This is a genomic window from Gluconacetobacter azotocaptans, from assembly GCF_014174355.1.
GTDB lineage: Bacteria > Pseudomonadota > Alphaproteobacteria > Acetobacterales > Acetobacteraceae > Gluconacetobacter > Gluconacetobacter azotocaptans.
The window spans coordinates 1-42,458 of sequence record NZ_JABEQF010000021.1; the positions used below are offsets into that span (position 1 = coordinate 1).

At 65.3% G+C, this 42,458-nt stretch carries 41 protein-coding genes, 1 tRNA gene and 1 pseudogene; 23 read left to right on the forward strand and 20 right to left on the reverse strand.

The genetic code is table 11. From position 1 onward, the window contains the following. Positions 1 to 64 precede the first annotated feature (64 nt). Positions 65 to 141 (forward strand) — tRNA-Met (locus HLH34_RS17435). Positions 142 to 355: 214 nt separating this feature from the next. On the opposite strand, the gene HLH34_RS17440 is transcribed toward HLH34_RS17435, so the two are convergent. Beyond that, positions 356 to 1,093 carry a DUF72 domain-containing protein gene (locus HLH34_RS17440; protein ID WP_183120841.1) on the reverse strand — a complete coding sequence of 246 codons (738 nt, stop codon included), beginning with the start codon at positions 1,091 to 1,093 and terminating at the stop codon, positions 356 to 358. Positions 1,094 to 1,181: 88 nt separating this feature from the next. Next, positions 1,182 to 6,014 (reverse strand): ATP-dependent helicase, encoded by a 4,833-nt coding sequence (locus tag HLH34_RS17445; protein WP_183120842.1) that lies wholly within the window; start codon positions 6,012 to 6,014, stop codon positions 1,182 to 1,184. 493 nt (positions 6,015 to 6,507) lie between these two features. Between HLH34_RS17445 and HLH34_RS19775 the strand changes: the two genes are divergently transcribed. Further along, positions 6,508 to 8,370 (forward strand): DUF4422 domain-containing protein, encoded by a 1,863-nt coding sequence (locus HLH34_RS19775; protein WP_183120843.1) that lies wholly within the window; start codon positions 6,508 to 6,510, stop codon positions 8,368 to 8,370. 22 nt (positions 8,371 to 8,392) lie between these two features. Here the strand turns inward: HLH34_RS19775 and HLH34_RS17455 are convergent, their stop codons facing one another. Both HLH34_RS17455 and HLH34_RS17460 read right to left on the reverse strand, forming a co-directional pair. Continuing rightward, complete coding sequence (locus tag HLH34_RS17455; RefSeq protein WP_240161436.1) at positions 8,393 to 9,403, reverse strand: NAD(P)-dependent oxidoreductase; 1,011 nt, start codon at positions 9,401 to 9,403, stop codon at positions 8,393 to 8,395. A gap of 217 nt (positions 9,404 to 9,620) precedes the next feature. Then, on the reverse strand, positions 9,621 to 10,856 hold the full coding sequence (locus HLH34_RS17460) for a glycosyltransferase family 87 protein (RefSeq protein WP_183120844.1): 1,236 nt from the start codon (positions 10,854 to 10,856) through the stop codon (positions 9,621 to 9,623). A 315-nt stretch (positions 10,857 to 11,171) separates the two neighbouring features. Between HLH34_RS17460 and HLH34_RS17465 the strand changes: the two genes are divergently transcribed. The 16 genes from HLH34_RS17465 (at position 11,172) to HLH34_RS17540 (ending at position 23,756) form a co-directional block, all read left to right on the forward strand. Then, entirely contained in the window at positions 11,172 to 11,342 is a 171-nt protein-coding gene (locus tag HLH34_RS17465) for a Flp family type IVb pilin (RefSeq protein WP_204737061.1), read from the forward strand. Between the two features lie 78 nt (positions 11,343 to 11,420). Then, positions 11,421 to 11,612, forward strand: coding sequence for a Flp family type IVb pilin (locus HLH34_RS17470; RefSeq protein WP_183120846.1), 192 nt, complete (start codon positions 11,421 to 11,423; stop codon positions 11,610 to 11,612). Positions 11,613 to 11,689: 77 nt separating this feature from the next. After that, positions 11,690 to 12,160: an A24 family peptidase gene (locus tag HLH34_RS17475; RefSeq protein ID WP_183120847.1), complete on the forward strand. Its 471-nt coding sequence runs from the start codon at positions 11,690 to 11,692 to the stop codon at positions 12,158 to 12,160. An 11-nt stretch (positions 12,161 to 12,171) separates the two neighbouring features. Further along, positions 12,172 to 12,996: a Flp pilus assembly protein CpaB gene (gene cpaB / locus HLH34_RS17480; RefSeq protein ID WP_183120848.1), complete on the forward strand. Its 825-nt coding sequence runs from the start codon at positions 12,172 to 12,174 to the stop codon at positions 12,994 to 12,996. After that, complete coding sequence (locus tag HLH34_RS17485) at positions 12,996 to 14,390, forward strand: type II and III secretion system protein family protein (protein WP_183120849.1); 1,395 nt, start codon at positions 12,996 to 12,998, stop codon at positions 14,388 to 14,390. The genes cpaB and HLH34_RS17485 overlap by 1 nt, the downstream gene beginning before the upstream one ends. Positions 14,391 to 14,422: 32 nt before the next feature. Then, positions 14,423 to 14,722 carry a hypothetical protein gene (locus HLH34_RS17490; protein WP_183120850.1) on the forward strand — a complete coding sequence of 100 codons (300 nt, stop codon included), beginning with the start codon at positions 14,423 to 14,425 and terminating at the stop codon, positions 14,720 to 14,722. Positions 14,723 to 14,770: 48 nt separating this feature from the next. Continuing rightward, the gene (locus HLH34_RS17495) at positions 14,771 to 15,955 is read left to right on the forward strand and encodes an AAA family ATPase (RefSeq protein WP_183120851.1); all 1,185 of its coding nucleotides are present in this window, start codon (positions 14,771 to 14,773) and stop codon (positions 15,953 to 15,955) included. Continuing rightward, on the forward strand, positions 15,952 to 17,388 hold the full coding sequence (locus HLH34_RS17500; RefSeq protein ID WP_183120852.1) for a CpaF family protein: 1,437 nt from the start codon (positions 15,952 to 15,954) through the stop codon (positions 17,386 to 17,388). The genes HLH34_RS17495 and HLH34_RS17500 overlap by 4 nt, the downstream gene beginning before the upstream one ends. A 24-nt stretch (positions 17,389 to 17,412) precedes the next feature. After that, positions 17,413 to 18,381 (forward strand): type II secretion system F family protein, encoded by a 969-nt coding sequence (locus HLH34_RS17505; RefSeq protein ID WP_183120853.1) that lies wholly within the window; start codon positions 17,413 to 17,415, stop codon positions 18,379 to 18,381. Further along, positions 18,378 to 19,325, forward strand: a complete 948-nt coding sequence (locus HLH34_RS17510; protein WP_183120854.1) for a type II secretion system F family protein — start codon at positions 18,378 to 18,380, stop codon at positions 19,323 to 19,325. The genes HLH34_RS17505 and HLH34_RS17510 overlap by 4 nt, the downstream gene beginning before the upstream one ends. Positions 19,326 to 19,365: 40 nt before the next feature. Beyond that, entirely contained in the window at positions 19,366 to 20,115 is a 750-nt protein-coding gene (locus HLH34_RS17515) for a tetratricopeptide repeat protein (RefSeq protein WP_183120855.1), read from the forward strand. After that, positions 20,084 to 21,379, forward strand: a complete 1,296-nt coding sequence (locus HLH34_RS17520) for a pilus assembly protein TadG-related protein (protein ID WP_183120856.1) — start codon at positions 20,084 to 20,086, stop codon at positions 21,377 to 21,379. The genes HLH34_RS17515 and HLH34_RS17520 overlap by 32 nt, the downstream gene beginning before the upstream one ends. A gap of 26 nt (positions 21,380 to 21,405) precedes the next feature. Next, positions 21,406 to 21,885 carry a TadE/TadG family type IV pilus assembly protein gene (locus tag HLH34_RS17525; protein ID WP_264784479.1) on the forward strand — a complete coding sequence of 160 codons (480 nt, stop codon included), beginning with the start codon at positions 21,406 to 21,408 and terminating at the stop codon, positions 21,883 to 21,885. Continuing rightward, positions 21,882 to 22,295 (forward strand): TadE family protein, encoded by a 414-nt coding sequence (locus tag HLH34_RS17530; RefSeq protein ID WP_204737050.1) that lies wholly within the window; start codon positions 21,882 to 21,884, stop codon positions 22,293 to 22,295. Before HLH34_RS17525 ends, HLH34_RS17530 begins: the two co-directional genes overlap by 4 nt. After that, the gene (locus tag HLH34_RS17535) at positions 22,292 to 23,431 is read left to right on the forward strand and encodes a mannosyltransferase family protein (protein ID WP_183120858.1); all 1,140 of its coding nucleotides are present in this window, start codon (positions 22,292 to 22,294) and stop codon (positions 23,429 to 23,431) included. Before HLH34_RS17530 ends, HLH34_RS17535 begins: the two co-directional genes overlap by 4 nt. 10 nt (positions 23,432 to 23,441) lie before the next feature. Further along, positions 23,442 to 23,756 carry a hypothetical protein gene (locus HLH34_RS17540; protein ID WP_183120859.1) on the forward strand — a complete coding sequence of 105 codons (315 nt, stop codon included), beginning with the start codon at positions 23,442 to 23,444 and terminating at the stop codon, positions 23,754 to 23,756. A 12-nt stretch (positions 23,757 to 23,768) separates the two neighbouring features. Here the strand turns inward: HLH34_RS17540 and HLH34_RS17545 are convergent, their stop codons facing one another. The 4 genes from HLH34_RS17545 to HLH34_RS17560 form a co-directional block, all read right to left on the reverse strand. After that, positions 23,769 to 24,530 carry a VOC family protein gene (locus HLH34_RS17545; protein ID WP_183120860.1) on the reverse strand — a complete coding sequence of 254 codons (762 nt, stop codon included), beginning with the start codon at positions 24,528 to 24,530 and terminating at the stop codon, positions 23,769 to 23,771. Between the two features lie 148 nt (positions 24,531 to 24,678). Next, the gene (locus tag HLH34_RS17550; protein ID WP_183120861.1) at positions 24,679 to 25,800 is read right to left on the reverse strand and encodes an acetoin dehydrogenase dihydrolipoyllysine-residue acetyltransferase subunit; all 1,122 of its coding nucleotides are present in this window, start codon (positions 25,798 to 25,800) and stop codon (positions 24,679 to 24,681) included. A gap of 3 nt (positions 25,801 to 25,803) precedes the next feature. Continuing rightward, positions 25,804 to 26,832: an alpha-ketoacid dehydrogenase subunit beta gene (locus HLH34_RS17555; protein ID WP_183120862.1), complete on the reverse strand. Its 1,029-nt coding sequence runs from the start codon at positions 26,830 to 26,832 to the stop codon at positions 25,804 to 25,806. A gap of 34 nt (positions 26,833 to 26,866) precedes the next feature. Next, positions 26,867 to 27,832 (reverse strand): thiamine pyrophosphate-dependent dehydrogenase E1 component subunit alpha, encoded by a 966-nt coding sequence (locus HLH34_RS17560; RefSeq protein ID WP_183120863.1) that lies wholly within the window; start codon positions 27,830 to 27,832, stop codon positions 26,867 to 26,869. Positions 27,833 to 28,047: 215 nt separating this feature from the next. Here HLH34_RS17560 and HLH34_RS17565 point away from each other — a divergent pair, with 215 nt between their 5' ends. Then, positions 28,048 to 28,995, forward strand: coding sequence for a helix-turn-helix domain-containing protein (locus HLH34_RS17565; RefSeq protein ID WP_240161435.1), 948 nt, complete (start codon positions 28,048 to 28,050; stop codon positions 28,993 to 28,995). Positions 28,996 to 29,207: 212 nt separating this feature from the next. Beyond that, positions 29,208 to 31,298 carry a putative bifunctional diguanylate cyclase/phosphodiesterase gene (locus HLH34_RS17570; protein WP_240161434.1) on the forward strand — a complete coding sequence of 697 codons (2,091 nt, stop codon included), beginning with the start codon at positions 29,208 to 29,210 and terminating at the stop codon, positions 31,296 to 31,298. 27 nt (positions 31,299 to 31,325) lie between these two features. On the opposite strand, the gene HLH34_RS17575 is transcribed toward HLH34_RS17570, so the two are convergent. From HLH34_RS17575 to HLH34_RS17600, 6 genes are all read right to left on the reverse strand, one after another. Further along, positions 31,326 to 32,246, reverse strand: coding sequence for a glycosyltransferase (locus HLH34_RS17575; protein ID WP_220792243.1), 921 nt, complete (start codon positions 32,244 to 32,246; stop codon positions 31,326 to 31,328). A gap of 8 nt (positions 32,247 to 32,254) precedes the next feature. Continuing rightward, entirely contained in the window at positions 32,255 to 33,190 is a 936-nt protein-coding gene (locus HLH34_RS17580; protein ID WP_373318639.1) for a bifunctional 5,10-methylenetetrahydrofolate dehydrogenase/5,10-methenyltetrahydrofolate cyclohydrolase, read from the reverse strand. Further along, positions 33,187 to 34,044, reverse strand: a complete 858-nt coding sequence (gene purU / locus HLH34_RS17585) for a formyltetrahydrofolate deformylase (RefSeq protein WP_240161445.1) — start codon at positions 34,042 to 34,044, stop codon at positions 33,187 to 33,189. Before purU ends, HLH34_RS17580 begins: the two co-directional genes overlap by 4 nt. A 104-nt stretch (positions 34,045 to 34,148) precedes the next feature. After that, on the reverse strand, positions 34,149 to 35,291 hold the full coding sequence (locus tag HLH34_RS17590; protein WP_183120867.1) for a 5-(carboxyamino)imidazole ribonucleotide synthase: 1,143 nt from the start codon (positions 35,289 to 35,291) through the stop codon (positions 34,149 to 34,151). Further along, complete coding sequence (gene purE / locus HLH34_RS17595) at positions 35,288 to 35,824, reverse strand: 5-(carboxyamino)imidazole ribonucleotide mutase (protein ID WP_373318638.1); 537 nt, start codon at positions 35,822 to 35,824, stop codon at positions 35,288 to 35,290. Before purE ends, HLH34_RS17590 begins: the two co-directional genes overlap by 4 nt. A 31-nt stretch (positions 35,825 to 35,855) precedes the next feature. Then, complete coding sequence (locus HLH34_RS17600) at positions 35,856 to 36,056, reverse strand: YdcH family protein (protein ID WP_183120868.1); 201 nt, start codon at positions 36,054 to 36,056, stop codon at positions 35,856 to 35,858. Between the two features lie 161 nt (positions 36,057 to 36,217). Here HLH34_RS17600 and HLH34_RS17605 point away from each other — a divergent pair, with 161 nt between their 5' ends. Next, a complete protein-coding gene (locus tag HLH34_RS17605; RefSeq protein WP_182942926.1) occupies positions 36,218 to 36,388 on the forward strand; it encodes a YdcH family protein in 171 nt (56 codons plus the stop codon). 71 nt (positions 36,389 to 36,459) lie between these two features. Here the strand turns inward: HLH34_RS17605 and HLH34_RS17610 are convergent, their stop codons facing one another. The 3 genes from HLH34_RS17610 to rpmE all read right to left on the reverse strand — a co-directional run bounded on the left by HLH34_RS17610 (position 36,460) and on the right by rpmE (position 38,259). Then, on the reverse strand, positions 36,460 to 37,038 hold the full coding sequence (locus HLH34_RS17610) for a DUF1013 domain-containing protein (RefSeq protein ID WP_183120869.1): 579 nt from the start codon (positions 37,036 to 37,038) through the stop codon (positions 36,460 to 36,462). 232 nt (positions 37,039 to 37,270) lie between these two features. Next, a complete protein-coding gene (locus HLH34_RS17615; RefSeq protein ID WP_183120870.1) occupies positions 37,271 to 37,792 on the reverse strand; it encodes an Hsp20 family protein in 522 nt (173 codons plus the stop codon). Positions 37,793 to 38,028: 236 nt separating this feature from the next. Further along, positions 38,029 to 38,259 carry a 50S ribosomal protein L31 gene (gene rpmE, locus HLH34_RS17620; RefSeq protein ID WP_182942920.1) on the reverse strand — a complete coding sequence of 77 codons (231 nt, stop codon included), beginning with the start codon at positions 38,257 to 38,259 and terminating at the stop codon, positions 38,029 to 38,031. A gap of 219 nt (positions 38,260 to 38,478) precedes the next feature. Between rpmE and mscL the strand changes: the two genes are divergently transcribed. Together mscL and HLH34_RS17630 are read left to right on the forward strand one after the other, a co-directional pair. Next, positions 38,479 to 38,952, forward strand: coding sequence for a large conductance mechanosensitive channel protein MscL (mscL, locus tag HLH34_RS17625; protein ID WP_183120871.1), 474 nt, complete (start codon positions 38,479 to 38,481; stop codon positions 38,950 to 38,952). Positions 38,953 to 39,059: 107 nt separating this feature from the next. Further along, a complete protein-coding gene (locus HLH34_RS17630) occupies positions 39,060 to 39,512 on the forward strand; it encodes a hypothetical protein (protein WP_183120872.1) in 453 nt (150 codons plus the stop codon). On the opposite strand, the gene secF is transcribed toward HLH34_RS17630, so the two are convergent. The 3 genes and pseudogenes from secF to HLH34_RS17645 all read right to left on the reverse strand — a co-directional run. Further along, positions 39,439 to 40,386, reverse strand: a complete 948-nt coding sequence (secF, locus tag HLH34_RS17635) for a protein translocase subunit SecF (protein WP_183120873.1) — start codon at positions 40,384 to 40,386, stop codon at positions 39,439 to 39,441. The two genes, HLH34_RS17630 and secF, sit on opposite strands and share 74 nt — an antisense overlap. 11 nt (positions 40,387 to 40,397) lie before the next feature. Next, positions 40,398 to 41,954, reverse strand: a complete 1,557-nt coding sequence (gene secD, locus HLH34_RS17640; protein WP_183120874.1) for a protein translocase subunit SecD — start codon at positions 41,952 to 41,954, stop codon at positions 40,398 to 40,400. Between the two features lie 204 nt (positions 41,955 to 42,158). Further along, positions 42,159 to 42,458, reverse strand: a pseudogene (locus HLH34_RS17645) (PA0069 family radical SAM protein); the annotation flags it as partial.

The window sequence follows — 42,458 nt, forward strand, 5'->3', positions numbered from 1 at the left end:
ATACTGCGTCTCAAGACGCGGGAAAGTCGGTCGCCGCCAGGTCTTCCAGTCCACCTTACACCACCGCGGGGTGGAGCAGCCCGGTAGCTCGTCAGGCTCATAACCTGAAGGTCATAGGTTCAAATCCTATCCCCGCAACCATGAATTCCAAAAAAGCCCATTCTGTCCTGCAGAACTGGGCTTTTTTGTTTCGTGCTGCCCAGTTCGTCATACAGCGCGCGATGATCCCGCCGCGCTTGTCGCCCGGCTGGTTCAGGCTCTCGGTCAGACGCTCCACCTTCTCCGGAAGATCGCCGAGATATTTGGATGGATGTCCAGAGTGTCCTCCAATTCCGATGAGAACAGGGCTTCCAGCTCAGCTTTGCGCTCTTTCAGCGAAAGCCTCTACAAGCTGAAACGCGTTCTGCGTGGCGGCGCCATAGGTGGTGTTGTCGTAGATCGTCCAAACATCGGCGCCGCGCGTGGTAAGCGAAGCAACGACTTTCGCATGAGCTTCAATGGTCTCTTTTCCATAAATTGACTCGTAGATGCGAGGGGAGCCGTGCAGCCGAAAATAGGCGAGGCCGCTCCAGCCCCCGGGTTGCGCCGCAAGCAATGATTTGGCCGGATCCGCCGCGACCCGTGACACTTGCTGCCTCCCTAACATGTGCTCGACCTCCGGCTGGAACCAACTGGCATGTCTCGGCTCCAGAACGACAGCTCCAGTGATCATGGCCCTCAGCTCATTGATGAATCGTTCGGCGACGTCACCGGGGTAGGCGAAACTCGGGGGAAGCTGAACCAGGACGGGACCACGCTTGTCGCCCAAGCCGCTCGTTTCGTCGGCAAAGCGTTCGATGAGCGCCCGACAATCGATCAAGCGGCGCTCATGCGTGATCGTCTTGGGCAGCTTGACGGAGAAGCGGAATTCGGACGGCACGCTTGCTGCCCAGCGCTCATAGGTCGTGCGCCGATGCGGTCGATAGAAACTGCTGTTAATCTCGACAGCTGAGAAGCGTGCGCCATAACGTTCAAGGTGCGTGCCGACCGAGGGAAACTGCTCGGCAAGCGCGGACGGGATCGACCAACCAGCGACGCCGACGCGAATGGACATGAGCGGCTTCTCCTATGACCGGACGACGACGGATCGCAGCTCCCAGCTTGTGCAGCGATTCCTGCCAGCCGATCTCGAGGCTGCCGCGTTATTGATGCCAGCTCAGGCCCTTCGGCACCATTGAGAAACCGCAGGCGCGCAGGGCGGCGTCTAGCTTCGTCATCCTCACAGGACGGTCGTCAACCATTTCAAGCGTGAACATGAGATGCTTCTCGCGCCTAAGCGCGGCGGCGAGCGCTGCAAGGCCGGTGCTGAGCATGGGGGCGAGGGCGGGATCATCCGCATCGATATAAGTCAGCAGGTTACGGCCGCCCTGTGTAAGATAGAGTACGAGGCGTTCATCGGCGATCACGACGAACGCGCCGCCACGACGGGTCGGGCGGATCGCGGATCGGTGCGGCGGCCATGGCAGAATCATGCCGAAGGGGTTGGCCGGATCGCCAGCCGAAAGCGCGACCGGAACGGGATCGGCGGAGCGCGTGTCCGCGAGTTCGCGTAGCCGGTCGACGGTCGCGCGTTCCGCGAACTGGGAGGCCCCCAGCCCTTCGACGAAGCGGCCGCGCACGATCTGCCCCGCATCCTCCATGCTCCGGAAAAGCGGCTGGAGCGCGGGGAAGCCGCCCGGCACGTCTTCCGCGATAGCCGCGCCGCGCGTTACGATGCCGTGCCGGTCGAGAAGCCCCTCGACCAGCGCCAGCGTGCGGGCGGTGTCGCTGGCCGGTTCGCGGGGCAGCAGCGACCAGCGGCCCGCCAGAGGCGGATCGCCCCGTGCGCCGGATGGCGAAGCGCCGGTTGTCCTTGGTTGCGCGAACGAGGGGAATCCGCGAAGCCCCCTGCGGCGCCGCGACAGGTGAATCGGGCGGTGCGGCGCGCGTGCGCCTGCGCGAGCCCGTAGCGGCGACCAGCTGTCGCTGGTGATATATCCGGCCCAGGCGAGGTCCCAGAGCGCCGCATCGAGGTCGGACGTCGGGAGCAGCGGACCACCGTCCCCGGACCCGGCCGGTCCCTCCGGCAGTCGGGCGGGCGCTAATATCGCAAGCTGGCGCGCGAAATAGGCTCCGCCATCGGCGAGAACATCGAGGATCGCTCGCTGAAGCGGCGAAAGGGCCGCTGCGTCATCAGCGTCTGCTGTGGGCGGCAGGGTTTCGGCGGCGAATTCCCGCGGATGCAGGGAGATCAGGCCGTCTTCCCCGCCGAGTTTGCCATGGCCGCACCACAGGACCGCCCCGATGGAGATCAGTTCGTCCAGCATGGCCGGGGTGTAGTTGTGCACACGGGCACGCAGGATCTGGTTCTCCCACACCGAGGCCGGCAAAGGCACGCCGGCGAGTTGTTCGATAACGCGGGCGACGCCGTCGATGCCTGTGAGGGCTCCCCCCTCCGTATGCTTGGGATGCAGCGCGGCCTGCCCGACGGATGGGGCAACAAGGCCGTGGCGTTCCAGCAGCAGGCGTACATAGGCTTCCCTGCCGGCCGGCCGGGTCGCCTCGCGCGCGGCCTTTAGCGAGCGCAGCCGCAGGCGCCGGAACACGTCATCGGCTACCCATTCGTGGCCCGCCAGAGGGTTGCGCATGGGGGGATTGCGCATCAAGGGATCGGCGCCCGCGGACTCCTCCTGCGCTTCCAGCCGGCGCTCGACGCCGAAATTCCCCTTGAGCAGCTTGCCCTGCGCGCGCAGCCGTTCCAGTGCCGCGTCGGCGACCGTGACGCCGAGCCCGAAACGGACTGCGACCTCGTTCGTCGTGAAAGGTCCATGGGTGTGCGCATATCGCGCGACCAGATCGCCGAGCGGGTCGGCGGCCGGCTGCAGGAAGACGTCGGGCAGACCGGCCGGCAGCGTCACGCCGAGCGCGTCGCGCAGCCGGGCGGCGTCCTCGACGGCGGTCCAGCACGCTCGGCCTGCGATCGCCACCCGGATGAGGCGGCGCTCGGTCGCGAGTGTGGCGAGACAAGCTTCGGCGTTGCCATCCGCGAGGCGCCCCACGACCTCCTCTGCCGACAAGGGGCCGAGTTCGCGCACGAGATCGGCCACGCCCTCCTTCCCCTTCGCCCGATAAGCCGGTGCCAGACGCTGCAACTCACTCTCGACCTGGTCAACGACCACGGGATCGAGAAGTGTCCCAAGATCGACTTCGCCGAGAAGTTCGGCGAGCAGCCCACTGTCCAGAGACAGCACCGAGGCGCGTCGCTCGGCGATCGGCGCGTCCGTCGCATACATGAATTCGGCAACGTATCCGAACAGGAGGTCCGCCGCGAAGGGCGACGGAATTTCGGTTGTCACCTCCACGATCCGAATCGCGCCGTCCGCGAGCCGGTGCGCCAGACTGTCGAGTGCTGCGAGGTCATACACGTCCCGCAGGCATTCGCGGGCGGTCTCGATCAGGATCGGAAAATCCGGATGGTCCCGCACGATCTCCAGCAACTGGCCGGCGCGCAGCCGCTGCTGCCACAGCGGGGAGCGGTGGCCGGGCGCGCGGCGCGGCAGAAGCAGCGCGCGGGCGGCGCATTCCCGAAAGCGGGCAGCGAACAGTGCCGAGCCGCCTACGGCCTCTGTCACAATGCCCCTGAGTTTGTCCGGATCGAAAAGGAACAGTTCCGCCCCCGGCATCTGTCCGGCGGTGTCGGGCAGGCGGGCGACGATGCCGTCGTCACTGGCCACTACCGAAGGGTCGATCCCGAACCGGCGCCGGACGCGCGCCGCGATCGCCAGCGCCCAGGGATCGTGCACGCGGCGCCCATAGGGCGAGTGCAGGATGACCCGCCAGTCGCCGGCCTCGTCGCGGCAGCGTTCGACCACCAGCGTCCGATCCGTCGGCAGCACGCCGGTCGCCGCACGCTGCGAGTCGACGAGCGCACGCATGTTGGCGACCGCGTTCGTGTCCAGCCCGGCCGCCCGCAGCCTCGTCTCCGGCGGGGGAACGGTATCGTCGTCTCCGGTTTCGTCGCGCATTCCGGCGTCGAGCGCGGCCAGGAAGGCGCCGATTGCTTCCCCCAGTTCGGCGGGCCGCCGCACGCCATCGCCGTGCCAGAAAGGCAGCCGGGCCGAGCGGCCCGGCGCCGGCGTCACGATGACCTGGTCGTTGGTGATCTGTTCGATGCGCCAGGACGTCGTGCCTAGCGTGATGATGTCGTTCACTCGGGATTCGTAGACCATCTCTTCATCGAGTTCGCCCACGCGGCGCGACCCGGCCCGTTCCTCGCCTTCGGGGAGGACGACGGCAAACATTCCCCGGTCGGGAATGGTGCCGCCGCTGGTGACGGCAAGCTGCAAGGCGCCGGGACGCGGCGTCAGGACCCCGGTCTCGCGGTTCCAGACCAGGCGGGGGCGGAAGGCCGCGAAATCGTTGGAGGGATAGCGCCCGGCGAGCATGTCGAGCGTCGCATCGAACGCGCCGCGCGGCAGGGTCCGGAAAGGCGCGGCGCGGCGCACCGCCGCATACCAGTCCTCGACGGCCACGGGTGAGACGGCGACCGCCGCCACCGTCTGCTGGGCCAGCACGTCGAGCGGGTTGCGAGGCGGGTCGATCGCCTCGATACGGCCGGCGCGCATGGATTCGACGGTTACGGTGGCATCGACCAGATCGCGCCGCGTGCGCGGATAGACCAGCCCGGACGAGGCGCCGCCGACCTGATGGCCGGCGCGCCCCACCCGTTGCAGGCCACTCGCCACCGATGGGGGCGCTGCAACCTGGATCACCAGATCGACCAGCCCCATATCGATGCCGAGTTCCAGGCTCGACGTCGCGACGACGCAGCGTAGATCGCCGGATTTGAGGGCGTCTTCGATCTCGCGGCGCTGCTCTTTCGAGACCGAGCCATGATGCGAGCGCGCGAGCAGCGGCGGCACGCCCGTCGATCGCTTTTCGGTGCTGCCGGAGACCGATGCGTAATGGACGGGCGGCTCGGCATTCGGCGTGAGCGGCGCGTCTTGCGCAAATCGCTCGGCATGGAGTTCGTTGAGCCTTGCCGTGAGCTTCTCGGCAAGGCCGCGCGAATTGGCGAAGACGATCGTCGCGCGCTGGCCCAGGATCTTGTCGAAGATGCTGGCTTCGACATGAGGCCAGATCGAGCCGCCTCGTGCGCTCCGTTCCTCATCGCCGGGCTGGCCGCCCGATGCCGCAAGGTCGCTCATGTCCTTGACCGGCACCACGATCTTCAGATCGAGCCGGCGGCTGGAGGGCGGATTCACGACCGTGACCGGCTGCGCCCCACCCAGGAATTGCGCCACCCGATCGACCGGACGCACGGTCGCCGACAACCCGATCCGCTGGGCCGGTGTGGCCAGCAGCGCGTCCAGACGCTCCAGGCTCAGCGCCAGATGCGCGCCGCGCTTGGTGTCGGCCACCGCGTGAACCTCGTCGACGATCACGGCCTGTATGCCACGCAGCGTCTCGCGCGCCTTCGAGGTCAGCATCAGATAGAGTGATTCGGGCGTAGTGATGAGAATGTCGGGAGGGCGGCGCAGCAACCCCGCCCGTTCGGCCGCAGGGGTATCGCCGGTGCGCATGCCGACAGTGATCTCGACTGGGGCGTCACCGCGCCGCTTCCGCTCCACTCCAACGCCATGGAGCGGGAGTCGCAGATTGCGCTGCACGTCGGCGCCGAGCGCTTTGACCGGCGAGATGTAGAGAATGCGTGTCGCCGCCCTTGCTTCGGGATTCGTTGACCCGGGTGCCGCCTCTGCGGCGGCCTCCGCCTCGCGCTCACGGAGAAGCCGGTCGATCGCATGCAGGAATGCGGCCAGGGTCTTGCCCGAGCCGGTCGGCGCGATCACCAGTGCGTTCTCCCCGGCGCCGATGACCGCCCAGGCTGCCGCCTGCACCGCGGTCGGACACGCGAACGCCGCGTCGAACCATGCGCGGGTCGCGGGGGCGAACCTTGCAAGCGGGTCGGCGTTCGGGGTTTTCCTTGGGGGCGTCATTCCGCAGGTCGGTTCTTTCTGCTTTTCAGCGGCAGCCTTGGCCGTTCACTCCAGAGGAGCAGTTTGTCACAAACGCGTCCACGCGACTTCAAAAGACTTGGCGTCGAACGGGTCGATCCGTGGAGCGATTGAGCGGCCGGCCGCGCGGATCGTCCATGGTTGCCTGCGACGAGCCCGGATGGCTGACGACGCCGGGAACGTGTTCCGGCCGTCTCGACGGCAACTATATGATTTAAAAATGTTATATCGCCGCGCATAACGGATGTGGAAAGCGGTGCTTGCGTGTCCCCGCAACCATGATTATCCAGAACCCACTCCGTATCGGAGTAGGGGTTTGGCTTTTTGGAATTCGTGCATTCCGGTCTTCGACCTGCGGGCGATCTGCTCTAATCTAAAATGGAAATTTTACATGGGCTTAGAGCCTGTTTGAAATGCACGCCGGCGGTGATCCGACGCGCATTTCAAACAGGTTCCTAGGGCTCCGGAGGGCCTCGTGACCACGCAGATCTATATCGCCATGCACAAGGATACGGCCAACCTGCCTGGCCGCGCTTTCGTTCCCATCCAGGTCGGCCGAGCCGACAGCCATCGGACGATCTGCGAGATCGGCGACGATACCGGGGATAATATTTCCGCGAAGAATGCCAGCTTCTGCGAGCTGACGGCCTTGTACTGGATATGGCGAAATACGTCGGGGCAGGGGCATGTCGGATTATTCCATTACCGGCGTCATCTGAATTTCTCCGGTAGGACATACCGGGAAAATGAATGGGGCGTCGTGGATTATCCTTGCCTGGATGAGTCCTACATTAACGCCAACGCCCTGACGGACGAACATGTCGATGCCCTGGGGGCGACCTATGACATGATCCTGCCCAGGCGCTGGGATGTCCGGCAGGCCGGATCGCGCACCATGTGGGATCACTACCAGAAGGGAAGCGCGCATCGCGCGGCCGATTACGACGCGGCCATCGGGATCCTGACCAGGAAATATCCGGATTATGCGCGGTTCGTCGCCCCCGTGAATGCGGACCGCAGCGGGTATTTCACCAATATCTTCGTCATGCGGCGTGATATATTTGACGAATATTGTTCATGGATTTTTGATATATTGTTCGATCTTGAAAAGGAGATCGACCTGGCCAGCTATTCTCTGCAGGAAACGCGGGTTTTCGGCTATATATCCGAATGGCTGTTCAACATATTCGTCATGAAGTACCGGTCGGATCATCCGGATACCAAAGTCAAGGAATTGGAACGGACGCTGATCCTCGACCCTGCGCCGCGCGCACGGATCGCCCCTGTCTTTTCCACCAATACGGTTCCGGTTGTCCTGGCCTTCAACAATAATTTCGTCCCCTATGCCGGGGCGTGCATACAATCCATCCTGAACTGCGCGAAGGATCACTTCAATTACGATCTGATCGTCATAAACGACGATATTTCCGACTACAACAAATCTCTGATCCAGGGTCTGGCAGGGGGCAGCTCGAACGTTTCGATCAGGTTCGTCAATCCCCGGGGGTATTTCGCGGATTTCGACCTGAAGACCCACATGCACTTTTCGAAAGAAACGTACTACCGTCTTTCGATCCCCGAAATTTTCGAAAATTACGGGAAAATCTTATATATCGACGCGGACATGATTGTCCGGCGAGATCTGGCCGACCTGCTGGCGGTCGATCTGTGCGGGAAGGCGGTCGGCGCCGTCCGCGATTGCGTCATGACCGGGTTTCGGAAATTCGGCACGCTCGCCCTGGCTGCCTGCGGGGGGCAGGAGGCTGAGGCCTATGTTGCGCGTTATCTGGGGCTGGCTGACCCCGACGGGTATTTCCAGGCCGGGATTCTCATCTTCGATCTGCAGCGGATGCCTGTGGATATCAAGGGCCGAATCCGCGCGGCATTCCAGCGCCGGCCGACATATTGGTTCCTGGACCAGGATATTCTCAATGTCGCATTCCAGGGGCACGTTCATTATCTGGACATGCGGTGGAACGTCTTCCACGGAAACGGGAATGTCGAGAGTTTTTTCAAAAACCTTCCGCTGTCGACATGGAAGGAATATGAAAACGCGCGCAAGGACCCCTATGTGGTGCATTTCGCGGGTGAGCAGAAACCATGGCTATGGCCATCTACCGATTTTGCCGAATGCTTCTGGACGGTCCTGCGCCAGACGCCGTGGTATGAAACCACCCTGCTGGCCTGCATGGAGCGGTATCGCCAGCGCAGGAGGAGGAGGGCAGTCAAGGTGTCCTCCAAAATCGTCCTGAAAAAAATCGCCGACCGGACCGCGCCGGTCGGAACCAGAAGACGCGGGCTGCTGCGGCGCCTTTATCGTACCGCCACATCCCGATAGAAACGCCGGGCGTGCAACGCCCCTACGCGACCCGGTTGGCAGGCGCGCCGCCGGCGAAGGCGCGGATGTTGTCCAGTGTCGTGTCCATGATGCGTTGGAATGCCTCGACCGTATTATAGGCATTGTGGGGCGTGATGAGGACATTGGGATGGGACGTCAGGGTATGGTCCGCCACGACATCCTTCAGCACGGGGGCCGTTTCGGCTGCTCCGGTCTTGAACAGGGCGTCCTCCCGCCGCAGCAGGGGTTCCTGAGGCAGGACATCCAGCCCGGCTCCGCCCAGTCGCCCGCTGGATAGCGCCCGGATCAGGGCAGGCGTATCGACGACCTGCCCGCGGGCGGTGTTGATCAGTACGGCCCCCGGCTTCATCAGGTCGAATTCCCGATCGCCGATCAGCCCCGTCGTTTCGGGCGTCGCGGGGACATGCAGGGTCACGATGTCGGCCGCCGACAGGAGGTCGGGCAGGCTGGCATAACGAAAGTCGGGTGTTTCCTTCAGTTCGGTGGACGGAAAAGCGTCGAAGGCGACTACTTTCATCCCGAAGCCGTGGGCCATCTCGATCGCACGTCGTCCGATGCGGCCGGTTCCCACGACGCCCAGCACCTTGTCGCGCAATTCGAAACCGCGCGCCGGCACATACCCGAATTCGCCGCGCCGCGTCGCCTCGACGCATGCCACGAGATGCCGGCTGAGGGCCAGCAGCAGGGCGAATGCATGCTCGGCGACCGTCGCGTCGCCATAGGCGGGAACGGTGGACACCACGATCCCGTGGGCCTTGCAATACTCCAGATCGACATTATCGTATCCTGTCGCGCGGACCGCGATCAGGCGAAGCTTCGGAAACTGGACGAGCACCGCCTTGGACAGGTCACAGCCGACAAAGGTGCTGACGATTTCGCTGTCGGCGTAATTGCCGGCGATATGTGCATCCAGCGGCAATGCGGTGGAACTGACAGCAAAATCCGAGCCCAGGGCCGCTGCCGCGGCGGCGATCTCGGTGTCGTTCGCCGCGAAAAACGAAATCTTCATCATGGCCCCGCTTATTCCAGGCGTTGAGCATCCGTCGGTTAACCGATCGGGGTGCCGTACATTGCTGCCTAGCAGCATAGGCGCAACGTGATCCTTGATCGACATCAAAGCCGTACGGCTGCCAGGGGGTACGCCAAAAGAACTGCGCAAATGGCGTCATCGAAGGGGGCGGGAGTTTTTACATTACTAGTAAGTAATGTTTTGTGCGGAGACTGGTAGTTTATGCCGAACGATAGGCCATTAAGGACCGATCGGTCCTTCCGGCGGCGACAAGTACCAGCCCCAGGACCGCAAGGCTGGCGACCGCCGCCACGACGCCGTGAGAACTGCCTAGATTTCCGGAGAGCAGCGGCAGAGGAAAAGCACAGAAAAGGGCGAATTTCTGCCAGGGCCGGAAGCCTTGATCACAACCGTCGCGTACCAGCCAGGCGATGGCCAGGCCGGACAGGGTCAGGTCATAGAACATGGTCATCGGCGTGGCCACAGGCGTGGCCGCCGCGATCAGCGCGGCCCGGATGGGCAATCGGCAGGGGCGGGACCAGACGCGACAGATGGCGCAGGCGAGAAGAAGGGTGGTTGTGGCCTGGACCCCATAGGCCAGCCAGAGAGGGGCATGGAACGTGATCAACACCCCGAACGGCGACGTCAGGGACGGGACATGTACGGCGCCTGCCTCGTATGTACCGTGGGCCTGCCGTGCAATATCGAAAAAAGAGATCCACGTGTCCCGGCCGAAGAGCGCGAACGATATCAGAACGAGGGTCGCCGAAGAGCCGGCCGCGGAAAGGATCGCGCGCCAGTTGCCCTGTGCGAGAAGGGCGACGGGAAAGAACAATCCGAGTTGCGGCTTGTAACAGAGCATGCCGATGGCCAGGCCACTCAGGATGGGGCGTTTGTCGAGCAGAAGGGTCGCCGTACCAAACAGCGCCACGGTCAGGAGGGCGTTCTGTCCGACGCCGATATTCCATAACGTGGCCGGGAATGCGAGGCCGAAGGCGATCGTCGTCCACATGGACACGGTGAGGACTTTGCGCAGGACCGTCAGGGCGGCGATCAGGGACAGGGCCTGGAAGGCGATGAACGACATCAGGTAGGGCAGTCGGGCGAACGGCGCGCAGATCAGAAGAAAGACCGGCGGATAAAAGAAATGGACGTAGGGAATTCCGGTTTCCCTGGCGGCCTGCTCGGCGGCATGATGCGCGGCCGGGTCATAGACCTGCGCTGATGCGCCGGCATTCGCCTGCCGTCCCGCCGCATAGAAGCTGACATAATCAGTGCTCGTCGGGTGTTTGACCGACCCGATCATGCCGTGGGTGCCGAGTGTGAGGAGCGCCACAAAAAGCAGTTCGACCAGCAGAAAGGTCGTTGCATATCCGACCACGCGTTCGCGATGCAGCCATGCGGCGTGACGTAGGGCGCAGATTACCGAATATGCCGCGTGTTTTCCGGAATTCATGAAAATTTTTCTATTGCCCTGAATTCATTGGTGTGCCGAACTGAAACGCGATCCGGACGGCTGAAAATCGTCACAATCGCCGACGATGGCGATGCCAAAGGGGGAGGCGTCTTGTCTCCTGCCGGTCGTGGCCATGCAAGGCAAAAAGAAAAAATTTGGGACGGAACTTTTTTGAGTTGCCCCATATGGACAGGAATGTGGCTTCCAGCTATATCGTTAACGATCACTTAATTATCATCTTCTGATAAGTTTATCTTCCTGCGTGGGCGGTAAAGGGCCCATGTTCGTGATTAATCGGAAGAGGGAATGGCAATAATGATACGATATATATCTGCGGTTCTTGCCCTGAAGTCTGATCGGCGTGGCGTGACGATGCTGGAGTACGGGCTGATTGCGGCCCTGGTGGCGGTGGTCGTGATTGGAGCGATCACAACGATCGGAACGAATCTGAATGGCATCTTCGACAAAATCGGGACCAGCATCTGAGGTCAGCCAATAGGGGGCTGGTGTTGCCTCATGTTTTCGCTCGGCTCGCGTGATTGATTGGAAGCGGGAATCGTAAGGATGTTTCAGCATCTGGTGGGTCTGGCTGGTCTAAAGCGCGATCGGCGCGGCGTGACGATGCTGGAATACGGGTTGATCGCGGCGCTTGTTGCAGTGGTTGCCGTCGCGGCATTGCGGACGATGGGTGGGCAGTTGAATTCCGCATTGGTCATGGTCGGTGACAAGGTGCCGGCCCCTGCGTCGGGATCCTAGCGGGGCGGATGTCCATGCGTGGCGTGATGGGACGTTGAGTGTTGTTCCTGTCAGCGGCATCGGTTGTTTCATGTTGCGTGATTGGTATCACGATTATTCTGATTGTCGCGTCGCTGCATGACGTCGCGACCCGGACCGTTTCCAATGGGCTGGTCCTGGCGCTGGCAATCTTGAGTGGCGCGATTTCGGTCGCGAGCGGCCATATCCTTGCAGGACTGCTGTCCGGCCTGATGATTTTCGGCCTTGCGACCCTGTGCTGGTGGCGGGGCTGGATGGGGGGCGGGGATGTCAAGTTGCTGGGCGCCATCGGCCTGGCCCTGCGACCGGGACAGATTTTCCCTCTGCTGACGGGTGTGGCGCTGGCAGGGGGCGCCCTGGCCTGCATTTACCTTCTGGCGCGTGCCTGTGTGGCGGATCGTGTGTCATCGGTGCGTCCATACAGTCTTGTGGGGCGGGTTCGGCGGATTGAACGCTGGCGTCTGCACCGTGGATGCCCGCTGCCCTATGTCTGCGCCATTACGGCGGGGAGCCTGTTCGTTCTCCTGTAGGGCGTGGTGTCATGATTTTTCGGCTTGTGTTCTTCGTTCTCATGGCCGTCGGCCTCGGGGGATTTGGCGTGGTGGCGTGGATCGCCACCCGTCCGCCGCCGCCCCCGGCCCAGATCGTGCCGGCGACGGTGCAGGTGCTGGCCAGCGCGCGTCCGCTGGAGGCGGGAAGCCTGCTGAAACCCGAAGACATTACGTCGCTTCGCGTGCCGCGCGGGAAAGAAGGCGAGGGGACTGCGCCCGACACCGCCGAGGAGCGGCAGGCCCTGGTCGGCGCGATGCTGCTGCATAGCCTGGGCGGCGGCGCGCTTCTTCGCGCGTCGGATCTGCTGCATTCGGGGGATCGGGGTTTTCTTGCCGCGGCGCTGAAGCCGGGAATGCGGGCGGTGACCGTGGGGGTCGACGCCATTACCGGGACGGCCGGCCTGATCTGGCCGGGCGATCATGTCGACCTGATCCTGACCCAGACCTTTGCGGCCGGCACATTGCCGCCGGACCGGCGCATCGCGGCGGAAACGGTGTTGTCCAATGTCCGTGTCATCGCCATCGACCAGCGGCTGGTGCAGGGCGCGACATCCGAGAAAGAGCAGCCGCAGGCCCGGACCGTGACGCTGGAGGTTTCGCCGATGCAGGCGGAACATGTTTCGGTGGCGACGCATCTGGGCCGCCTGTCGCTTGCGGTGCGCGCCGCGCAAGCGGCCGCGTTGCCCGAGGCTGTGCCGCAGGCTGCCTGGGCCGGAGATGTATCAGCGACATTGCGTGCCGGCGATGCCCCGGGCGCGCCCGGATCCGTGGTCATCTACCAGGGTGGCACGGACGGGAAGGAGTTTCATTTCTGATGCCTGGTTTTTCCCGTCTGGCCCTGTTCTGCCAGGCCCTGTTCTGTCTGACGTTGTGCGGTCCGCCGGCTCTCGCGTCGGCTTCACCGGCCTGGGCGGCGGGGCGAGGGGCGGCGACGCCCTACCATGTCGGTCTGGAGGTCGGGGGCGGCCACATGGAAAGCCTGCCGCGCCCGGTGACCAAGATATTCGTGGTCGACCCCAAGGTGGCCCAGGTCCGGCCGGCCAGCGCCACCAGCATGTTCGTATACGGCATGGCCTCCGGCCGGACCTCGATCCTGGCAACCGACGCCGAAGGCCGGACGGTCGCCCAGTTTACCGTCGATGTCGCGCCATCGAGCTACGGGGCCACGCAGGCCCAGGCGCATATCGCGCGTCAGTTTCCCGACAGCCAGGTCAAGGTACAGGCGGACCAGCATAGTCTGATCCTGACCGGCGTTGTCGATTCACCCGAGACGGCGGCGAAGGCCGAGGAAATCGCCCGGGGTTACCTGGCCGACAACCAGGGCATCAACAATCGCATCGCCATCCGCTCCGCCACCCAGGTGACGTTGAGCGTTCGCATCGCGGAGATGGACCGCAGCGTGGTCCGCCAGTTGGGGGTCGACTGGCAGGCGGTCGGCAACATGGGCAAGTTCGGCAGTTTTCCGGCCCTGACGCTGAACGTGAATGGCAGTACGGCGACCTGCGTGGCGACCCGCAATCCGTTCTGCCTGGGCAGCAATGTCAACGGCGTGATCGATGCGATGGCGCAGGACAATCTGGTGCGCCTGCTGGCCGAGCCCAACCTGACCGTCATGAGCGGGCAGAGCGCCAGCTTTCAGGTCGGCGGCCAGTATCCGATTCCGATGGCGCAACAGGCGGGGGCGATCTCGGTGGCCTTCAAGAGCTACGGTGTCAGCCTGACATTCCTGCCGACCGTCTACAGCAACGGCCGCATCAACCTGCACGTCGCACCCGAAGTCAGCCAGCTCAGCAACCAGAACAGCGTGTCGGTGACGACGTCGGGCTCGACCTCGGTCATTCCGGCGCTGACGGTGCGGCGGGCGGAAACCACGGTGGAACTGGGAAGCGGCGAGACGTTCGCGATTGCCGGCCTGCTGGAAGATTCCCTGACCGACACGACCAAGGGCATTCCCGAAGCGGTGGATATTCCGATCCTGGGATCGTTGTTCCGGAACACTTCCTTCAATCGCCAGGAAACGGAACTGGTCATTCTGGTCACGCCGTATCTGGTGCGGCCGGTCGCGCAGAAGGCCGACATGACCCTGCCGACCGACAGTTCGGGCGTGCCCAGCGAGATCGAGCGCCTGCTGCTGATGCGTCAGGTAAGCCCCCGGCAACTGACGCAGCCGATGCATATTCCCGGCGATGCCGGTTTCTATGTCCAGTGAGGCGCCTGATGGAACGATATGTCCGCCGCTCCGTGCCTCGTTCCCTCCTGTGCCTTCTGGCCCTGGCAGGCTGTACCGAGATGGATCCGTATCACAAGCCCTATGCCTGGCATCCGACCGGGGCGAACGCGGCCAATCTCGCGGCGATGGTGGCCGATCCGCGTGACCTGGAGCGCGGGCATGACAGCGGAATGGCCGATGCCCAGGCGCCGGTCCTGGCCGTGGAACGACTGCGGGCGGACCGACCCAAGGCCATGCCCTCCACCAGCGGCATTGCCTCGGGCGTCAGCGGTTCGGGGGGATCGGGCGGCTCAGGCGGGACGGGGTACTGAACGATGGCGGGTGATGGAGGAGGGAGCGCGCGTCATGACAGGGCGCATATGCTCGGCTTCGTCGCCGATGCCGCGACCGAGGCGCTGGTCCGCGATGGGCTGACGGAGTTCGCCGGACCCGATTTCGACCTTCGGCGCGGCAATGTGCGGACCGCCACGACAGCATTGCAGAAGCAGAACACGCCGCGGGTCCTGCTGGTGGATATCGCGGGCGAGGACCATCCGATCAGCGCCCTGAGGGACCTGGCCCGCGTGGTGGAGCCGGATGTTTCGGTCCTGCTGATCGGGGCCCTGGACAGTGCGGATTTCTATCGGGAGGTGACGCGGGGCCTGGGGGTGGCGGAATATCTGCCCCGGCCCCTGACCCGTGAAAAGCTGGCGCGGCAATTCGGGCCGCTGATCCTGGGGCAGGCCCCCGAGGCGGACATGGGCGGCCGTAGCGTGACGGTGACCGGGGTCCGGGGCGGCGTCGGCGCCACCACGGTGGCGGTGAATCTGGCGTGGTTGTTCGGGGTGGTCATGCATCGGCATACCGTCCTGCTGGATCCCGACCTGTATCGCGGACTTGCGGCCTTCCTGCTGGACGCGCGTGTCGGGTCCGGCCTGCGGCAGGCGCTGGAATCCCCCGATCGGATCGATGTGCTGCTGGCCGAACGGGCGGCGAGCCCGGCGGCGGACAGGCTGCATGTTCTGTCCGACCAGCTCGATTTCATGACCGAGCTTGCTTACGCGCCGGGGGCGGTGGACGCTTTGCTGCGGGTCTTGCGGAATCGGTACAATTTCATCGTCGCGGACGTGCCGTTCGTATCGAATGCATTCAACCGGGATCTGCTGCTGCAGGTGCATCAGCGGGTCTTCGTGCTGGAGCCGACCCTGGCCTCGGTGCGCGAGGCGCTGCGCCTGCTGGACCTGCCGGTGGGGCCCGCGCAGAAGCACCGGCCGGTTCTGGTCCTGAACCGGCTGGGACGACCCGGCACCCTGACCCGTCAGCAGGTGGAGGAGGCGCTGAAAACGCACGTGGACATGGTGATTCCCGATCTGCCGCGCCAGGTGGGAAATGCGGCCACGCTGGGCGAGCCGGCCGCGGCGGCGCGCGGTGCATTTCGCAACGCGATAATGGATCTGGCGCGCCAGGTCGACGCCGTCGGATTGCTGGACGTTGCCTCGGCCGACGCCACGGTGGCGGCCGGCGCCACGAAGCCGAAGTGGTTTTCCTTTGGGAGGCAGTCATGACCATGCGGGGCCGGATCTTCGGACGCCGGACAGGGGATATCGACGTCCCCGACGTCGTTCTGGACGAAGCGATTTCGGCACCGGCGGCGGTGCCGATTCTGGCGCCGTCGATCCCGGCGGCTCCGCCTGCGGTCGCACTGGTGGAAATGGCCGCCGCATCCAGCGTGCCTGCGTCCACCATCGCGGAACTGCGTTCGAGCTGCCTGGACCGGCTGGACCCGGCGGCGGTGGCGGTGATGCCGGCCGATCGCCTGCGTGCCGACATGGAGCGCCTGATTTCGGAAATCGCCACCGAACGGCGGATCCAGCTCAACAGTCGTGAGCAACGCGCCCTGGCCGAGGAACTGGTCTTCGACATGCTGGGGCTGGGGCCGCTGGAGCCCCTGCTGGAAAACGATTCCATCAGCGAAATCATGGTGAACGGTCCCGACAAGGTGTTCATCGAAAATGGCGGCAGGCTGGTGCTGTCCGGGGTGCGGTTTCGGGACGTGGCCCACCTGGCCGGGGTCTGCCAGAGAATCGCCTCGGCGGTCGGCCGCCGTATCGACGAATCGAGCCCCATGGCCGATGCGCGACTGAAGGACGGATCGCGCGTCAATATCGTCTTTCCGCCGCTGGCGCTGGACGGACCGTACCTGTCGATTCGGAAATTTGGCAAGAAAGCCATAGATTTTGCCAGGTTGATCGAATTCGGCGCCTTGACGCCGCCAGTGGCCCGCCTGCTGGAAATCGCGGCGAAGGCCCGGCTGAACATCATCATCTCCGGCGGCACCGGGTCGGGCAAGACGACATTGCTGAATGCCCTGTCGCGCCTGATCGATGCGGGCGAGCGCGTGATCACCGTCGAGGACGCGGCCGAACTTCAACTGCAGCAGCCGCATGTCGTGCGGCTGGAAACGCGCCCGGCCAATCTGGAAGGACGAGGCGAAATCGCCCAGCGCGACCTGATGCGCAACGCGCTGCGCATGCGTCCCGACAGGATCATCATCGGCGAATGTCGCGGCTCGGAGGCCTTCGACATGCTTCAGGCCATGAACACGGGCCATGACGGCAGCATGTCGACCGTCCATGCCAATTCGACGCGCGATGCGCTGACGCGGGTCGAGAACATGGTCCAGATGGGAAACATGGGCCTGCCGTCACGCGCCATCCGAACCCAGATCGTCGGTGCGATAGACCTGATCATCCAGGTGGAACGGCAGCGCGATGGCGGGCGGCGGATCACCCAGGTGACCGAAGTCTGCGGCATGGAAGGGGAGATCATCACCCTGAACGATATCTTCCGCTTCGAAATCCAGGGCGAGGGACCGGATGGACGCCTGATCGGGCGGTACAAGGTGACCCGGGTGCCGCCGGCCAGCCAATCGCGACTGGCCTATTTCGGACTGGAGCGCGAGTGGCACATGGCGCTGGAACAGGCGACCATGCCATGACGGTGGGGCCATGAGGACGGGACCATGATGGTGGGCACGCCCCTGTTGCTGGTGCTGCTGGCCCTGTCGTGCCTGTCCCTGGCCGGCATGGTCGTCAGCGGCGTGCTGGTGTCGCGCATGCAGGACCAGCGGCGACGCCGTGATGCGCGGCTGAAGGCGGTTTCGGCGCCGTTCCGTCCGGTCGTGCAGATTGAACTTTCGGCCTTCAAGCCCATGGTGCGCGCACGACGCCCCCTGATGGCGACGCTGGCCGCACTGTTGGGCATCGACGTCGTCCGCACCGATCAGTATCCGGCGCCGTGGTGGATGATCGTTGCGTGCCTGTTCGTCGTGGTCGGGTTTCTGAGCACCCTGATCTCGGGCTTCCTGGGACTCCTGACCTTTCCTGCCTTCGTCGGGGGCTGGATCATGGCATGCCGGGCGGTTTTCGGCTGGATGCTGGAAAAGCGCCGGGACAACCAGTTGCAGCAGTTTCCCGATGCGCTGGCGATGATCGTCCGGTCGGTCGGGGTGGGCATTCCCGTCATGGAAGCGATGCGATCCGTGGCGCGCGAGGCATCCGACCCGACGGGGCCTGAATTCGCACGCATGATCGAACAGGTGTCGATCGGCGTGCCGATGGAGGACAGTCTGCGCGAGATGGCGACCCGCTCGAACCTTGCGGAATACCGTTTCTTCGCCACGGCGCTGGCATTGCAGGCGCAGACCGGCGGTTCGCTCAGCGGGACGTTGATCGGACTGGCGGACGTCATTCGCAAGCGCCTGGCGTTGAAGGCCCGGGGGCATGCCCTGTCGTCCGAGGCACGGGCCAGCGCCATGGTGCTGGGCGGCCTTCCGGTGGCGCTGGGACTGATGCTCTGGCTCATGAACCCCGCCTATATCGACCTGCTGTTCGTCGATCCCATGGGCCGTGCCATCCTGGGCGGGGCGTGCGCGTCGCTGTGCTGCGGGGTCCTGGCGATGCGGACCATCATCCGCAGGACGCTGTCATGAACCGGGTCCTTCTTGCCGGCGGGTTCGTGTCCCTGATGCTGGTCATGACGACAGCGGTGGCGGGGATGGTCGTCCTGGAACGGCGGCGGCGTTTTCAGGAGCGGGTGCGCCTGCTGCACGATCCCGACGGCAGGGTCGCGCCGACAGCGGGGATAAAGGAATTCCAGGCCACGTCCATCCGCGCTGTGGCGGGGATCGGGCAATGGATCGTCAAGCGGGGCCTGCTGTCGACGGGAACGCTGGCGGAACTGCGGGAATCCCTTGCCTCGACCGGCGTGCAGGGGACGAACGCCGTCAGCCTGTTCATCGGCGCCAAGATCCTGCTGGCGACGATATTGCCCGTACTGGCGATCGTGCTGCTGCCACGGGTGTTTTCGTCCATCTCTCCGCTTGTTCTGCGTGTCCTTCCGGCCGGCGTGGCCATTGTCGGGCTGCTGCTGCCCGATTACGTGCTGCGGGCGTGGCGCAACGCCTACCTCAAGCAACTCGAGGCCGGGTTGCCGGATGCGCTGGATGTGATGGTGATCTGCACGCAGGCCGGTGTCGGGCTGGGGCCCGCCATCGTGCAGGTGGGCGTGGAACTGGAACACGCCAACCCGGCCGTCGCCGGCGAGTTCACGCGTACGGCCAACGAACTGGGCATCATTGCCGACACCCGCCTGGTGTTGAGCAATCTGGGATCCCGTTCGGGCCTGGATGGTTTCAAGCGCCTGGCGGCCACGCTGTTGCAGACCCAGCAATATGGCACGCCGATCACCGATGCGCTGCGCGCATTGTCGGTGGAACTTCGGCACGAGATGCTGACGCGATACGAAGCCGGGGCAGCGCGGCTGGGCGTCCTGCTGACGTTGCCGACCCTTCTTTTCATCATGCCGTGCGTGTTCCTGATCGCCGGTGGTCCGGCGGCGATACAGGTCATGCGCGCCTTCGTACATCATCACTGATCGCCGGTTGAAAACGACCGGCGACAGAATCGGGAAATTCATGAAACCGACAATCCTGCTGATTCTGGGCCTGCTTCTGTCCGCCTGCGCCGCCGGAAAAGGGGGCGAGGCGGGCGGGAGCGTCGAGGTCGCCCAAGCCGCCCTGCGGGGTGGTGCGCCGCAGATTGCCCTGCGGGCGGCGGCCAGCCTGCTGGCCAACGACCCCTACAACGCGCAGGCCCTTCTGGTGCAGGGCGACGCGCTGACCGCGCTGGGGCGCCTGGGACAGGCCGAATGGAGCTATCGCGCGGTGCTGAGCCGCACCCAGCGACCGGTGGGTGCATGGATCGGCCTGGGCCGCTGCCTGCTGGCCAGCAATCCGGCGGATGCCGAAATCCAGTTTCTGGAAGCCGTCAGGCGGGAGCCGCGCAATGCCGCGGCCCTGAACGACCTGGGGGTGGCGCGCGATCTGCTGCGGCGGCATGCCGAGGCGCAATCGGCCTATCGCCGCGCCCTTGCCGCGGATCCGGAAATGACCGGCGCCCAGGTCAATCTGGCGCTGTCGCTGGCCATGAGCGGACGCATGGCGGAGGCCGAGCACCTGATGCGGCCCTACGGCAGTGACAGCAATGCCACCAGCAAGCTGCGCCACGATCTGGCGGCGGTGCTGGCCATGGGGGGAGACCGGGCCGAGGCCGCGCGGATCCTGTCGGCGGACCTTACCCCCCATCAGGTCTCGCAGGCCCTGGCGGCCTACATGGCCGCGCGGGACCCGGGGGATGCGGACACGCCCCCCGCGACCGGCCCGTAGCCCCGTGGGGGCATCGCCCGACGGAAGGGACCGCCCACGCGGCGTGCGGGGCGCGCGACGCGGCGCGGTGATGCTGCTGGCCGCGCTGGCGTTCCCGGTGCTGATCGGCATCCTGGGGCTGGGGATCGACGTTAGCTACTGGGCGATGACGCGCACCACGTTGCAGCGGATGGCCGATGTCGCGGCCCAGGCCGGCGTGGTCCGCTATGGCGCCACCAACGCCGCGTCCGACGCCCTGGGCGTCGCGGCCACCGTGGCCGAACTGAACGGCCTGCCCGCCGGCACGCGGGGCGGGAATGGAACGACGACCCTGACCGACGATTACGGACCCTATACGGCGACGATGACGTTCGTCGCGCCGTCCACCGTCACGGTGTCGGTGACGCAGGCCGTGCCGCGCCTGTTCACGGGGTTCTTCCTGCCGACGGCGACCCAGCCCGTCTCGGCCACGGCGGTCGCCACGCTGGTGCAGCGTACGAATGGGGGGCAGGCCTGTGTATTGGCACTGAACAGCAACGGATACACTACGATCGTCAACGGCAGCGCCTCGATCCAGATGCCGGGCTGCGACCTCCGCACGAATGGCTCGCTCCTCATCAACGGTCAACCGGACATCAACGTCGCGAATATCGTGGCGAGCACGATCGTCACCCAGAACGGCAACGGGACGTGTGGATCGGTAACCTGCATACAGGGCACGGCACCCATGCCCGATCCCTACGCCGACCGGTATGGCGGCCAACTGACGGTTCCCAGTCAGACGGTCTCCGTCGCAAACGGACAGATGACGTTGGATCCGCCCCCGACCGGCAAGGCGTACTCCTCCTTTTCCCTGAGTGGCGGCCCCTATGTTTTCAATCCGGGGGTGTATTACATCAGTGGGGATTTGAACATAAATGGCAATGTGTCGGCGTCCGGGACCGGTGTTACTTTCATTACCAGCGGCAATATAAATATCAATGGAACGGCGGACATCAGCCTGAGCGCGCCGACATCCGGCCCGACGGCGGGATTGCTGTTCGGATCGACATCGTCGGCCTACCAGTTGAATGGCGGATCCTTGGTCCGCCTGACGGGCGCGATCTATATGCCGGACGCGAATCTGATCGTTAATGGAGGCAACTCCACGACAGGGACGTGCCTGCTGGTCGTGGCGGCCGATGTGACGTTCAACGGCGGAGGAAATTTTTACGACACGAATTGTCAGGCGACGGGTATGCAGCCGATCTACGACATGCCCGGCGTCGCGCGACTGGTGCAATGAGAGTTCCGCGGCATCCGATCTGCGGTATGTACCGGGGGCGGGATGGGGTGGCAGCCGTCGAATTTGCCCTGATGGCGCCTATGTTGCTGCTGATAACGGCGGGATTGAGCGATTTTCCCTTTGCGTTATGGGACCGGATCGTCATTGCGTCGGCGGTCGAAAGCGGCGCCAATTATGCCTTTGCCGTCGAACAGAATGAGACGGGCAACAATGCCTCGGTGTCCGTGGTGGATGTCGGGAATGCGGTGCGCGCCGCCAGCAGCCTGACGAACCTGACCGTTACGGTCTCGCCGCCCACGACATATTGCGTATCGTCCGGAGCGGGGCAGGCGTCGCATGCTACGGTCCTGACGTCGGGACCGTCGGGAAGCACCTGCGCGGACGGGCAAAAGCCGGGCCTTTATATGACGATTTCCGCCATGTACCAGTATGCGCCGCTTCTGCCGGTTTACGGTCTGCTGGCGCAGACGACGCTGGGCGACACCGTGACGGTCCGGCTGCAATGAGCATGCGCGGCCACCGCCGGTGCGGTCGTGGCGGAAGGGGGGCCGCGGCACTGGAATTCGCCATTGTCGCGTCGGTGTTCATCGCCATGCTGCTGGGGATGATCGAGTTGGGGTTGCTATGGTGGACGCGCAACGCCCTGCAATTGACGGCGGATCTGACGGCGCGGTGCGATGCGTTGGGAGCCTGCGCCGATCCTTCGGGCTTTGCAGCGGCGCAGGCCGGCGAATGGGGATTGTCCGGGGCGGTGTCGCACATTTCGGTCACGACCCCCAGCCAATGTCATGGGTTCACGACGACATCGGGTAAATTCGTCATGGTGCAGATCGATTCGGGATATTGGGCCGGTCTTCCGCCCCCGCTTTCCGGCATGACGCTTCAGGTCTCGGCGTGCTATCCGGTCGCGTCATGACCAGATTTTCGGCGGCCGGCCGCCTCAGGGATGCCGTGCTCTTGCTGCGGCGTTTTCCCGTGTTTTCGATTCTTGCCGCCTATGCGCTGAGTATTGCCGGGTTGTGCATGGTAGCCCGGCCGTTCGGCAGTGTGCCGCGCGCCCTGTGTCGTTGGGATTGTTTCTGGTACGAACGGATTGCGGCAAAGGGCTACGATCTTCATCCCATTCTGGATGGGCTTGAGGCGGGGTTCGCCGATTGGGCGTTTTTTCCGGCGTATCCGCTTCTGCTGCGCCTGGTATCCTACATGACCGGCATGTCAGGCCATGAATCCGGCATGCTGATCAGCGTCGTGCTGTTGCCGGTCCTGGCGTTGGTCAGTCTTTCCTATGTTCGTCGGCAGGGATATGTCGCCGATCACGCTGCCTACTGGACCATCCTGTTCATGGTCTTTCCGACGGCGATCTGGTACCGTTTTCCCTATACCGAAACGCTCTATGGCGTTCTGCTGGTTGGGTGCGCCTACGCCGCGCGTGTGGGGTACATCGGCGTGGCCTGCACGTTGGCGGCAGGTCTGTGCGCCACCCGCCCCACAGGCCTGGTCTGCGTGGTTGCGATCGGCCTGTACCGCATGTTCTCCGCGTGGGAACCGGGCGGGGGAAGACCGGTGCGCCAGGTGGGGGTGCGGTTTCTGGAAGGTGCTGCCATCATTGCCGTCGGGGCGATCGGGCTGGCGGCCTTCATTCTTTATCTTGATCGGCTGACAGGGGACGGGCTGGCATTCTCGCATATTCAATATGCCTGGCGACACACCGCTCACCTGCCGACGACCTGGCTTTGGTACGGCATGACCCATAAGGGCCTCTGGGTCGTTACAGCTCTGGATTTGCTGGCTTTTTCCGTTATTTTATATGGATTTTATATCGGGTGGTATCTTGAAAGTACGATTCTGCTTCTGACTTTCGGGCTTGCGACAAGCGTGGGCCTCTTTTCGGTCCATCGTTTTATTTTTGCCAATCCGTTCTGCCTTATGCTGATTTTGACCGTCATCGACAGATCGTCGCCAATCATCAGATATACTGCTTTGATACTTGGATTGTGCATCGATTATATTCTTCTGAGAAACTGGTTTTACGGTTATGATCTTCTCACATGATCGGGCCGGTATGCGCGTGCTCGCACTGGTCGCGGCCTGTCTGTGCGCGGGAGGGATCGATGCATGGGCGGTCTGGACCGCCTTTCGGCCGCATGTCGATGCGACGTATCGTCTATTTCTGATCGAGCATCGGATAAGTTGTAACCGCTACCTGGAGTTGTCCGGACACCGGCCGGCCTCGGGCCCCATGTCGCCATCCTGGTCGGCAGATCAGGACGGCATGCTGCCGCCGCCCTGTCCGCTGGAAACGGCTGCTGCCCGCAAGGCGAGAAAGCCCGATACCGGCACGACGCTGGATGTGGAAAACGGCGCGGACGCGTTCTGAAAGCCAGGCCGGTTATCCCAGAGGACTCACCACCGCGAACGGGATGTCCTGCGGGTCCTGGCCCTGAACGATCCAGCGGCCGTCCGGGATCTGCCGGGGACCATGCAGGATCCGGCCGCCGGCGTTCCGTATTGTCTCGACGGCGGCATCGCTATCGGAAACGTCGAAATGGTGGAGCCAGAAGGGCAGGGCCGGCGGATCGATCCGGCGCAGGATGCCGTCCGCTGCGTTGCCGCCCGTCGTGAAGAATTGGCCGGTGCCATCGGTCTTCGTCCAGCCGAACAGGCTGGCATAAAACGGGAATGCGCCTTCCGGGTCGAGAGTGTGCAATTCATGCCATCCCGTCGGGCCCGGTGGGGGCGAGGACATGCCCTGGAACAGCGCAAACACCGCACCCTGAGGGTCGCCGACAATCGCGAAGCGGCCGATATCGGGAATGTCGATGGCGGGGCGATGGACCGTTCCGCCGCTGCCGTCGATACGGCCAATCATTGTGTCGATATCGTCAACGGCGACATAACCGATCCAGCCCGGCGGGGCCGCGATGACGCAATCGCGGTCCTGCGGCAACTCCATCATGCCGCCGACCATCGTATCGCCGGCAGTCAGCAGCACGTAGCGCATGTCGGGCAGGCCCACATCCCGAGCCCCCCAGCCGAGTACCGCCTGGTAGAACCGGGTTGCCGCCTCGGCATCCGTTGTCGTCAGCTCGTACCAGACGAAAGCCCCCGGCGATCGGGACCGGGAGGAAATGGAGAGAGGCAGCGCGGACATTTGATCCCTCCCGGGGCCGTCGGCGAGCGTGCCGGCGGCAAGTCTCGACGCACATGTGGGCCGACGGGCCGGGGATCAAGTGGGGCAGGGCCGGAGGCCGGAAACGTTTCCGCCCCCGGCCCCCTTGTCCATAGTGCAGGCGCCGGTGCTATTGCGCCACGAACGTGCCGATCGTCCGATTGATATCGGCCGCCCGTTCCATCTGCGGCATATGTCCGACACCGGGCAGGATGTCGACGGTCACGGCCGGCGGCAGGCCGCCGGATTGCCGCACGGGCAGGATTTCGTCGTCCTCGCCCCACAGGATCAGCGCCCGGACGTCACCGCGTTCCAGGACCGGGCGCAGGTCGTCGGCCTGCCGTCCGTCGGGGAAGCAGGTGGCGGCGATCTGCATCAGGGCGGACACTGCTCCGTCGAGGCGCTTGTAGCGCAGGATGTCGTCCGCCATCTTGCGGCCGATCAGCGATTTGTCATGGACCAGGTAGCCCAGCACCGGCTGGATCGTCTTCTGGCGATCGGCCGTGATGAACCCGTTGATGAAATCCATGTTGATCTCCGGCCCCAGGCCGGCCGGGGCAATCAGCGCCAGCGAGGCCACCTTGTCCGGCGCCTGCCCGGCCAGGGCCAGCGCAATCGCGCCGCCCAGCGAATGGGCCACCAGGTGAGCCTTGCCGATGCCCAGATGGTCGAGCAGATCGATGGCGACGCCCGCGAGGAACGCGGGGCTGCCGTCGCCGACATCCTTCGCCGACCCGCCATGTCCGGGCAGGTCGAACGCGACGACCCGCCGCCCCTCCGCCAAGGCCGCGTGATTGAACATCCAGTTCGTCAGGTCGCCGCCGAAACCATGGATCAGCAGGACGGGCGTGGCGTCCCCGTGCCCCAGGTCGAGGACGCGCAGGGCGCGTCCCTTCACGTCGATCACCGTGGGCTCGGCGGCGGCGGCATCCTGCGCGTCCGCGTCATCGGTTGCGAATTCGGCGGTGAAGCGGGCGATGAAGGCATCGATGTCGGCGTCGGACACGTCGTCCTCCGCCAGAACGCCGATCAGGGCGCCCACCGGCAGAGTTTCGCCGTCCGACGCCACCTGGCGCAGTATGCCCGCGCCCGGGCTCTCATAGGCATTGGTGATCTTGCTGGTTTCGATGTCGGCCAGATCGTCGCCGGCCTTGACCCGGCTGCCGGGGCGGACCATCCACCCGGCCAGCTTGCCCTCGGTCATGGCCAGCCCGAACTTGGGCATGGTGATGGGGGTAATGGATGCGTTCATGGCTCAGGCGATCTCCGGCACGCGATGACCCATGGCGGCTTTCACCGCCGCCTCGATCTTTTCGACGCTGGGCAGGTACAGATTTTCCAGGACCGAGGCGAACGGCACCGGGGTATGGGGCGGCATGACGCGGCGGATCGGGGCCTTCAGGGCATCGAACGCATATTCGGCCACCAGGGCCGAGACGTCGGCCGCCATGTTGCAGCGCGGGCTGGATTCATCGACGATCACCAGGCGCCCGGTATCGGCGACGCAATCGAGGATGGTGTCGGTATCCAGCGGTGACGTCGTGCGCGGGTCGATGACGGTACAGCTGATGCCCTGCCGTTCCAGACGGTCGGCGGCCTCGTTCGCCAGTTTCACCATCCGGCCGAAGGCCACGATCGTCAGGTCATCGCCCTCGCGGGTCAGGTTGGCTTCGCCGAACGGGATGGTATAGGCCTCGTCGGGGACCTCTTCCTCGTCGTCGTACATGACCTTGTGTTCCAGGAAGATGACCGGGTCATCGTCACGGATCGCCTCGATCAGCAGACCCTTGGCCTCGTAAGGGGAGGAAGGCACCACGACCTTCAGCCCCGGGATGTGGGTGAACAGGGGATAGAGCGCCTGGCTGTGCTGGGCGGCGGCGTTGAAGCCCGCGCCGAACATTGCCCGGATCACCAGGGGCGTGCGGGCCTTGCCGCCGAACATGTAGCGGAACTTGGCCGCCTGGTTCATGATCTGGTCCAGGCAACAGCCGACGAAATCGACAAACATCAGTTCGGCGACCGGGCGCAGGCCGGTCGCGGCGGCGCCCGCCGCCGCACCGATATAGGATGCCTCGGTAATCGGGGTGTCCAGGACCCGGTCTTCGCCGAATTCGGTCAGCAGCCCCTTGGTGACGCCCAGGACGCCGCCCCAGGCGTCGACGGTGCCGGAGGTGCCGCCGTGTCCGCCCGCCACGTCCTCGCCCATCACGATCACACGCGGGTCGCGGCGCATTTCCTGCCGCAGGGCTTCGTTGATGGCCTGCCGAAAGCTTTTCTTGCTCATTTTTCTTGATTCCTGCGTTCTGGGTCAGGCGCGATCAGTACCGGACATAGACGTCGGCCAGCAGATCGGCAGCTTCGGGCAGGGGGGCCTGCTTGGCGGCGATCACAGCGCTTTCGATCTCGTCGCGGACGGCACTGTCGATATCGTCCAGTTCGGTGCCGTCCAGCAGTCCCGCCTGGGTGACGCGCGTGCGGAAGATCGTCAGGCAGTCGTGGTCCGCGCGGGCCGCGGCGACCTCGCCGGAGGCGCGATAGGTCATGGCGTCGCCCTCGAAATGTCCGTACCAGCGGGCCAGGCGGACATGCAGCATCGCCGGCCCGTTACCCGCGCGGGCATGGGCGATGGCCTCGCCCGCCGCCTGGTGGACGGCGAAGAAGTCCGTGCCGTCGCATTCCAGGTACGGCATCCCGAACCCCTCGGCCCGGGCCTTCTGCGATCCCGCGCAGGCATAGGACGCGCCGGTGGCCTCGCCATATCCGTTGTCTTCCAGCACGAAGACCGCGGGAAGGCGCCAGACGGTCGCCAGGTTGAGGCTTTCCAGCGTGCTGCCTTCGTTCGACGCGCCGTCCCCGTAGAACGCGACGGCGACCGCGCCGTTCTTCAGCGTCTTGTGTGACAGCGCGGCCCCGCAGATCAGCGGCGGCCCGCCGCCGACGATGCCGTTGGCGCCCAGCATGCCCCGCGACAGGTCGGCGATGTGCATCGACCCGCCCTTGCCCTGGCAGACGCCCGTACGGCGGCCGTAGATCTCGGCCATCATGCCCGCGACCTCGACCCCCTTGGCGATGCAATGGCCATGTCCGCGATGGGTGCTGGCAATGGTGTCCTGGTCGGTCAGGTTGGCGCAGACCCCGACGCCCGAGGCTTCCTCGCCGCAATAGAGATGAACAAAGCCCGGGATCTCACCCGTGGCGAATTCGACATGCAACCGTTCCTCGAAATCGCGGATGGTCCGCATCGCGCGGTACGAACGGAGCAGCGTTTCCCTTGCAATCTGCATTGGAAATCTTCCTTGTTTTTATTGCGGGGAATCGGTCCGGCCCCGCCGTCGCGCTTCCCCTCCCCGGAAGAAAACGCCCGAAAGGGACACAAGAGAAGAATGCCTGTTATTCATTTCACGTATATGTGACGGCAGCGGCATGAAGTGTCGCGGGACTGCGACAGGGTGGTCCGGCTAGGCTGGCGCCTGTCGGCATGACCGTCTGGACGAAGCGGATGACACATTCTTACAGCGCGTTTGCCGGAGCGGTGCCGGCTATCGGCGATGGCGGCGGCGCCATCCTTGACGCCTCATGGCGGCGATGCGGCGATTATGCGCTCGACCCCTCGCGTCCGGGCCTGACGGACCTGCTGACGAGCGTGGAACTGCGCCGGTCCTGCGAGGAGGCCGGCCCGCTGCTGCGCTTTGCCGACCCTGAACTGGACCGGCTGCACGGGATTGTGGGCGGGCTGGAGTACGCGGTACTGCTGGCCGATCCGGCCGGAGTGGTCCTGACGCGCCGAACCGCCATGGCGACCGAACGGGGATGCCGACGCTGGCATTTATGGCCCGGCGCGATCTGGAGCGAGCAGAACGAAGGCACGAACGGCATCGGCACCTGCCTGGCCGAAGGGCGGGCGGTAACGGTGCATATGAACCAGCACTGGCGCGTAGGCCTGCGCTACCTGACCTGCACCGCCGTTCCGGTCCATGACGCGCTGGGACGTCTGGCCGGTGCGCTGGACGCCAGTTGCATCCGCCCCGATTCCGACGGGCGGGAGTCCGCGCTGATCCGGATGGCGATCACCGATTCTGCCCGGAGGATCGAATCCCGTTGTTTCATGGATCTGTACCGCGGGCACACCATCGTCACGATGGGTGATGGTGAGGGCAGTTCCGCGCCGATGCTGGCACTGGACGACGATCGGCGGGTGGTCGGGGCAACGCATGCAGCGCGATTGCGGCTGGGGCTTCCGCCGGGGGACCCGCTGAGTTTCTGCCTGACGGAAAGCGCGCGATCCGCCGAGGCGCCAGGATTCCGGACCGCCGAAAAGGCGGTCATCCAGGCAGCGCTGACGACCTCGCGCGGCAATGTCACGGTCGCGGCGCGCGGCCTGGGGATCAGCCGTTCGACCCTGCACCGCAAGATCCGTGCCCTGGCGCTGGCGGATGCGGAATCGTGAGAAGAGATCGGGCGCGATAGCGGCAGAATTCGCCGAAAGACCGCAGTGCTTACTTTCACGACAAATTAATAGTTTGCGGCGACGATATTCTTTCTTATGGGATAAATGCAGGTCCTGTAAGGAGGGTCGATGCGTAAGTCGCGCGTGTGCCGGGTTACTTTCCCGGCCGAGTTCAATGCTGGAGTCATCTCCCGCCGGAGCGTCAGCCTACAATGCTGATGAGAAGTCTGGCCACCTATGTTCCCGCCTGCGCGCCCGAGACGCGCGGAGCGGTCATTCTCGAACTGTTTCAGAATGCGCCGGATCTCACGCTCGTTCCCGTCGTCGATGACGCCGGAGGCGCGGTAGGGCTGATCGAACGGGAAATGTTCTTCCTGCGTATCGCCGGAAAATTCGGCCATGCGCTGTTTGCGGGCAGGCCGGTCTCCTTGCTCATGGACGCCAGGCCAATGGTTGTGGAAGCATCGGTCGCACTGGCCGATTTTATGGCGGATACGCTCTCGATCCGCCCCTCTGAGATGCAGAACGGCTTCATCGTCACCGAAAACGGGAAATATAGCGGGGTAGGCTCGATCCTCGATCTGGTCAGGGCGGCACACGCCCATGCCCAGCGCAGTGCCGACGCGCTGCGGCAGGTGACGGAGCAGCTCCAGGCCGCCAACGACAGAATTTCCCGCGACAAACTGTTCATCGATACGGTGGTCCAGAATATCCCGTCCGCCGTGATCGTCATGTCGGCGCAGGATCGGCGCCTGGCGGTCGTCAATCGCGCCGCGGAAAAAATTCTCGGCCTGGCGCGTGCCGACATGCTGGGCAGGGAACTGGGCGAGATCTTCCCGGCCGAGGAAGGGGTGGCGTGCCTGGTGCGTGGCGATGGGGCGTCCGGCTCGGAGGACGAACAGACCATACAGGACCAGGACGGAAACGAGCGCCATTTCGTCACGCGGCAGACCGATATTGCGGACGAAACCGGGGCCGCCCTGTGGTCGCTTTGCGTTATCGAGGATGTCACGGGCAATCGGCAGGCGCAGGCGCGTATCGAGCGTCTGGCGCATTGCGACGCCCTGACGGGCCTCGCCAATCGTTCGCTGTTCGGGCTTGTTCTGGCCAGAATGTGCGCGCCGGGCGGTAGCGGGACACTGCTGATCATCGATCTGGATTATTTCAAGGCGGTCAACGACGTCTACGGCCATGCGATGGGGGACCATCTGCTGCGGCTGGTCGCCCAGCGGCTGCGCAGCGTCAGCCGCGAGGGCGAACTGATCGCCCGCCTTGGGGGGGACGAGTTCGCCATCATCTGGTCCTCGGCGCCCGCTCCGGACGAGTTGGCTCGACGCGCAAACGGCATCGTCGAAACACTCAGCCTGCCCTATGTGATCGACGGGCAGCATGTGGTCATCGGCGCCTCCATCGGTTCGGCGTGCTTCCCCGTCGATGCCGCCAGGTCCGAAACCCTGTTGCAATATGCCGACATGGCGCTTTACCGCGCGAAAAATCGTGGGCGCAACAAATTCCAGGCGTTCACCGCCGAACTCTATGACGAGCTTCAGAGCCGCGTGAGGAACGAGCGCGAATTGCGCAACGCGATTGCGACGGAGGGCCTCCTGCTGCATTTCCAGCCCATGTACCGGGCTGCGGACAATGCGATCTGTGGATGCGAGGCACTGGTCAGGTGGCGCCATCCGGGTCGGGGGCTTGTCGCGCCCGACGAATTCATAGGGCTTGCGGAGGAATGCGGCGCCATTCACGAATTGGGGGAATGGGTGCTGCGCGCGGCCTGCCGCGAGGCGGCGGCCTGGCCGGGGCAGATGAAGCTCGCGGTCAATGTATCGCCAGTCCAGTTCCGCGATCCCAAGCTGGCCCTGCGCGTCGCCTCCGTCCTCGCCGAGACCGGCTTTCCGGCGCAGCGTCTGGAAATCGAGATCACCGAAAACGTTCTCTTGAACAATGATTCGGCCAACAAGAAGATACTGGCGGCACTCAGCGCCATGGGGTGCAGCGTCGTGCTCGACGACTTCGGGGTGGGCTATTCGTCGCTGGGCTATCTGGGGTCGTTCAACTTCCAGAAGATCAAGATTGATCGCAGTTTCATCAACGATTCGTCGACGAAGCGGGCGCGCGGCATCATCCAGGCGATCACGGGACTGGCGCGCAGCATGGATATTCCCACAACCGCCGAAGGGGTCGAGACCGCCGAACAGCTCTCCTGGCTCAGGGAGGTCGGGTGCGCCGAAGTGCAGGGCTTCTTCCTGGCGCGCCCCGGCCCGGCGGACATGATCCATGCCTTGTTGAACGCGTCCTGAAAGGCCGGGGAGAGGCCCGCCCCCTCTTTAGTGACGTTTGCCCGTGTGGCCCTGCACGCCGTCCCGGACGCCGCGATACAGATAGCGCAGGGCGGTCCCGCGCGGCGTCTGCCGGATGGCGGTCAGTGCGTAGCGCGCGATCCGCAGCACGATGGACGGGATCGAGTACGGGGGCCTCGAACTGAAACGCCTGCGCGACAGGATCAGGTTACGGACCAGATAATAGATCTTCCACGGCGGCAGGGCCCCCGGCGCGGCCGGAACGTCATGCGTGAAGACGATTTCGGGCGAATAACGGATCCTGATCCCCTGCCGCGTCAGGTCGTAGGCATAATACAGATCGTCGAAATACAGGAACAGGCTGTCGTCTATGGCGTCGCAGGTCGGGCGCAGGACGTCGTTGTCCAGGATCAACCCCACGAACGAGAAACTGCCGACCGTGCTGGCGTGCGACGGATCCAGCCGGGGACGCCGGCCGACGAACGGGGCCAGGATATCCCCCAGCGTGCTTTGCGGCAGGGTGACGTAGGGCAGGTTCATCCGGCAGGGGACGCCGCGCCCGTCGACCACCTTGCAGCAATAGGCCCGCCATGGGGTGGCCTGGACGGAGGCGAAGCGTTCGATCAGGTCGGGGGGCGGGGCGGCGTCGTCGTCATAGAAGACCACCCAGTCGATGTCGCGCTGTCCGGCAAGATAGCGTGCGCCCTGCCGGAAGCCGCCGGCACCACCGATATTGCCGGGAAGGCTCAGGACGTGCAGCCGGGGATCGTCCAGGGTTGCAAGCCACGCGCCGGTTCCGTCGTCCGAGGCGTTGTCGACGATGACGATGCGTTCGAACCCCACCCGCACCGAGGCGGCCCAGCAGGCCTTCAGCTTGTCCAGCCGGTTGCAGGTCACGATCAGGGCGGCGATCGCCATGGATGTCGTGCTCTGCCCCGGGGCTGTCATAATGGGTGTCAGGCGGCCGAACGGGGCATACGGCCGATATGCTCGCGTGCGGCCTCCACCGTGTTGCGCAGCAGGCAGGCGATGGTCATCGGGCCGATCCCGCCGGGTACGGGGGTGATGCGGCCGGCGACGGCGCTGACTTCGTCGAAGGCGACATCGCCCACGATCTTCGGACCGTCGGCGGTCTGGATGCGGTTGATGCCGACGTCGATGACCGTGGCACCGGGCTTGATCCAGTCGCGGCGCACCAGGCCCGGCCTGCCGGCGGCCACGACCACGATGTCGGCGCGCCGGGCTTCCGCGGCGACGTCCTGCGTTTTCTGATGGGTCAGCACCACGGTGCATTTCTCGCGCAGCAGCAGGCGCGCCATCGGCTTGCCGACGATGTTGGAGCACCCGATGATGACGGCATGCAACCCCGCCAGCGACCCCAGTTCCGCCTTCAGCAGCATCAGGCAACCCAGCGGCGTGCAGGGCACCATGCCGTCGGTCCGGCCGTTGGCCAGCTTGCCGGCATTGACGATGTGGAACCCGTCCACGTCCTTTGACGGGTCGATGGCGTCCAGCACGGTGGTGGCGTCGATCTGCGGCGGCAGCGGAAGCTGGACCAGGATGCCGTGCACCGCCGGATCGCGGTTCAGGGCGTCGATCACGGCCAGCACGTCCTGCCGGCTGGCCGAGGCCGGCAGCCGGTGTGCGAACGAGGCCATGCCGGCGGCCTCGGTCTTGCGGATCTTGCTGCGGACATAGATGGCGCTGGCCGGGTCGTCGCCGACCAGCACGACGGCCAGGCCGGGCCGGATGCCGTGGGCCGCGACCATGGCGGCCACGTCGACCGCGATTTCGGCGACCAGGCCGGCCGCGAAGGCCTTGCCGTCGATCAGTTGCGCGGTCGGTGATGGGGCGTGGTTCGTAAGGAGCATTGTCGATATCCGTTCCGTCACGGGCTGAACACGATGGTCTTGTGTCCGTTCATGATGGCGCGCTGCTCGACATGATACCGGACGGCACGGGCCAGGACGCGGCGTTCGATGTCGCGTCCCTTGCGGATCAGGTCGTCGGGACTGTCGGCGTGGGAAATCCGCTCGACGTCCTGTTCGATGATCGGGCCTTCGTCGAGGTCGCTGGTCACGTAGTGCGCGGTGGCGCCGATCAGCTTCACGCCGCGGGCAAAGGCCTGGTGATAGGGGCGCGCGCCCTTGAACCCCGGCAGGAAGGAATGATGGATGTTGATGCAGCGGCCGGACAGGTTGGACGACAGTTCGTTCGAGAGGATCTGCATATAGCGGGCCAGCACCACCAGATCGGCCCCGGTCGCCTCGACCAGTCGCAGGATTTCGGCCTCCTGCGCCGCCTTGGTCGCCGCGGTCACCGGCAGGTAATGGAACGGAATCGTGCCGAAATCGAGGTTGGCATACACCTCGCGCGGATGGTTCGCGATAATGCCCACCGGTTCGATCGCCAGTTCCCCGATCCGCCATCGGTACAGCAGGTCCACCAGGCAATGGTCGAATTTCGACACCATCAGCAGCACTTTCGTCTGCGTCCGGTTGTCCTTCAGCGTCCAGTCCATCCCGAACCGTTCGGCCAGGATGGCAAAATCATGCCGCAGCCGGGCCAGGTCCGCGCCGCCCGGCTGGATGTCGAACACCACCCGCATGAAGAAATGGCGGCTTTCGGTGTCGTCGAACTGCTGCGCCTCGGTGATGTTGGCGCCGAGTTCGAACAAATTCTGGCAGATGGCGGCCACGATGCCGGGACGATTCGGGCAGCTCAGCGTCACGGTGCAGGACATCATGCTGTCGCTGGCTGCAACGGGGGCGGAACGGGGGACCAGGACGGTCTCGGTCATTGTCGTGACTTTCGTTCAGGCGGCGCGGGAGACGGACCGCATGATTTTTCCTATCGCGCCAGCGGGCCCAGCGCCGCCTCGACCCCGAATTCGCCCGGCAGTCCGCCATGGGGGAACAGCACGTTGACATGCCCCATCTTGCGGCCCGGCCGGGCTTCCGCCTTGCCGTAATGGTGTGGCAGCAACCCGGGCGTCGCCACGATCGACGGCCATTGCGCCATGTCGTCCGGCCCGACCAGGTTCTTCATCACCGCGTCGGAATGGCGGATGGCCGGCGGCAGGGGCAGGCCGGTGACGGCGCGGACATGCATGGCGAACTGGTCGACCGGGCAGGCATCCATCGTCCAGTGGCCGGAATTGTGCGGCCGGGGCGCGATTTCGTTGACCAGGATAGCGCCGTCCCGGTCGATGAACATTTCTACCCCCAGCAGGCCGATCAGATCCAGCGCCGTGGCCACCCGCACCGCCACGTCGCATGCCTGCGCCGCCACGTCGGGCGGGATGCGGGCAGGTGCCAGGCTGAGGTCGAGGATGCCGTCGCGGTGGCGATTTTCCGTCACGTCGAAGGTCACCGTCGTGCCGTCGACGCCGCGCGCGACCATGACGCTGACCTCGCAGGCGAAGTCGATCATCTTCTCGGCGACCAGGGGGTGGGGGGCCAGCACGTCGAAGGCACCCGCCAGATCCTCGGCCGTGTGGACCCGCCGCTGGCCCTTGCCGTCATAGCCCAGGCGGGTCGTCTTCAGGATGAAGGGCAGTCCCAGGGTCTGGGCGGCATCGTCCAGATCCTGCCGGGTATCGACGGCATGCCAGGGCGCGACCGGCACGCCGGCGCCTTCCAGGAAGCGCTTCTCGGCGACGCGATCCTGGCTGATGCGCAGGATATGGCCCGACGGGCGCACGGTGCGCAGGCCGGACAGAAGCTCCAGCCCGTCCGCGCTGATATTCTCGAACTCGAACGTCACGACATCGACCGCGGCGGCGAAGCGGCGCAGCACGTCGGGGTCGTCATAGGCGCCGACGGTGATGGCATGGGCGACCTGCGCCGCCGGGCCGTCGGGTTCGTTGGTCAGGATATGGGCCCGGAAGCCCAGGCGGGCGGCGGCCATCGCCGACATCCGGCCAAGCTGTCCCCCGCCCACGATGCCCAGGACGGCATTGGGGGGCAGGGCGGAGGTGAGGGGCGCGGTCATCGGGTGGGAACATCCGCGACCGCGGCCGTCTGCATCGCGCGCCAGGTCGCAAGCCGCGCCGACAGGTCGCGATCGCCGAGCGCCAGGATGGACGCCGCCAGAAGGGCCGCGTTGGTCGCGCCCGCGCGGCCGATCGCCAGCGTGCCCACCGGCACCCCGCCGGGCATCTGCACGATGGACAGAAGGCTGTCCATGCCCTTCAGCGCGTGGGATTCCACCGGCACCCCCAGCACCGGCAGGATGGTCCAGGCCGCGCACATGCCAGGCAGATGGGCCGCCCCGCCGGCCCCGGCGATGATGACCGAAAGGCCCCGCCCGGCGGCGGTGCGGGCATAGTCGGCCAGCCGGTCGGGCGTGCGGTGGGCCGAGACGATCCGCACCTCGTGCATGATGGCCAGGGCGTCCAGCACGGCGACGGCATGGCGCATCGTGTCCCAGTCGGACTGGCTGCCCATGATGATGCCGACCCGTATGGCGCCTGTGGCGACGGGAAGGGTGTCCTCGATCTCGGGAAGGGGGGGCGTATCGCTCACGCAGGAAGGCTTTCGGTGGAAATGATGGACGTCAGGCGATGCTGTCGGGGATCAGGCGGCTTTCCAGCCATGCGATCTCGTCCTTCAGAAGCAGCTTGCGCTTCTTCAGGCGCTGGATCTGGAGCTGATCCACCGGGTGCGGCGCCAGCCGGCTGATGACAGTGTCGAGGTCACGGTGTTCGCTGCGCAGTTCGTGCAGCTTCCGAAGCAGGGTATCCCGGTCTGTCAGCATATGGCCCCGTCTATCATGTGGTCACGGGTCTATTCTATCCATTCCCGCCCGGATGGCGAGATGCATGACCCAACTGCCGAGTCCTGCAAATTTAGCATGCTCGGACGGCAGGACGCTGGCATAGGCTGACCGGGTCGAAACGCAGACCTTCTGGAGGTCCCATGTCCTACGAAGCCCGGATTCACAGTCTCAGACTGCGTCATGCCCGCCTCGACGACAGGATTTTCGATGAGGACCGGCGGCCCATGCCCGATATCGGCACCCTGCGGCGCCTCAAGATCGAAAAACTGCGGATCAAGGAAGAAATCGAACGCCTGTCGCATACCGGTTGACGAAGCGGGCGGGCTGACGAAGCGGGCCGGCCAAGCCGGGGACATGCGCCCCCGGTCGGCCGGCAGCCGGATCAGGCCACGTCCTCGTCGATCTGGATCGGGGCGGGGACGGCCTGGCCTTCGCGCGCCAGGCGGTCATTGGCGGCCTGGACCATGGCGTTCAGGTCGGTCTGGCTGCACAGGCCCAGGATGACGGGATCACGCGGCTTGATGTTCGCGCTGTTCCAATGCTGGCGGTCGCGCACCTTGGCGATGGTGTCCTTGGTGGTGCCCAGCAGCTTGACGACCTGCTGTTCCGACAACTGCGGGAAATTGCGCAGGATGAAGGCGATGGCGTCCGGACGGTCGTTGCGCTTGGCCACGGGGGTGTAGCGCGCGCCCTTGGACCGGCGGTGGATCGGGTTCGACGTCGTCAGAATCTTCAGCCGAAGGTCGGGATTCGCCTCGCAGCGGGCGATGTCTTCCTGGCGGATCTGGTGGTTGGCGACCGGGTCGTACCCGACGATGCCCTGCGCGACCTCGCCATCGGCGATGGCCTGGACCTCCAGCGGATGCATGCCGCAGAATTCGGCGATCTGGGTGAAGGTCAGCGCGGTCTTTTCGATCAGCCACACGGCGGTGGCCTTCGGCATCAGGGGCAGTGCGTTCATGGCAACGGAGTCCTACTGCGTATGGGTGGCGCCCGCGCAGGCACCTCCCAGTCGACGCCCCGTGGCCGGGCCGTCCTGCGTGCCTGCTGGCGCGCGATGACGTGTCGAAGGATATGGGGCCGGGCGGGGGCGGTGGTCAAGGGCGCGATTGCGCCTGGGGGCGGGAAACAAAAAAAGGGCCGGCCATCCGGCCGGCCCCTTTGCCGTGATCAGGGATGATGCGGCCGCCAATTCAGGCGGCGTGTTCCGTCTGGCCCGTGACGCCGGCGCCGTCATTCGCCGCCGGCGCGACCGGGGGCGCGACCTGCGCCGCGTCGGCGGAAGCCGGAAGCGGGACGCCGGACGTGACGGTAATCCGCCGGGGCTTCATGGCCTCGGGGATGAAGCGCCTGATCGTGATCCTGAGCAATCCGTTCGTCAGGTCGGCGCCTTCGACCAGGATATGGTCGGCCAGCACGAAGCGGCGTTCGAACGCGCGGGTGGCGATGCCGCGATGCAGGATCTCGCCCGCCGGGGGGATGTGGCCGACCCGTCCGGCGACGATCAGCGTATTGTCCTGCACCGTCAGTTCGATATCGTCCGAGCCGAAGCCGGCGACGGCCATGGTCAGGACGTAGCTGTCGTCCCCCACCCGTTCGATATTGTAGGGCGGGTAGGACGGGGCGGATGCGCTCTGGGCTGCGTTGTCGACCAGGCGCGCAAGCCGGTCGAAACCAATGGCCGTGCGGAACAGCGGCGCGAAATCGTAAGTCATGTCAACCTCCTCATCAGCAAGGTCTGTAGCAAGGTCTGTCACGTGACCCCTCGGCGAGCGGGCCTTGCGTGCGTTTCCGGAACCCGATTGGCGTTCCGGCAGTCCTTACGTGAGAAACCCCGCGCCCTCTTTCAAGGGGCGGGGTTTCCGAGGTCCATGATCCTGCGATCGTGGCGGCAGCGGCGATGCCGGCGCCTGAGACCCGAACGATCGGGTCACATGCGCCAGGCCTTGGCTTACGCCTTGGCGCGGCGGCCCAGACCGCCGAACTTCTTGTTGAACTTCGCGACCTGGCCCCCGGTGTCGAGCATGCGCTGCACGCCGGTCCAGGCCGGATGCGACTTCGGGTCGATGTCCAGGCGCAGGGTGGCGCCCGGCTGGCCGTAGCAGGACCGCGTCTTGTATTCGGTGCCGTCCGTCATGATGACGTTGATTTCGTGGTAGGCGGGGTGGATGCCGGATTTCATCGTAAAACCTTCGTGCTGGGCCCGCCGATGCCGACCGGGGGCGTTTGCGTGGGCGTATAGACGACGGCCGTCGCGGGATCAACGTCTATCTGGGCCCCGCATCGGGGGTGCGGACGCACGAAATCCGCCATATTGCCACCTGCGGTAGTGTTTTCCTGTTCCTGCCGGCGAACCGGGGTTGCTATCAACCGATTGTAAGGTGAAGGAAAAGGAGAAACCATGACACTCAAGCCCACGTCCATCCACGCCCCGGGATGGGTTTCCGAATTTCGCACGTTCCTCATGCGCGGGAACGTCGTCGACCTGGCCGTCGGTGTCATCATCGGCGCCGCCTTCACCGGGATCGTGAACAGTCTGGTCAAGGACGTCTTCACCCCGCTGCTTGGTCTGCTGATCGGCGGCATCGATTTCACCAATTTCTTCATCACCCTCAAGGGGCCCCACCTGCCGACGCTGGCCGATGCGCAGAAGGCCGGGTCGGTCACGATCAACGTGGGCCTGTTCCTGAACGCGGTGATCCAGTTCGTGATCATCGGATTCGTCATCTTCTGGGTCGTGAAGCTGGTCAACAAGCTGACGGTGAAGCATGAGGCCGCCCCGGCCGCGCCGCCCCCGCCGCCGCGCAGCGAGGTCCTGCTGCAGGACATCCGCGATATCCTGGCCGCCAAGGATCACCCGGCCCCGACCGCCTGATCCCGCGATCCCCCGTTTGGGGGAGGCGCTCGGCGCAGCCGGGTGACGGCGGTTGCGCCGAGCGCGGCCGGGCATGCTACAGTCGGGGGACGATGAGGATATTTCCCATGCACCCCGATGCGGTTTCGCGACCGGGACCGATCGCGTTGCTGGCCCTTGCCGGCGGTCTTCTGCTGGGGGGCTGCCAGGCATCGCCCCCGGCGATGACGCACCTGTCGCCGGCGGCGCAGGCGTATCTGACCGTCGATACCTATTTCATTGCCGAGGGCATCGTCAGCGGCCGCCTGTCGTCGGGGCATATCCTGCACGACCAGGCGCGCGACATGCTCACCAGCACGCTCCATGCCCGCTACGTCACGGCGCAGAACGTGCTGCATCCCTCGGCGGATGGTCAGCGCCGGGCACGTCAGGCCATCGAGACGATGCTGGCCTGTGTCGGCCAGGCGGACGGCGGGACGAATGTGCCCTGCCTGCCGCCCGGGGATGTCAGCGCGCGGGACGCTGCGCGTCGCGCCGCAGCCGCCGTTCCCCCAGAAGCAGCAGCAGCGGCGCCGCGATAAAGATCGAGGACGAGGTCCCGACGACGATCCCGAACAGCATCACCCAGGCGAAACCCGACAGGCTGGCCCCGCCGAACAGCGCCAGCGGCAGGGCGGCGAGGAAGACGGTGGACGAGGTACCGAGCGTACGACTCAGGGTCTCGTTGATCGACAGATCGAGCAGTTCGGCCAGGGGCATGGTGCGGTATTTGCGCAGGTTTTCCCGCACCCGGTCGTACACCACCACCTTGTCGTTGGTGGAATAGCCCAGGATCGTCAGAATCGCCGCGACCATCACCAGGTCGAATTCGAAATGCGTCAGCACCAGGAAGCCGATCGTCTTGGTCAGGTCCAGCACCAGCGTGATGACGGCGCTGACCGCGAACTCCCATTCGAAGCGGAACCAGATATAGGCCAGGATCATCAGCAGGCTGATGCCCAGCGCCAGCATGCCGTTGCGGAACAGCTCGGCCGAGACCGAGGCCCCGACCGCGTCCGCGCGCAGGACCTGCGCGCCGGGCAGGGTGGCGATGGCATGGCGCACCGAATCGACCATGGCCTGGGTCCGGGCCTCGCGGTCCGGGGCGTTGGCCGGCGGGGTGTCCATGCGAATCAGCACGTCGTCGGGGGCGCCGAACGATTGCAGGCCGGCGGCCTCGACATGCTGGGTGGCCAGGGCCGCGCGGATCCGGGCGAAGTCGGCGGGCCCCTGGGTGCGGGCCTCGACGACGATGCCGCCGCGGAAATCCAGCCCCAGCGTCAGGCCGGGGTGAAAGAACAGGATCAGCGATGCGATCGACAGCACCGCCGAGGTGGCGAGGCCGAGGAAGCGGCCCCGCATGAAGTTGATCCGGGTGCCACGCGGCACGAAGCGCAGAAGGGGACGTTCGAACATGACGGGGCGCCTCAGACCGGCAGGACAGTGGGACGGGTGCGGGCGTACCAGCGCACCATCAGCATCCGCGACAGCAGCAGAGTGGTGAACAGCGTCGTCACGATGCCGATCGTGATGGTCAGGGCGAAGCCGCGCACCGGGCCGGTGCCGAAGACGAACAGCATGACGTGGGCCAGCAGCGCGGTGGCGTTGCTGTCCACGATGGTCGAGGTCGCGCGTTCGAACCCGGCCTGCATCGCCGCCAAGGCGGTGCGGCCCCGGCCGACTTCCTCGCGGATGCGTTCGTTGATCAGGATGTTGGCGTCGACCGCCATGCCCAGGGTCAGCAGCATGCCCGCCATGCCCGGCAGGGTCAGCGTGGCCTGGAACAGCGACAGCAGGGCCGCCATCAGCACCAGGTTCGCCAGCAGGGCGACATTCGCGTACCAGCCGAACCGGCCATAGAACAGGCCCATGAAGGCGATCACCAGCACGAAACCGGCGCCCAGGCTCAAGGCCCCGGCACGGATCGAATCAGCGCCCAGCGACGGCCCGATCGAACGCTGTTCGATCACCGAGAGCGGGGCGGGCAAGGCGCCCGCCCGCAGCAGCAGCGCAAGATCGGTGGCCGACTGAGCGTCGAAGCCGCCGACGATCTGGCCGTTGCCGCCGGTAATGGCGCTGCGGATCACCGGCGCCTGGACGACCTTGTTGTCCAGCACGATGGCGAAGCGGTGGCCGATATTCGCCTGCGTCGTCGCGGCGAAGGCGCGCGCGCCCACCGAATCGAAGCTGAAATTGACGGCCCATTCGCCGGTCTGCTGGTCGATGGCGGCCCCGGCGTTGGTCAGGTCCGACCCGTCGACCTCGACATGATCGAGGATCGGCAGTTTCTGGTCCGGCGCGTTGACCATCGGCAGCAGCGTGACGCCGGGACCGGCGACGGTGCCCAGGGCGTTGTCCTGCACCATGTGGAAGGTCATCTTCGCGGTGGTGCCCAGCAGCCGCTTCACATGCTCCGGATCGCTGATGCCCGGCAGTTCGACCACGATGCGGTCGTCGCCCTGGCGGGTGATCTCGGGGTCCACCGCGCCGGTGGCGTCGATGCGCCGGCGCACGATCTCGATCGACTGGGTGACGGCTTCACGCGCGCGTTCGTGCATGGCGGTCGGGGACAGGGTTATGGCGATGCTGCCGTCGGGGCGCCGGTCGACCGAGAATTCGCCTGGCACCGCGGTGGGCATGGCTCGCAGGGCCTTCAGGTCGGCCTCGGTCTCGGACGGGTCGCGGGGGGTGAAGGTCACCGTGCCCGCCTGCGCACTGGTCGCGATGTCGCGATAGCCCAGCCCGGCGCCCAGCAGGGCCTGGCGTGTTCCGTCGGCCAGAGTCTGGAGGCGGTCGGAGGTGATGCTCGGCATATCCACCTGCATCAGCAGGTACGACCCGCCGCGCAGGTCCAGACCCAGATGGATCTGCCGCCACGGCAGCGCGGCCGAGGGCTGGCGCAGGGCGTTGGGAAGGCAGAGCACCACTCCCAGAAGGCATACGGCGACGACCGAGGCCATCTTGAGCCGGCTGTAGTACATCATGACTGAAGGGGGTGCTCCTCACGCCCGGCCCGAGCCGGCTCCCTGTTGCGCGTCCGTCGCCATCGGGCGTGCCCCAGGCATGCCACAATGACGGCGGGAACATGCCGGGCCATGGCGCAGGATGCAACCGCCCGGGGCCGCCCTTGCGCCGAATCCACCCATTTCGTCCCCGTTCCGGATGTCGATGAAGAGTTGGCGGGCGCATCAGAACAGGGCCAGCTGCCGGTCCTGACGGGGCAGGGGCGGGGGCGCGAACCGCGTGCAGTCGAGCGGGGCGTCGCGTCCCTGGTTCAGACCCAGCCTGCGGCAGGCGAGCGCGAACCGCTGGCGCAGCAGGTCGGCATAGACGCCCTGGCCGCGATAGCGCCGCCCGAAGGTCGAATCGTTCAGCGCGCCGTTCCGTGTCTCGCGGATGCGCGCCAGCACCCGCGCCGCCCGGTCGGGATAATGGCGGACGATCCAGTCCTCGAACAGCGGGGCGACCTCTTGCGGCAGGCGCAGCAG

Bases quoted from the DNA above. Each gene is read 5' to 3' on its own strand.
- HLH34_RS17455 (WP_240161436.1), bottom strand. From the start codon at position 9,403: ATGATGAAGATTTCGTTTTTCGCGGCGAACGACACCGAGATCGCCGCC.
- HLH34_RS17615 (WP_183120870.1), bottom strand. From the start codon at position 37,792: ATGACTTACGATTTCGCGCCGCTGTTCCGCACGGCCATTGGTTTCGAC.
- HLH34_RS17565 (WP_240161435.1), top strand. From the start codon at position 28,048: ATGACACATTCTTACAGCGCGTTTGCCGGAGCGGTGCCGGCTATCGGC.
- HLH34_RS17525 (WP_264784479.1), top strand. From the start codon at position 21,406: ATGTACCGGGGGCGGGATGGGGTGGCAGCCGTCGAATTTGCCCTGATG.
- secF (WP_183120873.1), bottom strand. From the start codon at position 40,386: ATGTTCGAACGTCCCCTTCTGCGCTTCGTGCCGCGTGGCACCCGGATC.
- HLH34_RS17510 (WP_183120854.1), top strand. From the start codon at position 18,378: ATGAACCGGGTCCTTCTTGCCGGCGGGTTCGTGTCCCTGATGCTGGTC.
- HLH34_RS17560 (WP_183120863.1), bottom strand. From the start codon at position 27,832: ATGCAGATTGCAAGGGAAACGCTGCTCCGTTCGTACCGCGCGATGCGG.
- HLH34_RS17465 (WP_204737061.1), top strand. From the start codon at position 11,172: ATGATACGATATATATCTGCGGTTCTTGCCCTGAAGTCTGATCGGCGT.
- mscL (WP_183120871.1), top strand. From the start codon at position 38,479: ATGACACTCAAGCCCACGTCCATCCACGCCCCGGGATGGGTTTCCGAA.
- HLH34_RS17505 (WP_183120853.1), top strand. From the start codon at position 17,413: ATGATGGTGGGCACGCCCCTGTTGCTGGTGCTGCTGGCCCTGTCGTGC.
- HLH34_RS17515 (WP_183120855.1), top strand. From the start codon at position 19,366: ATGAAACCGACAATCCTGCTGATTCTGGGCCTGCTTCTGTCCGCCTGC.
- HLH34_RS17460 (WP_183120844.1), bottom strand. From the start codon at position 10,856: ATGAATTCCGGAAAACACGCGGCATATTCGGTAATCTGCGCCCTACGT.
- HLH34_RS17545 (WP_183120860.1), bottom strand. From the start codon at position 24,530: ATGTCCGCGCTGCCTCTCTCCATTTCCTCCCGGTCCCGATCGCCGGGG.
- HLH34_RS17520 (WP_183120856.1), top strand. From the start codon at position 20,084: ATGCGGACACGCCCCCCGCGACCGGCCCGTAGCCCCGTGGGGGCATCG.
- HLH34_RS17610 (WP_183120869.1), bottom strand. From the start codon at position 37,038: ATGAACGCACTGCCCCTGATGCCGAAGGCCACCGCCGTGTGGCTGATC.
- HLH34_RS17445 (WP_183120842.1), bottom strand. From the start codon at position 6,014: ATGACGCCCCCAAGGAAAACCCCGAACGCCGACCCGCTTGCAAGGTTC.
- purU (WP_240161445.1), bottom strand. From the start codon at position 34,044: ATGATGTCCTGCACCGTGACGCTGAGCTGCCCGAATCGTCCCGGCATC.
- HLH34_RS17590 (WP_183120867.1), bottom strand. From the start codon at position 35,291: ATGACCGCGCCCCTCACCTCCGCCCTGCCCCCCAATGCCGTCCTGGGC.
- HLH34_RS17470 (WP_183120846.1), top strand. From the start codon at position 11,421: ATGTTTCAGCATCTGGTGGGTCTGGCTGGTCTAAAGCGCGATCGGCGC.
- HLH34_RS17600 (WP_183120868.1), bottom strand. From the start codon at position 36,056: ATGCTGACAGACCGGGATACCCTGCTTCGGAAGCTGCACGAACTGCGC.
- rpmE (WP_182942920.1), bottom strand. From the start codon at position 38,259: ATGAAATCCGGCATCCACCCCGCCTACCACGAAATCAACGTCATCATG.
- HLH34_RS17540 (WP_183120859.1), top strand. From the start codon at position 23,442: ATGCGCGTGCTCGCACTGGTCGCGGCCTGTCTGTGCGCGGGAGGGATC.
- HLH34_RS17485 (WP_183120849.1), top strand. From the start codon at position 12,996: ATGCCTGGTTTTTCCCGTCTGGCCCTGTTCTGCCAGGCCCTGTTCTGT.
- HLH34_RS17570 (WP_240161434.1), top strand. From the start codon at position 29,208: ATGCTGATGAGAAGTCTGGCCACCTATGTTCCCGCCTGCGCGCCCGAG.
- HLH34_RS17630 (WP_183120872.1), top strand. From the start codon at position 39,060: ATGCACCCCGATGCGGTTTCGCGACCGGGACCGATCGCGTTGCTGGCC.
- HLH34_RS17530 (WP_204737050.1), top strand. From the start codon at position 21,882: ATGAGCATGCGCGGCCACCGCCGGTGCGGTCGTGGCGGAAGGGGGGCC.
- HLH34_RS17440 (WP_183120841.1), bottom strand. From the start codon at position 1,093: ATGTCCATTCGCGTCGGCGTCGCTGGTTGGTCGATCCCGTCCGCGCTT.
- HLH34_RS17575 (WP_220792243.1), bottom strand. From the start codon at position 32,246: ATGACAGCCCCGGGGCAGAGCACGACATCCATGGCGATCGCCGCCCTG.
- HLH34_RS17550 (WP_183120861.1), bottom strand. From the start codon at position 25,800: ATGAACGCATCCATTACCCCCATCACCATGCCCAAGTTCGGGCTGGCC.
- secD (WP_183120874.1), bottom strand. From the start codon at position 41,954: ATGATGTACTACAGCCGGCTCAAGATGGCCTCGGTCGTCGCCGTATGC.
- HLH34_RS17555 (WP_183120862.1), bottom strand. From the start codon at position 26,832: ATGAGCAAGAAAAGCTTTCGGCAGGCCATCAACGAAGCCCTGCGGCAG.
- cpaB (WP_183120848.1), top strand. From the start codon at position 12,172: ATGATTTTTCGGCTTGTGTTCTTCGTTCTCATGGCCGTCGGCCTCGGG.
- HLH34_RS17495 (WP_183120851.1), top strand. From the start codon at position 14,771: ATGCTCGGCTTCGTCGCCGATGCCGCGACCGAGGCGCTGGTCCGCGAT.
- HLH34_RS17500 (WP_183120852.1), top strand. From the start codon at position 15,952: ATGACCATGCGGGGCCGGATCTTCGGACGCCGGACAGGGGATATCGAC.
- HLH34_RS17535 (WP_183120858.1), top strand. From the start codon at position 22,292: ATGACCAGATTTTCGGCGGCCGGCCGCCTCAGGGATGCCGTGCTCTTG.
- HLH34_RS17605 (WP_182942926.1), top strand. From the start codon at position 36,218: ATGTCCTACGAAGCCCGGATTCACAGTCTCAGACTGCGTCATGCCCGC.